Origin of the sequence: Mesorhizobium kowhaii, from assembly GCF_042431665.1 — a bacterium.
Taxonomy (GTDB): domain Bacteria; phylum Pseudomonadota; class Alphaproteobacteria; order Rhizobiales; family Rhizobiaceae; genus Mesorhizobium; species Mesorhizobium kowhaii.
In genome coordinates, this window is sequence record NZ_JBHLYT010000030.1 from 199,014 (window position 1) to 255,881 (window position 56,868).

Genomic DNA, 56,868 nt, shown 5'->3' on the forward strand with positions numbered 1-56,868 from the left:
TGTCGTTGACCGACAGCTTGTAGGCGGGTGCATCACCCTTCTCGGTCTTCTTCATTGGCGCCGCGGCATTGATCTGCGTGCGCAATGCCAAGAGCGCATCGAGTTCGCAGTCGAGCGTCAGGTAGAAATGCGGGATGGTGGTCTTGGCCTCGACCAGGCGGCGCGCGATGGTCTTGCGCATATTGTCATGCGGGACGAGTTCATAGGAGCCTTGCTCGAACAGTTTCAGCACCTGCTCGTCCGACATCGCCTTCACCGGCGCGGCAGGAGCAGCAGCCGGAGCCCCAGTGGGGGCTGCCTTGGCGGCAGGCTTGGCGCCGCCACCGGCAATCGCTGCGTCGACGTCGGCCTTCACCACCCGGCCGTGCGGGCCGGTGCCGGATATGGCGGAAAGGTCGAGGCCCGCTTCACGGGCCAGACGGCGAGCGAGTGGTGTTGCGCGCGCGACCGACGGCGATTGGCCGATCTCCCCTCTTGTGGGGGAGATGCCCGGCAGGGCAGAGGGGGGCGCGACAGAATGAGACGTCGGCGGGACAGCGCCCCCCTCTGTCGACTTCGTCGACATCTCCCCCATGGGTGGGGAGATTGGAGCCCTGTCCACCTTATCCCCATAGGCTTCGCCGTCGGCGTAGATCCAGGCAACCGCGGCACCAACCGCAATGTCGATCCCCTCCTTGCCGGTGACGTCGCGCAGGACGCCGCTGGCCGGCGCATCGATCTCCATTGCCGCCTTGTCGGTCTCGATCTCGAACAGCACATCGCCCTTGTTGACCCTGGCGCCTTCCTCGGCGAACCAGCGCGAGATCTGTCCGGTCGCCATGTCCATGTCGACCTTGGGAAGAATGACTTCGGTCGGCATCGATCAGCGAACCCCTCTCACGAGGTCACGCGCGGCCGCGATGATGTCGGGAACCTGCGGCACAACAGCCTTTTCCAGCTCCGGATTGTAGGGGATTGGCGTCTCGGCGCCGCCCAGCCGCACGATCGGCGCGTCGAGGTAATCGAACGCCTCGCTCTCGGCGATCATGGCGCTGACCTCGGCACCGATGCCCAGCGTCTTGACCGCTTCGTAGACGCACATCAGCCTCGACGTCTTCTTGACGCTGTCGATGACGGTCTGCTTGTCCATCGGCCGGATGGTCCGGAGATCGACGACTTCGATGTCGATGCCTTCGGCCTCCAGGGCGGCCGCAGCGTCAAGCGCCTTGTGCACCATGATCGAGGTGGCGACGATGGTCAGGTCGCGGCCCTCGCGGCGGATGTCGGCCTTGCCGATCGGCACCGTGTAATAGCCCTCGGGCACCGGACCCTTCATCTTGTAGAGCAGCTTGTGTTCGAAGATCATCACCGGATCGGGATCGGCGACCGCCGCTAGCAGCATGCCCTTGGCATCGTATGGCGTCGCCGGCTGGATCACCTTGAGGCCCGGCACATGGCCGAGCCAGGCCTCGAGGCTCTGGCTGTGCTGTGCCGCGGCACCCGTGCCGGAGCCGGCGGGAAAGCGCATCACCACCGGAACCGAAACCTCGCCGCCCAGCATGAAGCGCATCTTGGCCGCTTGGTTGACGATCTGCTCCATGGCGAGCGTGGCGAAATCGGAGAACTGGAACTCGAAGATCGGCCGCATGCCGGTGAGAGCGGCGCCGACCGCCACGCCCGCGCCGCCCAGTTCCGAAATCGGCGTGTCGATCACTCGCTCGGTGCCGAAGCGATCGACCAGATCGCCGGTGACCTGGAAGGCGCCGCCATAGACGCCGATATCCTCGCCCATCAGGAAGACGCGTTCGTCCATGTCCATGGCAATCGCCATGGCTTCCTGGATCGCCTGGGCGTAGCTCAGTTCACGCACCATCGCGTCCATCACGCCTGCTCCGTGTAGACATAATCGCCGGTGTCACGGACATCCGGAGACGGGCTCGCCTTGGCGAACTCGATGCCGTCGGCGATTTCCTGCGCCACTGCGCCGCGAATGGCCTCGATGCCCTTGTCGTCGATGAAGCCGAATTCGCGCAGCTCGCTTTCGAACAGGGTGATGGGGTCGCGGTTCGACATCCAGTCCTCGATCTCCTCCTTGCTGCGATAACGGTTGCGATCGCTCTTGGAATGGCCGCGATGGCGATAGGTCTTGGATTCGATCAGCGTCGGTCCCTCGCCCGCGCGTGCACGCTCGACAGCCTTGTTGGACGCCTCGGCGACCTCCGAAAAAATGTTGCCGTTGACGATGACGCCCGGCATCGAATAGGCGGCGGCGCGCTCGGCGATGTTCTTGACGGCGGTCGAACGCGCCGTCGATGTCGACATGCCATAGCCGTTGTTCTCGCAGACGAAGATCACCGGCAGCTTCCAGATCGCGGCCATGTTCAGCGCTTCATGGAAGGCGCCTTCATTGTTGGCGCCATCGCCGAAGAAGGAGACCACGACCTTGCCGGTCTTCATCATCTTGGCGGACAGTGCCGCCCCGACAGCGATCGGAATGCCGCCGCCGACGATGCCATTGGCGCCGAGATTGCCCTTGCCGACATCGGCAATGTGCATCGAGCCACCCCGGCCCTTGCAGTAGCCGGTGGTCTTACCGAAGAACTCGGCGAACATGCGCTTGACCTCGGCGCCCTTGGCGATGCAGTGGCCGTGGCCGCGATGCGTCGAGGTGATCTGGTCATCCTCGGCAAGCGGCATACAGATGCCCATGGCGCTGGCTTCCTGGCCGATCGACAGGTGCATGGTGCCGTGGATGAGGCCGCGCGTGTAGCACTCCTCCGCACCCTCCTCGAAGCGCCGGATGAGGTACATCTTGTAGAGCACATTTCTGAGCTGCTCGGCGTTGTACTGGCGGTAGACGAAGGGCAGGTTGGCGCGACTGTCGGCGACGGCTTTGCTGGCTCCGGCCATGATCAGGCTCCCACGGACCCGTAGACGAGCTTGTCCTGGCGGGCGCGCAGTTCGGCGATCTTGGAGCCCGGCGCGGGAGCGGCATTCGCATAGGTGATGAGCTCGCCCTTCTTGATCGGCTGGGTCACCGAGCCGCCCTGCAGCAGGCCGCAGGGAATGGCCTTGGCGGCACGCGCTTCCGGCGACGTCATGATCCAGGCGCGGTAGCAATATTCGCCGATGGCATCGAGCTTCTCGCCCGGCTTCATGTCCTTCTTGGCCACCGCGCAGACTTCGGCCACCGGCTTGGTCAGCGGCACCATGTCGGCCTTGCCGTAGAGCACGACGCGGGCGCAGGTCAGCGGCACTTCGAGCGAGGTCAAATGATAGGGGCGGTGGAAGGTGAAATACGGTCCCTTGCCCATTTTCAGATCTTCCATGCGCTCCGAGATGCGCGGATGCGACATGTCGGCGACGACAAAGACGCCGGGCGCGACACCCTTGCCAATCGAGTAGTCGACCACGCCGACCTTCGACAGCACGCCGCCGTCCTTTTGCGGCACCAGAACCTTGGACAGTTCGCCAAGCGTCGCCGCCGGGCCGTGCATGCCGGGCTTGTCGGGCACCAGCCCGGTGGCGTTGGCGATCGCCGCCATCTCGACCATGGTCTTGGAGCCGTCGACGAATTCGACCAGCATGCGCACATTCATGTGCCGGCGCTTGGCCTCCTCCTCATAGTCGGGGGGCGTGGCATCGATGTTGAGCGGATTGTTCTTGCCCTTGCCTGCGGCGACGATCGGGTGACCCATCGCCGAGACGAATTCGATCAGCTCCATGCAGGAGGACGGCTCGTCGCCGGCACCCAGCGAATAGGTGACGCCGAGCCGGTCGGCCTCGCTCTTCAGATAGGCGCCGATGGTGACGTCGGCCTCGACATTCATCATCACCAGATGCTTGCCATGCTCCATGGCGCGCAGGCCGATCTCGGCGCCGACGGCCGGGACGCCGGTCGCGTCGATGACGACATCGATGAGATCATTGTTGATGATCAGGTTGGCGTCATTGGTGACCGCCACCTTACCGGCCTCCATTGCAGCCGTCATCGCCGAAGCGTTCGACACTTCGCGCGCGTGGCCGGTTTCCTGGAAGGCGATATCCACCGCTCTGCTGGCGGCGGGCAGGTTCAGTTCGGAGATCGCGCCGATCTCGATGCCGGACATATGGGCGACGCGGGTGACGATGTCGGTGCCCATCTCGCCGGAGCCGATCAGGCCGATGCGGATGGGCTTGCCCGACCTGGCGCGTTCCTCGAGATCGCGGGCAAGCCCCGTCAGCGAAACATTGGAAGCCATACCGCTCATTCCTCCCGTAGTGCAGGCTCTTTGATTGCTCGACCGGTATTGAACATCTGTATTTCTGTCAAGACTAATGTCCAAATTTGCATGCTTTTAACGCGCCTGCCGGAAGACGTGTCGTGTCGAAAAAGAGACGTGGAGGGCTGCAGCCCTGCAGTCAGCCGATCCGCTTCGACGGCGGCCTGCGGCCACCAGATGTGGCTTGCGATGTGAGGGAACGACGCTGATCTAGGATCGCAGATGTTGAAATCGCTATGAAGACATTGAAATGCCGATCGGCGGCAGTCCGGAATTCCTGGGTCAGCTGTTGAGTCGCCAGCAGCACATCGCCTAAATCATCCCATCCTGCTGGCGTTGCACAATTTTCTCCACGGCGTCTTGCGGCACGTTGAGCTGCGCCAGCGCCCTTCGCACGATGCTTGGCCAATCCTGCATCGGGCAGCTCTTTAAGCCGGCAAAACGATCTTTGCCGATGAAGAAATTGCGCGTCGCGTGGAAGCCGAGCGCCCGATAGACCTCGAATTGCTCTTCATTGAAGAACTGATCCAAGGTCGTTTGATGGGGGAATTGCGGGTAACGCCGACGATAGTCGCGTATCATGTCGCTTTCGTCACCGCTCATACATGACTTGATGTAGATCAGCACGCCGTGCTCGTCTTCTCCATAGTCAATTCTACCGATCGCGACGTGGGGGCCATGGAACGGCTCCTCATCGGTAGGGCTGTCGTTCAGCTTCTCCTCGGTTGCCTGCGCATTCGAGCGTCGAAGCTCGGCCCAAGGCAGATCTATCAGAATGCCGAGATCAATTCGTGCATAGCGCTCGACCCGAATGAGCGAGTTGAAATCGAGCGTCGGGTCGGCCTCGGCGTCGGCCACGACGATAACCTTACAGCGCCTTTTTAGCAGCTCATAAAGGCCCAGATTGTCGAAATGGCCTCCATCCGTCAGGTAAACATTGCTTGTCAGTTCATCGACTTTGCCCAACGCTTCCTTGGCAAAGTACCAGGGCGCGACATGGGCCAGCCATCTCCGCAGGCCCGACCGGTCACCGACGAACCGCGGGTTTGGAAGCCAGTACCCCAGGCGTACGTTCAGCGCAGCTAAGCTGAAAGTCAGGGCGCGGATGGTGTTCGCCCCCATATTTGCGGATGCCGCCGCTCCCGAGATAGCCATTGCCGTGCCAATATTGAGATTGCGGTCGGCCTGCTCAACTGAATCCGTCGCGACGTAGCCCGTTGCCTGGCTGCCGGTATAGAGTGGGCTGAGAAAGAAGGCATCGGCACTGCGACCACGCCTGCCGAGATAGGGTGAGCCCTCCAGATTGACCGTGGTGTTTATGATCAGATACGGCGAGAACCAAATGGAATCAGCCCAGTTTCCTGGTGAGCCGGGCTTCAGCGACGTCAATTTGAACTGATCGACATCGGTCTCCCGTTTTCGCGCTTTCCGGTCTTTGAGCCATCGCTTCAAGGGAGCGAGCACGCGCTTTTTTTCAACAAGTTCGCTCTTGGCGCCGTCTCTCAGCTTGTCCAGCCGCCAAAGGAATGCCCTGCTCAGACGGTCCCGGTAGTAGCCGTGGAGCGAATTCGCGTTTGGCGTAACCAGCAATGAGAAAACAATGAGCAGGCCGGCCACGATCGCATAGTTCTCGCGTGCATTTCCGGTGACAGCTGCCGCGTCGCCACCGCTAATTCCCGCATAGGACAGGCTTAGATAAACCACCCACAGGAATATCGGCACCACCACAGACAGGCAGTACAACAGGACCTTGGAAGCCAGATGTCTAGCGATTCCGGTCCACGAATTGTCGCCCTTCGAGGCAACCACAACGGCGATAAGCTTGTTGCCAAAGGCGGCAAGCCCGGCCGACATGCCGACAAGGACACTCCAGAGCCCGCTCAGTGAGTTCGGCATATGGATCAAGGCGCACCCGACCCAGTTGATCGCTTTGCAATCCTTTGGTGGATTCGCCGCGTCGAAGAGGCCGGCGAGAACGTAAGCCTGAAACTCGAAGAAGGCGATCAGCAGGCACACGATAAAGACAAATGCAAAAACCCGGCTGGTCGTTTCTCGCTCTACAAGCGTGGTCATGCGATCGGGCCGCTTCGAAGGCCAAAAAGCAAATATCGAATAGCCAATCTGGATAAGGCCAAATGCAGTCACCAGAACGATCGACCAAAAGAAGACGCTTTGCGAATTCCTGGTCAATTTTTCGAAGATGGGCAGCCGCAGTGACGCTTCCGTCGGGTTGATCAGGATGGTCAGCCAGGCAAGCGTCACAAGAGCCGCAAGGAAAATCATCGCGTTGACCAGCAGTCCACGCAGCAGCACCACGAGGCCGACAATGACGTCGATAAATCCATTTGGCGCCAGATAGTTGGAATAATGCCGAATGTGCTGGGTCTCGAGGGACTCCGGACCGCCGAGTGTGCTTGTGAACGGAAAAACACCATCCGTCTGCATCAGCCCGGCGACCAGCGACGTGCCGATGTAGCCGCCTCCGGAAACCGTCGATAGGTAATCGACATTGTCGAACACCTTCGGCTGGTCCTCTTCGGTGATGGACTCCAGCGCCTGCAGAACGCCCATGCAAAATGCCGCCGAACGAACGCCTCCGCCTGAACACGCAAGGCCTGTCAGGTCGCGCTCCGCCTCGATTCTGGGATAAGGGTCACCGCGCTCATCCGCCGTCCCCGATGTCACCACATGGACCCGGGCCGCACGGCTCGCCGCCACGGACGGCGCATTCGGCGGTCTCTTCCCGCCCTTTTTGTCCACCGCACGTCTGGCGGCGATCAGTTCTCGGCGACGGCTGACAACGGAAGCCTCGGCGATCATCACATCGTAGAACGAAATCGGGAGTGTTTCAGCGTCTCCAGACATGACATTGCTCGGGTGGCAAGAGAACTTTCCGACTGAGAAGATGCTCCCGAAGCGCGAAAAATGACATGGTGCGATAGCCCATGAACGCGATTTCTGTTTCACTTGATCGATGGGCAACGGGCCGGCGCACGTGATTCATCGCCGGGCCAGCCAAATCAGGCGGCTGCGCTGTCTAGAAAATCGTGAAAATGCACGATCACCCCATCCGCATCGATCAGGATCACGGCATAGGCCGGCGGCTCATGGCCGAGGCTCCAGCTCTGCGAGAAATCGAGCGCGGTCTGATGATTGGTGCTGCGCAGCGTGCTGACGGGAATGCCGCGCCAGTTGCCGGCGATCAGCCGGTGGACGTGTCCGGCGAAGATGTGGCGGACATTGCCGTGACGCAGCAGAACCGCATGCAAGGCATCGGCATCGGCGAGCCGGACACGGTCGAGCTCGGGGATGTGTATCCGGAACGGCGGATGGTGCATGAAGAGGAAGACCGGCCGATCGCGGGCCTCTTGCAACCGTTCATCCAGCCAGTCGAGACGCGCTGCGCATAGTTTGCCTTCGACATGTCCGCTGTCCAGCGTGTCGAGCAGGATCAGGCGGCCTTCGCGGCTGTCGACGACGCTCTGGACAAAACCGCGCTCTGCGGCTGCCTCCGGAAACATCTCGAGAAACAGCGCCCGGTCGTCATGGTTGCCGAGCATCAGCCGGCAGGGCAGACCGAACCCTGCCAGTCTTTCCCTCAGCGCAGCATAGGCGGCGCGCTCGCCGTCATTGGTCAGGTCGCCGGAAATCACCACCAGATCGGCGTCGGCATGGTTGCTGCCGATGTCGGCAAGGCAGGCTTCCAACCTGGAGAGCGGATTGGAGCCGTATAGAAGACCGCCCGGCGTCATCAGATGCGGATCGGATATCTGGATGACTTTCATGGACCTGACCGGAATGCTTTCCTGCCGGCGCGCCTGGCGGCACCAGCCGGCAAACGGAACGCCTTGACTACCCTCTACTGTGCGGTCCAGCCGCCGTCCATCGGCAAGGTGGTGCCGGTGATCTGCTTGGCTGAGTTCGAGCACAGGAACAGCGTCAGCGCCGCAAGCTCGTCGACGGTGACGAACTCCTTGGTCGGCTGCGCCGCCAGCAGCACGTCGTGCTTGACCTGTTCCTCGGTCATGCCGCGCGCCTTCATCGTGTCGGGAATCTGCTTTTCGACCAGCGGCGTCCAGACATAGCCCGGCGCGATCGCGTTGACGGTGATGCCGTCAAGCGCCACCTCGAGCGCCACCGTCTTGGTCAGTCCCGCAATTCCGTGCTTGGCCGACACATAGGCTGATTTGAACGGCGAAGCGACCAGCGCGTGCGCGGAAGCCGTGTTGATGATGCGGCCCCATTTGCGTGCCTTCATGCCGGGCAGCGCCGCCTTGATCGCATAGAAGGCGGCGAGCAGGTTGATACGGATGATGGCTTCCCATTTGTCGTCCGGGAAGTCCTCGATCGGCGCGACATGCTGGATGCCGGCATTGTTGACCAGGATATCGAGACTGCCAAACGCAGCCTCGGCCTCATGCACCATGGCGCTCACCGCCGCACCGTCCATCATGTTGGCATCGGAGTAGCGGCACTTGACGCCGAAATCCTTCTCGATGCCGGCCCGCTCCTGCTCGATTGCAGCGGCATCGCCCAGACCGTTGATGGTGACGTTGGCGCCTTCGGCGGCAAAGGCGCGGGCGATGGCCAGACCGATGCCGCTGGTCGAGCCGGTAACGAGGGCGTTCTTCGAGGACAGGGAAGCCATGATGATCTCGCGAGAGGTGGGAGGGAACGAAAGACGGTGCGGCCTTGTGCACCGCAGCATGACAATGCCATGGCGATATGTCGGCGCGATTACAGCATTGCGACACCGCCTTGGCCCCTGGCGCCGTGGTCTTTGAGCTGACACGGCTCTGTCATGGTGCCGTGCAACATAATCAATTGCGCATTCGCGCGTTCATTCCTGAACGAAATTTGATCTGAAAGAAACCGGGGGTGCAGCTTGGAAATCGCCGATGTCCTGAAGCGCGCCTATGCGATGCCGCTGACCAACCCGTCTTTCCCGCCCGGGCCATATCGTTTCTTCAACCGCGAATACGTCATCATCACCTATCGCACCACGCGCGAGGCCCTGGAGGCCGTCGTGCCGGAGCCGCTGGAAATTGACGAGCCGCTGGTCAAATACGAGTTCATCCGCATGCCGGACTCGACCGGCTTCGGCGACTACACCGAGACCGGCCAGGTCATACCGGTGCGCTACAAGGGCGAGCACGGCGCCTATGTCCATTCGATGTATCTCGATGACGATGCGCCGATCGCCGGCGGCCGCGAGCTGTGGGGCTTTCCCAAGAAGCTGGCCAACCCCAAGATCGTGCATGAAGGCGAAGTGATCGTCGGCACGCTGCACTATGGCAGCGCTCTGTGCGCCACCGGCACCATGGGCTACAAGCACAAGGCCGTCGACCGCGATCCGGTCCTCGCTTCACTGGCAGCGCCCAATTTCCTGATCAAGATCATCCCCCATGTCGACGGCACGCCGCGCATCTGCGAGCTGGTCCGCTACCACCTCACCGACATCACGCTGAAGGAAGCCTGGACGGCGCCCGCAGCGCTCGATCTGCGGCCCCACGTCATGGCCGACGTGGCGCGGCTGCCGGTCCTCGACATCGTGTCCGCCGTCCACTTCACCGCCGATCTGACGCTTGGACTGGGCGAGGTGGTGCATGACTATCTCGCCGACCGCGCCTGATCGCATCAGCCAACCGGTTCTCGGACAAGATCATGCTCAAACAAAAGTCGGAGACCAAAGCCGTGCTTGAACGCAATCGCAAGAAGGAGGCCACGGCCACCATCGAGGAAATCTCGGCGCAGTATGACCGCATCGCGCTGGTGTTTCAGGGTGGCGGCGCGCTCGGCGCCTATCAGGCCGGGGTCTATCAGGCACTGGCCGACGCCGGCTGCGAACCGAGCTGGCTTTCCGGCGTGTCGATCGGCGCCATCAATGCGGCGATCATCGCCGGCAATGAATCAAGCCGCCGCCTGCAGCGTCTCGAGCAATTCTGGCAGACGATCTCGGGCCGCAAGATCTGGGCCTATACACCGGAAGGCGATATCTACCGCGACATCCGCAACCGCACCAGTTCGTGGATGACGATGACAATGGGCCAGCCCGGCTTCTTCAAGCCACGCAATCCCAATCCCTGGTTCGAACAGCCGGGAGCCGACGGCGCCACCAGCTTCTATGACACGGCCGAGTTGAAGGAGACGCTGGAAACCCTGATCGACTTCGATATCCTCAACGACGGCAAGAAGCGGCTGAGCGTCGGCGCGGTCAATGTCAGGACCGGCAACTTCGTCTATTTCGACACCGAGAAAGTGCGCATCGAACCGGAGCACATCATGGCAAGCGGCGCGCTGCCGCCGGCCTTTCCGTCGATCCGCATCGAGGGCGAATACTACTGGGATGGCGGCATCGTCTCCAACACGCCGCTGCAATACCTTCTCGACCAGGAAGAGGACCGCTCCTCGCTGGTGTTCCAGGTCGACCTGTTCAGCGCGCGCGGCACCTTGCCACGCGGCATGGCCGACGTGCTGTCGCGGCACAAGGACATCATGTATTCCAGCCGCACGCGGCAGAACACCGACAATTTCCAGCGCATCCATGCGCTGAAGATGAAGCTGCTCGAGGCGCTGAAGCGCGTGCCAGCCGAACTGTTGAAGGAAGGCGAAAAAGAGCTGATCGAGGACTATTCGCAGGCCGGCGTCGTCAACATCGTCCACCTGATCTACCAGCACAAAGGCTATGAGGGACACGCCAAGGACTACGAATTCTCCGGCACCTCGATGCGCGAGCACTGGGAGATGGGGCTGGAAGACACGCAGCGCACGCTGCGCCATCGCCAGTGGCTGACACTGCCGACCAATGTCGAGGGCGTCGCCATCCACGATCTGCACCGCGAGGATCCAACCTGACGTCTTAGCTGGCGCCTTCGTCTGACGAGGGCATCGGCAAATCCACAGTTCACCGGCCAAGGCCTTCAGGCGTATGGGAATGTGCCCGAAGGCCTTGCCTTGAATGACACGTGGCCGAACACAATCCCGAACACGCCACAGCCGCCCCAAACGAAAAACGGCGCCGAAACCGGCGCCGTTTTCATTTCAATGGTTGATTGTCTGCTCAGAACACCTGGCGGAAGATGATGAACAGCACGAAGGCGAGCGTGATCGAGCACGGCAAGGTCAGCACCCAGGCAAGCAGCAGATTGCGCACCGTCGACCATTGCAGCCCCGAACCGTTGGCGGCCATCGTTCCGGCGACGCCAGACGACAGTACGTGGGTTGTCGACACCGGCAGTCCGAGCCGGTCGGCCATGCCGATGGTCACCATCGCGACAAGCTCCGCGGCGGCACCCTGGCCATAGGTCAAATGGCTTTTGCCGATCTTCTCGCCGACCGTGACGACAATGCGTTTCCAGCCGACCATGGTGCCGAGGCCGAGCGCCAGGGCGACGGCGACCTTCACCCAGATCGGGATGAACTTCGTCGCGTTGTCGACGGCCTTGTGGTAGTCGGTGACCGCTTTCAGATCGGTCGCCTCCATCGGCAGCAACTTCTTCTTGTCGATCAGCTTGAGCGCCTCGCCGATCAGGTAGATGTCATTGCGGGCGTTGCTGACCAGATCGATGGGCACGTTGTCGACCGAGGCATAGGGCTGCAGGCCTGCTGTCGTGTTGTGGATGTAGGTCTGCAGCGCGACCGTCGTCTGGTCGCTCCAGGTCCTGGTCCGCACGGCATCCTGGACAGCGGCCTTGGCATCGGTGACGGTGACGCCAGGCTTGGCATATTTGCCCAGCGCCTGCTCGACGCTCGCGGAGGCCGACTTGTAGGCTTCGAGATAGTTGATGTCGGGCGTGCGGTTCAGCGCATAGGCCGTCGGCACGACACCGATCAGGATCAGCATGATCAGGCCCATGCCCTTCTGTCCGTCATTGGAGCCGTGCGCGAAGCTGACGCCGGTGCAGGTGAAGATCAGCAGGGCGCGGATCCACCACGGCGGCGGCGTGTTGCCTTTCGGTGCTTCGTAGAGCGCCGGATTGCGCACCAGCAGCTTCATCACATAGAGCAGGATCGCCGCCGCGAAGAAGCCGATGATCGGCGACACCAGCAAGGTGATGCCGACATTGGTCGCCTGCGACCAGTCGACACCGCTGGTGGCGCTGCCGGCAGGCGCCATGAACTGGTTGGCGAGGCCGACGCCGATGATCGAGCCGACCATCGTGTGCGAGCTCGACGCCGGCAGGCCGAGGAACCAGGTGCCGACATTCCACAGGATGGCGGCAACGAGCAGCGCGAACACCATGGCAAAGCCGGAGGAAGAGCCGACCTGCAGGATCAGTTCGACCGGCAACAGCGACAGGATGCCGAAGGCCACGGCGCCGCTCGAGGTGAGAACCCCGAGGAAATTGAAGGCGCCCGACCACATGACCGCGAACTCGGCCGGCAGGGAGCGTGTGTAGATGACTGTCGCCACCGCATTGGCGGTATCATGGAAGCCGTTGACGAACTCGAAGCCGAGCGCGATCAGCAAGGCAATACCGAGCAGGATCCACGGCACGGTCTTGGCCTCTGCCAGATCCTGGCTGAGCGCGTAGCCGACATAGACAACGCCGATGAGCACCAGCACGCCGAAGGCCGGCAGGAACCACTTCGCGCTACCCGAACTATCCAGCGGATGATCCGGTCTCGGAATGCCCGCTTCACTGGAAACTATATCCACCATGTCCCACTCCTATTGCATTGCAGCAAAGAACCGAGAAAGACGCTATGTCCGCACAATGAACCCTGTGTGACGATGTCGGCCGCCATGTCCGCGAATGCGCCGGGGGAAGCGTGGTGACCGATGCTCTCAGGCGCCGCTGGAGCGCGTCTTCAGGATCGCCGAAAACAGCGGATCGAAGGCGCGGCTGATCGGCGCCGCGGCAGCACCGAGCGCGATCGACCAGGGATCGGTGGTGCCGAGTTGCAGGCGCGGCAAATTCCGCCCTGGCCGGTCGGCGATCGACGGCAGCAGCGGATGCATCGCCTCGACCAGCCGGCGGGCCAGGGCTTCCGGCGCTCCGCTGGTCAGGATGACGGTCTGCGGATCGAAGATCGTTTCGATGAGATGCACGCTCCAGCGCAGATCATGCGCTGCACCATCGATCCAGGCCATGATCTTGGGATCCTCGGCCATGACCAGCGCATTCATCTGTTCGTAGATGTCTTTGTCGGCCGGGTTGAGGTCGAGATGCTGGTAAAGCGAAGCCAGCGACGCGCGATGTTCGAGCGGCGTCGAGCCGGGGCCGGCCGGCGACAGCAGCGCCATGCCGATCTCGCCGGCATTGCCATGGCCGCCGCTGTAGAGCTCACCATTGAGGATCAATCCGGTGCCGATGCCGTAACCGACGTAGAGGCAGACCGCGTGATCGACGCCGTGCGCCGCGCCAACGATGCGTTCCGCCGTCGCGCAGGCGGCGGAGTCGTTCTGCAGGCTGACATTGAGGCCCGTGCCTTCGGCCAGAGTCTCCAGCAGTGGGAATTTCTGCCACGCCGGCATCATCCATTTGTCGTCCGAATTCTTCAGCCCGAAAGGACCCGGCATGGCGACGCCGAGGCCGACTAGCCTCTCTTCGGACTGGGCGGAGATCTCGGAAAGTTCACGTCGGACGCCGCCGACCAGGCCGAGGATCACCTCGACGCCCTTCGATGACTCATCGAACGGCAGGTTGGCCTCGGCCCGCGCCAGCACGCTGCCGACCAGGTCGACGGCGACCGCCCGCGTCAAATGGCGGTCGATCTGCAGCCCGATGGCGAAGGCGCCTTCGGGAACAAGCCTGTAAGGGGTCGAGGGCTGGCCTCTGCCCTTGCGCACCGCATCGAGAGCAACGACCAGGCCATCGCTTTCGAGGTCCTCGATGATGTTGGAGACCGCCTGCTTGGTGAGTTGGGTCGCCCGTGCCAGATCGGCGCGCGACAGGGCACCATTGAGACGCAGCGCCTCGATCATGACACGACGGTTGTGGGCGCTCGTGCCTTCCTGATTGGTGCCGCTCTTGGCGCGGATCGGGCTGATATCGTCCACCGGCGTTTCCCTCTTGACTCCATTAGGATATTGATCGACTAATTAAGTCAAGCGAATTGACTTAATGGCGAAACAGACCGCAGAAGAAGACGGCCAGGGCTTTGTGCCAGTCGCCGCCCACGGTCGGGGAAACATTGGGTCACGTGACATCAACCCGGGAAGGCAACGCAAATCGCCGGCCCGCCACATCGGAAATGGGAGAAGAAGATGCTGAAATCGATCGGTAAGACACTCTTGGGCGCAGTCTTTGTCGGAGGACTGTTCGTTCCCCATGCTTTCGCCGAAACGTCGATCAATGCGCTTTTCATGGCGCAGGCCGCCTACAGCGAGGCTGACGTGCGCGCCATGACGGACGCCTTCACCAAGGCCAATCCCGACATCAAGGTCAATCTCGAATTCGTCCCCTATGAGGGCCTGCACGACAAGACCGTGCTCGCGCAGGGGTCGGGCGGTGGCTACGACGTCGTGCTGTTCGACGTCATCTGGCCGGCCGAATACGCCACCAACAAGGTGCTGGTCGACGAGTCTTCTAAGATCACCGACGACATGAAGAAGGGCGTGCTGCCCGGCGCCTGGACCACGGTCGTGTATGAAGGCAAATACTACGGCATGCCGTGGATCCTCGACACCAAATACCTGTTCTACAACAAGGAGATCCTGGAAAAGGCCGGCATCAAGACGCCGCCGAAGACCTGGGAAGAACTCGGCGAACAGGCCAAGATCATCAAGGACAAGGGCCTGCTGAAGACGCCGATCGCCTGGAGCTGGTCGCAGGCCGAGGCCGCGATCTGCGACTACGCAACGCTGGTCAGCGCCTATGGCGGCGAATTCCTCAAGGACGGCAAGCCGGACTTCCAGAATGGCGGCGGCGTCGCGGCGCTGAAATACATGGTCGACAGCTACAAGTCGGGCCTCACCAATCCCAATTCCAAGGAGTTCCTGGAAGAGGACGTGCGCAAGGTCTTCGAGAACGGTGACGCCGCCTTCGCGCTGAACTGGACCTACATGTACAACATGGCCAACGATCCGAAGGACAGCAAGGTGGCGGGCAAGGTCGGCGTTGTGCCGGCGCCAGGCGTCAGCGGTACCAGCGAGGTGTCGGCCGTCAACGGCTCGATGGGCCTTGGCGTCACAGCGGTCTCAAAGCATCCGGACGAGGCCTGGAAATACATTGAATTCATGACCTCGCAGGCGACGCAAAACCAGTATGCCAAGCTCTCGCTGCCGATCTGGGCATCGTCCTATGACGACCCGGCCGTCACCAAGGGCCAGGAAGAGCTGATCGCCGCCGCCAAGGTCGGCCTGGCTGCCATGTACCCGCGCCCGACCACGCCGAAGTACCAGGAGCTGTCGACCGCCTTGCAGCAGGCGATCCAGGAATCGCTTCTTGGTCAGTCTTCGCCGGAAGACGCCTTGAAGACCGCCGCGCAAAACAGCGGCCTCTAAGACGTTGCTCTCCAACCACGGGCGGCACTACAGCGCCGCCCGTCCACTTGGACGGGCAAAGGACGCTGTAGCGCTTTCTGATCTTGCGCATGATCCTTTCCGGAAATCGGTTCCGATTTCCGGGGTCATGCGCGAGTGCCGCCCGTGCTATTTCTGAAATCTCGATGAATGAAGAGGGGCTGCTCCGATGTCGGGCACCTGGATGACAACCCGTGCATGGCTGCTGATGCTGCCACTGCTCGTGGTCATGGTCGCCGTCATCGGCTGGCCGCTGGTCGATACCGTCGGGCTTTCATTCACCGACGCCAAGCTTGTCGGCACGGGCGGCAATTTCGTCGGCTTCGACAATTATGCGAACATGCTGTCGAGCTCGAATTTTTCGCGCACGCTGGTCACCACGACACTCTTCGCGGTGATTTCGGTCGCCGCCGAAATGGTGATCGGCGTTCTCGCGGCGCTGCTGCTCAACCAGCAGTTTCATGGCCGCGCCATCCTGCGGGCCTTGATGATCCTGCCCTGGGCGCTGCCGACGGTGGTCAACGCCACGCTGTGGCGGCTGATCTACAATCCCGAATATGGCGCGCTGAACGCCGCCCTCACACAATTGCACCTCATCGACGCCTACCGTTCCTGGCTCGGCGAGCCGGGTACGGCGCTGGCGGCGCTGATCGTCGCCGACTGCTGGAAGAATTTTCCGCTGGTGGCGCTGATCGCGCTGGCAGCGCTGCAGGCGGTGCCGCGTGACATCACTGCCGCCTCACTCGTCGACGGCGCCGGGCCCTTCAACCGCTTCCGCTTCGTCATCCTACCCTATCTCGCCGGCCCGCTGATGGTCGCGCTGGTGCTGCGCACCATCGAGGCCTTCAAGGTCTTCGACATCATCTGGGTTATGACCCGCGGCGGCCCGGCCAACAGCACCCGCACGCTGTCGATCCTCGTCTACCAGGAGGCCTTTTCCTTCCAGCGCGCCGGATCCGGCGCGTCGCTGGCGCTGATCGTCACCTTGCTCGTCACCGTGCTGGCCGTCGCCTATGCGGCGCTGGTGCGGAAGACCGCCGGGAGTGCCGCCTGATGGAACGCCAGAGCCCCGCCTTCAGCATCCTCATCCATGCCTGCGCTTTGCTGCTCGCCGCCGTCATCCTGGCGCCCATCGCCTGGCTGTTCATCATGAGCATATCGCCTGCCGCCGACCTTGCCGCCAAGCCGCTGCGCTGGTGGCCGCAAAGTGCTGACTTCTCCCGCTACCAGCAATTGCTGTCGACGGCCGAAAACAGCGCCGGCGCTGCCTTCACCTCATCGCTGCGCAACAGCCTCGAGATTGCCGGCATGGCGACCATCGCGGCGCTCGCCTTGGCGATCCCCGCCGGCTGGGCCGTGTCGCGCACACCGTCGATCGGCTGGTCGCTGTCGATGGTTATCGCCACCTATATGCTGCCGCCGGTGGCGCTGGCCGTGCCGCTCTATATGGGCCTGTCGTATCTCGGCCTGCTCAACAATGTCTTCGGTCTGGCACTGGTCTACCTGACCATACTGGCGCCCTTCACCACCTGGCTGATGAAGGCGGGCTTTGACTCGATCCCGCGCGAAATCGAGGCGGCGGCGATGATCGACGGCACCGGCCTGTTCCAGACTTTGCGCATCATCACGCTGCCGCTGGCCGCACCTGTAATGGCGACATCGGCGCTGTTTGCCGTGCTGCTTGCCTGGGACGAATTCTTCTATGCGCTGCTGTTCACCTCGGACCAGCGCGCCAAGACCTTGACCGTCGCCATCGCCGATTTGGCCGGCGGTCGTGTTTCCGACTACGGATTGATCGCCACGGCCGGCGTGCTGGCCGCCTTGCCGCCGGTGCTGATCGGCCTAGTCATGCAGCGCGCCCTGATCTCCGGCCTGACCAGCGGCGGTGTGAAAGGATGACGATGAGTGCAGCAAAACCCCGGCCGGTCGGGCTGGCCGCGATCGACCGCGAGATGGCGCGCCAGCATGCCGATGCGATCGCGTCGTTCGAACACAACACGGCCATGGCGGCAAAGGTCGCCGCCTCGATCCGGCGGACCGGCCGGCTGTTGCTGCTCGGCATGGGCGGCTCACATGCCGTCGGTCGCGCCGTCGAGCCGCTCTACCGCGCGCTCGGCATCGATGCGCTGGCGCTGCCGCTTTCCGAGCAACTCGGCCAGCCGCTGCTGCTGACGGGCAGGACGGTGCTCGTCACCTCGCAGTCCGGCGAAAGTGCCGAGGTCGTCAGATGGTTCTCCGAGATCGGCAGCACTGCCGATGTTTTCGGCCTGACGCTTGAAGGCGCCTCGTTCCTCGCTCGCACCGTACCTTGCCTGGTCGGCGCCGGCGGCACCGAACTGGCGTTCGCCGCGACCCGCAGCCTGACCGTGACCTTCGCCTTGCATCTGGCGATCCTAGCCGCACTCGGCGAGGATCCGAGTGCCGCGCTTGGCGCCCTGGATCAGCCACAAGACAATGACATCGCGCAGGCACTCACGGCTCTGGCCAAGGTCACGACCATCGTCACCTCGGGCCGCCGGCTGCAAGGTCTCGCCGAAGCGCTGGCACTTGGCTTCACCGAGCTGTCGCGACTGCCATGCTTTTCGCTGGAGGGTGGCCAGTTGCGTCACGGGCCGATGGAGATGCTCGGCCCGCACGTCGGCGTCATACTGTTTCGCGGCAACGACCCGACGTCGGAGCTGGTGACCGCCATGGCCATATCCGTGGTCGAGGCCGGCGCGCCGCTCGTCATCTTCGATTCGTCCGGGCAATCGCCTGTCGCGGGTGCTGTCACGCTTTCATTCAAGCCAGCTTCAGGCTTCGCCGCGATCTTCGCCATGCTGCCTCTGGCGCAGCGCCTGATGATCGCCTTCGCCGATGCCCGCGTCGACAATGCCGGCACGCCTGTCCGCTCCACCAAGATCACCAGGAGCGAGTGATGCGTCCACTTGCGGTGATCGGCAACGTCAATGTCGACCTGATTGTCGGCCCGGTAGCGCCGTGGCCTGTCGCTGGAACGGAGACAGTCGTCGACCACGACGAATTGCGCGTCGGCGGCCAGGCTGGCAACAGCGCTCTGGCCTGGGAGGCGCTGGGCGTCGATTTCGCCGTTGCCGCCAATGTCGGCGACGACCAGTTCGGCCGCTGGCTTCGCGAGGCCTTCGGCCGCCATGCCGAGAAATGGCCGGTCCGGCCTGAAGGCACGACGCTGTCCGTCGGCATGACCCACCCTGACGGTGAGCGGACCTTCTTCACCACACGTGGACATCTGCCGCGCTTCAGCCTCGCCGACGTGCTCGCCGTTCTCGACGGCAGGGCGCTCTCAGGCGGCTACGCGCTGTTGTGCGGCTCCTTCCTGACCGACGATCTGACGCGCCACTACGACGCGTTTTTCGACTGGGCGGACAGCCACAGCATTGCCGTCGCGCTCGACACCGGCTGGCCGATCGATGGCTGGACCGAGGCCAATTGCGCGGCCACCCGCGCGTGGCTGTCGCGCTGCGAGCTGGCGCTGTTCAACGAGGTCGAGACCGTGACCCTGGCCGGAATGCAGAGCCCTGTGGAGGCCGCGCGCGAAATCCGGTCGAGCATGAGGGAAGGCGCAACCTTCGTCGTCAAGCGCGGGCCGCTGGGCGCCATCGCCATCGGCCCGGATGGGGCAGTCGTCGAAGCCGTCGCGCCCGATGTCCGGGTTGTCGACACGATCGGCGCCGGCGATGTCTTCAACGCCGCCTTCCTCGCCGCACTGGCCCAGGAGCAACCGCTATCGGCCTGTCTCTCCGCCGCGACGCATGTGGCCTCGCGCGCGATTTCCACCTTGCCCCGCAACTATGGTGGGCCGATGCAGTACAGGGAATCCATCCATGAGCGCGCTTGAAATCCGCGACATCCGCAAGAGTTACGGCAGTGTCGAGACGTTGAAAGGCATCGACATCGCGCTGCAGAGCGGCGAATTCCTGGTGTTGCTCGGCTCGTCGGGCTGCGGAAAATCGACGCTGCTCAACATCATCGCCGGGCTGGCCGAAGCGACAACCGGCGATGTGCTGATCGGCGGCCGCTCGATCCTTGGCGTTCATCCCAAGAACCGCGATATCGCCATGGTCTTCCAGTCCTATGCGCTCTATCCGAACCTGACTGTCCACCGCAACATCGGCTTCGGCCTGGAGATGCGCGGGGTTGCCGCCGACGAGCGCGACAAGGCCGTGCGCGAAGCGGCGAAACTGCTGCAGATCGAGACCCTGCTCGACCGCAAGCCGAGCCAGCTTTCCGGCGGCCAGCGCCAGCGCGTCGCCATTGGCAGGGCGCTGGTGCGCAAGCCGCAGGTCTTCCTGTTCGACGAACCGCTGTCCAATCTCGACGCCAAGCTGCGCCTTGAAATGCGCACCGAGCTGAAGCGCTTGCACCAGATGCTGCAGACCACGATCGTCTACGTCACCCACGACCAGATCGAGGCGATGACGCTGGCGACCCGCATCGCGGTGATGCGCGATGGCAGGATCGAGCAACTCGGCACGCCCGAAGAGATCTACAACCAGCCGGCGACGCTCTATGTCGCGGGCTTTGTCGGCGCGCCATCGATGAACATGCTGCAAGCGGTCGTCGCCGACGGAAGGCTGGCCATTGCCGATACCAACGTGCGGATACCCGTGCCTGCACGCTATCGGAACTCGGCCCGTGACGGCGCAAAGGTCGTCGTCGGCATCAGGCCCGAAGCGCTTCGCGTGGCGACCGGTGCTGCGACGGACTTGTCGTTGCCCGTGGAGATCGAGGTCGTCGAACTGACTGGACCCGAACTGGTCACCACGGCCCGCATCGGCCCACAGCGGCTGACGGCTTGCCTGCCGCCACGGACCCGGCTTGCCAAGGGTGAAACATGCAGCTTCGCCTTCGACGAAGCTGCACTTCGCTTGTTTGACCCGGCAACCGGCAAGGCCTGCCTGGATCAGCCCTGACGGCTGTCCTCGGGGGTCTGTGGCGATCCCGCAATCTCAAGCAGGGACGACACCAGCAGTAGCCGTTCGTCTTTCGACAGGACATCCGCATCAAAGAGGTTCATGCTGCGCAGTCCCTCGATGGCGAGATAACAGACCAGCAGCGACTTCAGATCCTGCGTCTCGCCCTTCAGCCGCTCGAAAAGCTGCCGCTTGAAGGTCTTTATTGGCGTCATGAAATCGGGGTCCTCGGCGATCGCCGAAAAGATCCAGGATGCCGATGGCTGCTTGTCCTCGCAATCACTTGCCGACAGCCTGATATAGACGGCGAGCGGGTTTTCGCCTTTGTCGTTGCTGTTGGCGGATTCGAGCGCTTGCCCAAATTCACGCAAATAGCCCTCGACCAGTCCCTGCATCAACTTGGCCTTGGTCGGGAAATTGTAGAGCAACCCGCCCTTCGATACGCCAGCACGGCTGGCGACCGCTTCCAGCGACAGGCTGCCGGGTCCGGATTCTCGTGCGACATCAGCCGCCGCAGCTAGAATTTTCTCGCGCGAGTTCGATCTTGGAGCTTTCATCGGCCCTCCATCGCAAGCTTAGGCCCAATTGACAAGACCGTCCAGACGGTACAGTAAGACCGCCGTTATTTGAAATCGGGACTGGCAGTCGATATGTGTCCCGATGTCCGAGCTTCGCGCCGGATTTCGACTGAGGGGATTTTCTTGTTCAAGCGCATACTCCGTATCGTCATCATCGCCCTGGTTCTGCTCGTCCTCGTCGTCGTGGTTGGCGGCATTGTCGGTTTCAACTTCCTGCGCGACAACGGCATCAAGCAGTATTTCGCCTCGATGAAACCACCGGCGGCGACCGTGTCGACGACCATCGCCAAGCCGTCGACCTGGACGCCGGGCGTCGAGGCGATCGGCACGGTCAGGGCGGTGCGTGGTGTCGATCTGACGGTTGAAACCACCGGCATCGTCAAGGAGATCCTGTTTCACGCCAATCAGAAGGTTGCGGACGGCGCGGTCCTGCTGCAACTCGACGGTGCGGTCGAGCGCGCGGATCTAGAAGCGACGAAGGCGCAAGTGGCGCTCGTCCAGATGGCGCTGACGCGCGCCATTGAACTGCAGAGGCGCGGCGTTAACGCAGAGGCTACGCTCGACACGGCGCGGGCAACCGCATCTGCAACCGCCGCGCAGGTGAACAAACTGCAGGCGGTGCTCGACCAGAAGCAGCTGACGGCGCCTTTCAGCGGCACGGTGGGTATCCCGAAAATCGACCTCGGCCAATACCTGGCGCCCGGCACCGTAGTGGTGACGCTACAGGATCTCGACACGATGCGGGTCGATTTCACGGTACCGGAACAACAGCTGCCTTCGCTGAAGATCGGTCAAACGGTGCGGCTGGGAATCGGCGGCGGCGAGATGCCCTACGCCGGCACCATTCGCGGCATCGACCCGAAAATCGACCCTTCGAGCCGGCTGGTAAACGTGCGGGCCGAGGTCGCCAACACCGAAGGCAAATTGACCCCCGGCCAGTTCGTGCAGGTTCGTGTCGAACTGCCTGAAGAGCAGAATGTGCTGACGCTGCCGCAGACGGCGCTGACCACCAGCCTCTATGGCGACTACATATTCGTGGTGCAGCAGGCAAAGCCCGCCGAAGCGCCCCCCGCGCAGGCAGCCAAGCCGGAAGAAAAGCCCGCCGCGTCGGCAACCGAGAAACCGGCGGACGCCCAGCCCGCAGACACCAAGCCGGCTGATGCCATGAAGCCGGCGGCTGGTGCAACCAAGCCTGCCGCCGAAGCGGCAAAGCCTGCGGACAAGGCTGCCGATCCGGCCAAGCCGGCGGCGGAAGGCGACAAGCCTGCGCTGGTGCTGTCGCAGGTCTTCGTCAAGCCCGGCCGCCGCAACGCCGGCATGGTCGAGATCGTCGAGGGGTTGAAGGCTGGCGATGAGGTCGTCACCGCCGGTCAGAACCGGCTCTTCAACGGCATGTCCGTCGCCGTCGACAACACCATCGACCCGACCAAATCGGCGAACAAGCAGGCCGACCAGCAATGAGCTTTTCCGATCTCTTCATTCGCCGGCCTGTCCTTTCGACAGTCCTGGCCTGCATGATCCTGCTCCTGGGTTTCCAGGGCATCTTCAACCTGTCGATCCGGCAGTATCCGAAGGTTGACGAGACGGCGATCACCATCACGACGGCGTATCCGGGCGCCAGCGCCGACCTGATCCAGGGCTTCATTTCCGCCCCGATCGCCCGCGCCGTCGCCTCGACCGAAAACATCGACTACGTCACCTCGTCGAGCCGTCCGTCCTCCAGCACCGTGACGGTGCAGATGAAGCTTGGCTCCAACCCCGACGTCGCGCTGACCGAAGTGCTGTCCAAGGTCCAGGGCGTGCGCGGCACCTTGCCGGACGCCTCCAAGGATCCCGTCATCGTCAAGGGCACCGGCCAGCAGTTCGCGATGATGTACATCTCGATGCAGAATCCGAACATGACGAAGGAGCAGCTGACGGAGTATATCGAGCGCGTCATCCGGCCACGCATGTCGACGGTCGAAGGCGTCGCCGACGTTCAGATCTTCGGCGCCCAGGAATACTCGATGCGCGTCTGGATCGACCCGGTCAAGCTTGCCGCGCGCGGCGTGACGGCCTCCGAAGTTCTGGAGGCGATCAACAACTCCAACTTCCTTTCGGCGCCCGGCAATACACAGAACGAGTATGTCGTCTCGTCGATCACCGTGCGCTCGACGCTGCAGACGCCGGAAGCGTTCGCCGCGCTGCCGCTGCGCTCGACCGATGGCAATGTGGTACGGCTGCGCGACGTGGCTCGCGTCGAGCTCGGCGCCGAGAATACCGACACCAGGGTCAGCTTCAACGGCAAGCCCGGCACATTCCTCGCCATCTTCCCGACGCCGGCGGCCAACCCGCTGACCACGGCGGCGGCGCTCACCAAGCTCGTGCCGCAGATTCAGGAGACGCTGCCGAAAGGCATGACGATCGAGGTCGTCTACGATGCGACCGGGCAGATCAGTGCCTCGATCGACGAGGTGTTCAAGACCATCGCCGAGGCGGTTGCTATCGTCATCGTCGTCATCCTTTTGTTCCTTGGCTCTTTCCGTTCGGTGATGATGCCGATCGTCACCATCCCGCTGTCGCTGATCGGCGTCTGCTTCCTTTTGTTTGCGGTGGGCTATTCGATCAACCTTCTCTCCCTGCTGGCCATGGTGCTGGCAATCGGCCTTGTCGTCGATGACGCCATCGTGGTGGTGGAAAACATCCACCGCCACATGGAAGAAGACCACATGTCGCCGATGCAGGCGGCGTTCAGCGGCATGCGCGAAATCGCCTCGGCCATTGTCGCCATGACGATGACGCTGGCCGCCGTGTTCGCGCCGCTGGCCTTCACCGGCGGCCTGACCGGTGCGCTGTTCCGCGAATTCGCCGTCACGCTCGCCGGCTCGGTGGTGCTGTCAGGCGTCATCGCCGTCACCATCACGCCGATGATGTCGGCGCGGCTCTTGAAGTCCGGCACGCCCGGCCGCTTCCAGCGCATTGTCGACGGCACCTTCGCGCGGGTCGAACACGTCTACGAGAGGGCCGTCACCGGTTCGCTGAACTATCGCCCGCTGACGCTGATCATCGTGCTTGCTCTTGTCGGCGTGACCGGCTTCATGTTCACCAAGACCTCGACTGAACTGGCGCCGGAAGAGGATCAGGGCTTTCTGCTCTCGATCGTGACAGCGCCACGCTATGCGACGTCCGATTACACCGAGACATACGTCAACCAGATGCTCGGCCTTGTAAGGGATATTCCCGAGACGCGGGCGCAGTTCTCCGCCGTCGCCTTCAGCGGTGAGACAAACAGCGCCTTCGTCGGCTTTGCCTTCAAGGACTGGGCGGATCGCAAGCGCAATTCAAAGGAATTGCAGGCCGACATTACGGCCCGTCTCGCCAAGGTGGCGGGTGTCCAGGCCTTCGTCTTTGCGCCCCCGACGCTGCCGGGCTCCGGCGGCGGCCTGCCCATCGCCATGGTGGTGCGATCGACCGGCGATTCCTCGGAAGTGTACGAGGTGGCCGAGCAGATCAAGAACAAGGCGCAGGCCTCCGGCCGCTTCATCGTCGTGCAGAATTCGATGGCCTATGACGCACCGCAGGTGACGGTGACCATCGATCGCGACCGTGCCGCGGCTCTCAACCTGCCGATCGCCGATATCGGCCGGACGCTGACGCTGCTGGTCGGCGGTGCCGAAGTGGCGCAGTTCGATCGCGACTCCAACAGCTACGACATCATCCCGCAGGTGCCGCAGGAATTCCGCGATAACCCCGAAAAGCTCGGCGAATACTTCGTTCGCAGCGTAACCGGCGAGATGGTGCCGCTGTCGGCCGTGGTGAAGATTTCGAACAATGCGGCGCCGGCAGCCATCGAGCAGTTCAACCAGCTGAATTCAGCGACGATTTCCGCGCTACCACTGCCCGGCGTCACCACCGGCGACGGGTTGAAGGCACTGGAGGACATAGCCAGGGAGAGCCTGCCCGATAGCTTCTTCATCGACTACTCCGGCCAGTCCAGGCAGGAGAAGGAACAAGGCAACACCATCCTGATCGCCTTTGCGGCGGCCGTCATCGTCATCTATCTGGTGCTGGCGGCGCAGTTTGAAAGTTTCCGCGACCCGCTGATCATCATGATGGCGGTGCCGCTGTCCATCTTCGGCGCCATCGTGCCGCTCAATCTGGGTCTCGGCACGCTCAACATCTATACGCAGGTCGGCCTGATCACGCTGATCGGCCTGATCACCAAGCACGGCATCCTTCTGGTCGAGTTCGCCAACCAGCAGCGAGAAATCCACGGCATGCGCCGCCGTGACGCCATCATCGCCTCGGCCAAGGTGCGTCTGCGGCCGATCCTGATGACGACGGCGGCGATGGCGCTTGGCGTCGTGCCGCTGATCACGTCCAGCGGTGCGGGTGCCGCGGCCCGTTATTCGATGGGCCTGGTGATCTTCACTGGCATCCTGGTCGGCACCATGTTCACGCTCTTCGTCGTGCCCATGTTCTACACCTTCATTGCCAGCAAAGACCTGCCGCATCTGGCCGAGAAGCCGGATCCCAAGCTGATGCCGGCACTGCCGAACTAGAGCAATTCCAGGAAAAGTGTGTAGCGGTTTTCCGTCCGGAATTGCGAAAAACAGGTGACAAAAAAGAGGCCGGAAATTCCGGCCTCTTTTTTTGGGCTAGGCTCAATACCGCGAGAACCCGCGGGAGTCTCGAACGAGGCACGGCAGTTGGCCGGCCCGTTCCACAGCCTGCTACTTGACGATGACGATGCTGGTGTTGGTCGGCCCGAACATTTCGACAAGCTGATAGAAATCGGCGGCATTGTCGGGATGCAGCCGCACGCAGCCATGCGAAGCCGGCTGGCCGAGGCGCTTGATCGCATTGGTGGCATGCACCGCATAGCCGCCGCTGAAGAAGACCGAATGCGGCATCGGCGCGTTGTCGTACTTCTTCGAATACCACATCTCATGCATGCGCGTCGGCTTGAACGAGCCGGTCGGTGTCACATGGGCCCCGTCGCCGGTGGAAACCTTCCAGGCGAAGGCTGGCCGGCCGTCGACCGAGACTTCCATGATCTGCTGTGAAAGCGAAACGCGCGCCACGATCTTGTTGGCGGCATGGGCAGCGCCCGAGCCGGCGCCGAGCAGAAATGCGGCACTGGTCAGGGCGGCGGCGGTGATGTTGATGAGCTTGGCGGAAATGGTGGTGTGCATGATGGTGTCCCCTCTCTCTGCCGGGCTGGCCGGCTCCAATTCGATGGCCGCTTATCCCAACATCATGTTTCGAGCAGATTTCGCGAAATGCTCGTTTGTGTTTCGAATCCGTTTCCTCTGGTTAACAAGCAGTGCCATCAACGGAGCCGAAATAGGGAACCAGACGCTGCCTGCTGGCGAGACCAGGATCCCAGGAACTTGGGTTTTTGTCTCTAAACGAAATGCAAATTTCCTACATACGAAAGAAGAGCCATCAATCCCGAAACCAAACTGCAACAATGCGCGACTCCAAGCGGCATGATCCGGATACGGGCCGCAAGCAAAGTTGACGCAACGAAAACAGCCGGTAACGAAAATGGAAACGAAATCGAACGCACTGTCCTGGGTTCTCAGGATCAGCATCGCGGCAGCGGTCATCGGCGGCGTCGGCACGGTTGCCGGCAACCCTCTGGCAAGGCTCGGCGCGATGACGTCAGGCGAGATTTCGACACTGCATGCCGCACTGTTTTTTGCCACGGTCTGGATTGTTTCCAGCCTGCGCATCGCTCGGCTCAAGGCCCTCTGGCGGGTCGGTCTTAAGCTGACGGGAGTGCGCGGCCCCTCCGGCAACTTGCTGCCGAGAGGACCGAAGGCCCGCGCCGCTGCGGGGGGCTCCGTGAGCGGCGCGGGCACTTCGGGAGTATCCTGAAGCGACCTGCAACATTTGGGGAACTGATACGATGAACACGAAATTTGCCGCTTCGGTGCTTTCTGCACTGCTCTACGCGCAGGGCCTGCTCGGCTTTGCCGGCGTTGCCACCGTCCTGCTCAGGGACCGCGCCCATGCGAGCGAACTCAACATGGGCAATGACATGCCATCGGGTCCGTCGATGCTGGTGGTGCGCTGAGCGTCAGGAGCATCGGACCCCAGGTGGAAACTCCGATGCTCGAACGAAGAGATGGCGTCAGTGCCCAGCCGTCAGTCGGCGAATTGCTGCGGCGGATCGAACCGATAGCCGGCGCCGCGTATGGTGGTGATGGTGTCGGTATCGAGCTTGCGGCGCAGCCGCACGATGCGCGAATCGATCGAGCGATCGAAGGCGTCGGCGTTCTCGGCCGGTGCCGCGGCAATGATATCGTCACGCGTCAGCACCTTGCGCGGACTGGCCAGGAACAGCCTGAGCAGCGCCACCTGACCGGGCGAAAGCTGCTCTTCTGTGCCGGAGCGATGCATGACCATGGCCGATCTCAAATCGACGGTCGCGTTCTCCAGCACGATCAGTTCCTGGGTGCCCCTGCCGCGCCGCGAAAGCAGGCCGCCGACACGAGCGGCGAGTTCCCTGACATTGAGCGGGCTCTCGACGACGTCGGCCGCACCAAGCTCGAGCGCCAGCACCTTGTCTACGAGATCGGCCGGCCGGCAGATCAGGATGAAATCCGGCCCGCCCTCGCCACCATGACGCTTGAGCAGGTCCCGCCCCTCCGCCTGGCTGAGGCTGTCGCCGACGACGACGACGTCGATGCCCTTTCCCGACAGCAGCGATTCAGCCTCCCATGGCTGCCGCGCCTGATGCACATCGTGGCCACGCCGCTCGAGATGGTCGGCGAGTTCGGTCGCGACCACTTCGGCGACCGAAACGAGCGCAATGACGGATCGTGCGGCCATATATTCTCCAACCGTTTCTTGGCAACCGGATATGAGTGCTGGACATCATGTTTATACCCAATCTACTTTCCACTGAAAGTGGGAGCGAAGGCATCGTGCGGGGAAGAATTGTCATCGTCGAGGACGAGCCCGACCTAAGGGACGCGGTCGCCGAATATCTGGGCGCCGCCGGCTATGACGTGGTCACCGCTGAAAGTGCGGCCGCCGCGCGCAGCCTCGTTGAAACGCAGTCGTTTCATCTCGCCATCCTCGACATCGCCATGCCGGGCGAGGATGGCCTGTCGCTCGGCCGCTGGCTGCGTTCGCGGCTGCCGATCGGCATAATCTACGCGACCGCCGCCGGCACCGCGCTCGACCGCATCGTCGGGCTGGAACTCGGCGCCGACGACTACATCGTCAAGCCCTACGAATTGCGCGAAGTGCTGGCAAGGGTCCGCAGCGTGCTGCGCCGGGTTCCCCAGCCGCAGGAGCTTCAGGGCAAAAAGGCCGCGACGGATCGCCGTTCCGTTGTCTTTGGCCCTTTCCAGGCCGATCTCGACGGCAGGCTGGTCACCGGCGCCAATGGCTCGGTGATCGACATGGCCAAGAGCGAATTCGACGTGCTGGAGGTTTTCCTGACCCGCGCCAACCGGCTGCTGACCCGCGCCGCGATCTCCGAGGCGATCGGCTTCACCGAAGACCCGGAATCGTCGCGCGCGGTCGACATTCGCATCATGCGGCTGCGCAAGAAGATCGAGACGGACCCGGCCAATCCGAAATTCCTGCGCACGGTGCGCGGGGAAGGCTATATCTTCTCGCTGCCGACTGGCGACAGCAACTGAGCACCGAGGCCAGAGGGTTCGGTTTCGCGGCCGTTGCGAGCCGATCGAAATTGGCACGACTCTGGAAAGACGGCAGACGATGACCGCTGAAGCAGCAAGCACGAATATGCAAGGGCTCAGGCAGGGCGCGGCGATGGCGGCCGTGCGCGTCGTTCGCCGGCTGCGTGAGGCCGGCGACTGGCAGCGCGAGATGGAGGGCATCCTGGAAACGCTCTGCCGTGCCATGGAATGCCAGCGCGGCATCCTGTTTCGCTTGCGCGAGCTGCCCGGCCAGGGCTTCGCCCAGTCGGTCGCCGCCTACTGGATCGACCCCGACTTCGGCGGAGAACTGGCATCCCCAACCGTCATCATGCAGTCGGTCGTCAATTCGGACCCGTTGCTGGAGCGGGTGGCCGAGGATGAACGGCAAGGCAAGATCTTCGCCGGGCATACGCGCAATCTCGAAGGCTTCCTGAGAACCGACTTCGAAAAGCAGAACATCAAGTCGTTCCTGTCGGTGTCGGTCTTCGCGCATGGCCATCTGTGGGGCACGCTGGCGGTCAATGACTGCGTCGACGAGCGCGAGTGGACCGACGAGGAAGAAGCGACGCTGCACATCATCGCGCTCGCCATCGGCGACGCCATCGAACGATCGCCCTCCGACGCCCATGCCAGCGAGGTCATTCGCCGCACCATGCTGCAGGCTTCGCTCGATGCCATCATCGTCATCGACGAGACCGGCTCGATCATCGAGTTCAACCCGGCCGCCGAAAAGATGTTCGGCTACCTGCGCAGCGATATCCTCGGCAAGGACCTGCTCGACACCGTCGTGCCGGAATACTACCGCAAGGGCTATTCGTCGGGGGCCGAATACATGTCCGGCCGCGGCGCGCCGATGGTCGGCCAGCGGCTGGAGACGGTGACCCAGAACGCCGCCGGCGAGGTGTTCCCGATCGAGCTGACGGCAACCGAGATGCGGGTCGCCGACCGCCGCCTGATCTTCGGCTCGATCCGCGACCTGCGCGACAAATTGCGCGCCGAGGAGGAGATCGGTCGCCAGCGCGAGAAGCTGCACCAGAACGAGAAGATGGCGGCGATGGGTTCGTTGCTGGCCGGCGTCTCGCATGAGCTCAACAACCCGCTGGCCGTGGTGGTGGCACAATCGACGCTGCTGCACGAATTCGCCTCCGATCCGCAGACCAAGGTGCGTGCCGAGAAAGTGCGCGCCGCCGCCGAGCGTTGCGGCCGCATCGTCAAGAGCTTCCTGTCGATGGTCCGCCTTCATCCCGCAGCCCAGGCCGAGACCGATCTCAACCAGGTGATCCGCGCAGCCCTCGAGGTGACCGCCTATGGCGCCCGATCAAGCGGCATCATCATCGACACCGATTTCGCCGCCGGCCCGCTGCTGGCCATGGCCGACGCCGACCATGTGACGCAGGTGGCGGCCAACTTCCTCATCAACAGCCAGCATGCTTTGGCCGGCGTCGCCGGCGACCGGCTGATCAAGGTGCGGACGTTCCGCGGCGACCGGGGCAACCCCTGCTTCTCGGTCGAGGACAATGGCCCCGGCGTGCCGGAAGCGATCCGCAGCCGCATCTTCGAATCCTATTTCACCACCAAGCCGGTCGGCGTCGGCACCGGCATCGGCCTGTCGATCTCGAAATCGATCATCGAGCGCCACAATGGCAATGTCTGGTTCGAGGAAGTGCTGCCGAGAGGGGCGCGTTTCGTCGTCCGGATGCCGGCCATTGCGGCCGGCGCCGCCAGCGCCGGCGAGAACCAGCCGCGCTCGAGCGGCTTGCGCCATGCCTTGATCATCGACGACGAGCCGGATGTCGCCGGCTCGCTCTCCGATATTCTCGAATTGATGGGCATCAAGTCGCGGATTGCACCTGTCTGGGAATCGGGCGCCGCCACCCTGGGCGGCCACATGCCGCCCGACATCGTCTTTTCGGACCTGCGCATGCCCGGCATCAGCGGCATGTCGATCTACCGCGAGCTGCTCGCCGAAAGGTCTGACCTGGCGCAGCGTTTCGTGCTGGTCACCGGCGATCTGATCGGCGCGAAAGCAGAGATCGAGGCCTTGCCGGCGCAGCAGCGGCCGCAGATCCTGGAAAAGCCGTTCAGCACGCTGGATGTACGCAGCGTGCTGTCCGCCATTGCCGAACAGGCGGCATTGAAAGGATAAAAAAGAGGCCCCCAGCCGGGCTCGTGGCAGGGGGCCGAAGAAGAGCGCGCTGGAGGGAGCGCTCGGGGAGGTCAGAGCATGATCCCGAGATGGGAACCGGTTTCGGGATCAGGCTTCGACAAAAATCAGAAAACGTTCGGCGTGCCGGTCAACGGCGCGGCATTTGCGATCATGCGGATCGCGCGGATCTTGTGCGCTCCTGACTGCTGAGCGATGGCGCGCAGGCAATCCATGCTCTCGGCGCCCCAGGCCTGGCCCTTGCAGGCGAAGTCGGTCGACGGCATCGGCAGACGCGCAGTCCTTGTCGTCGTCTGCGCACCGTCAACGAGGTTGGCTGGCGGATTCAGCGAAGCGAAGGCCGGCCCAACTGTCGGCGCGAACGCCATGCCGATGAAGGCGCAAGCAGCCAGCACCATGAACATCGCCATGGGATGGTCGCTGGCGCGCTGGCGCAGCGCCAGTTTCGGACGGCGGTCATTGCGCTCTGGAGCCTGAAAGCGGCTCTCACCGCGGGCCGTCTGGATTTTCGCATACATCGCCGTTCCCTTCGCTGAGTTTCTTTTTGGTGATGAAACGAACTTAGCCGCGCTTTGTAACGGGGCTAGGGTGGCGTAAGGCTGACATTGTAACCGAATTGAAACAGTGTTTCGGGCAGAATCGGGCAAAATCGGTCATGGCGTTCGTACATCCTCTCGAAAAATGAGTCTTCGCCCGATTCCGGCCCCCGATTGCTCTGGCCAAATCGCCGCCGGAGCGCGGCCCAAGCCGACGACCGGCAAGCTCCGCAAGGTGCTTCGTCCGCCGCTCCGATCACCTCGCAAAGTCATGCCGGGACAGTGCCCCTGAAACCGTGACTAACACCCGGATTCTCCGGGATTTTCCGGGCTGACAGCCGCGCAGATTTTGGCTCCAGGCGACATCAAGATTCAGTCCTAGAAACTGTTGGATTTTCACAAGCCATTGCATTTCAATGAAAAATATGCTTTTATTGAATGAGTATTCAACAAAAAGAAGAGACGTTTATGAACCCGCACCTCCGTGACGTGGCGATACCCAACGATTGGGACCGGCGGGGACTACCGGGCTGGAGTTACCATTCCGATGCCCTTCTCGAGTTGGAGAAGGAGCACGTCTTTCGCAACCACTGGCAGATCGTCGGTCATGTCTCGGACATCCCGAATGCCGGCGATTACCTGACCATGGACGTGGTCGGCGAACGCGCTTTGATCGTGCGCGGCAAGGACGGCGTCGTGCGCGGCTTCAACAACATGTGCCGCCACCGCGGCAGCCGCGTCGTTGCCGACAGCCAGGGCAATTGCAAGAAGGCGCTGGTATGCCCGTTCCATGGCTGGGTCTACAATCTCGACGGCACGCTACGCGGTGCCGCGCGCCCGCGCTCTTTCCCCTCTCTCGACAAGACTGAATTCGGACTGATGCCGCTCGATCTGGAAGTCTGGATGGGCTTCATCTTCATCCGCTTCCGCAATGGTGGGCCGCAGCCTTCGGTCGCCGAGCTGATGAAGCCGATCGAGCCCGAATTCGCGCATTACGACGCCGCCGACATGGTGCCCTCCTGGGGCATCTGGACGCAGAAGACGCCGGTCAACTGGAAGTCGGTGCGCGATGTCGACAATGAGGGCTATCACGTCGCCATGGCGCATCCCGCCCTGCAGGATCTCTATGGCGCCACCTATTTCGACGAGCCCTTCATCAACGGTGTGTCGCGCTCCTTTGCCACCTACAATCCGCATGCCGGCCGCCGCTGGAGCGTCAAGAACTATGTCAAGATCGCGCCCGAGCCGACGCATCTGCCCGACTATCTGAAGAAGGCCTGGGTCTATTACGGGATCTTCCCCAATGCGGTCATTTCGGTGATGCCGGAATCGGTGCAGTTCTATCAGGAGTTTCCGCTGTCGACCGGGCAAACCCTGCTGCGCGGCGCCATCTACCGCTACCGCGACGAAAGCCGCGAGCAGGCGGCCGCCCGCTACCTCTCCTTCCGCATCGATCGCGACACGATGTCGGAGGACGTCCAGCTTTCCGTGTGGTCGAACGAATCCATGCTGTCCGAGGCGTTCGAGGGTTTTTATCTCTCGGACCTCGAATATGGCGTGCGCACCCATCACGACCATCTGCGCAAGATGCTGCCGGTGCTGGGCCTGGAGACCGCGCCCGAGGAGAAGGACATGTGGAATCTGAACGACGCGCTCAGGTCGCGGTCTTAGGGCGACGGCAGTAATTGGCGAAACCGTCGATGAGAGCACCCCTCTCCCCGTCACTATACGGGGAGAGGATGCCGGCAGGCAGGTGAGGGCAGCACTAGGCTTGTGAGGTAACTGCACCAGGCAGGGCCATCGGGTGCAGCCAGTCGCCAACGCTGTCGCCGCCCCTCATCCGCCTGCCGGCACCTTCTCCCCGTAGAACGGGGAGAAGGAAGCTACCCCCGCCACACGCCTTCTTTCCTCAAATCATCCATCGTGCGCGAAATGCCCTCGCGCAAGATGCCGACCATGTCGTCGATCTGCTCGCGCGTGATGATCAGTGGCGGCGACATCACGCACATGTTGATCAGCGGCCGGACCAGCAGGCCGAGTTCATGGCAATGGGCATCGATGCGCTTGCCAACATCCTTGTCGAGCTGCAGCGGATCCTTGCTTTCGCGATCGGCGACGCATTCGACGCAGCCCATCAGCCCCAGGCCACGCACCTCGCCGACCAGCGGCAGCTCTTCCAGTGTCTTCAGCTGCGCCTGGAAATAGGGCGCGACGTCCTGCGTATGGGCAAGCACGCCCTCTTCCAGCAGATCGAGGTTTTTCAGCGCCACGGCGCAGCCGACGGGATGGCTGGTGTAGGTCAGGCCATGACCGAACATCGCGTCGGGATGGTTCGACCGCCGCAGCTCTTCCAGCAGCCGCTCCGAGATGATAACGCCGCCAAGCGGGAAATAGCCCGAGGTGACGCCCTTTGCGAAGGTGATCATGTCAGGATCGATGCCGAACGCGTCGCCCGAGGCGAAGACATGGCCAAGCCGGCCGAAGGCCGTCACCACCTCGTCGGAAACATAGAGGATGTCGTTGTCGCGGCAGATCTCGCGGATGCGCTTGAGGTAGCCATCGGGCGGCACGATGACGCCACCGGATGCCTGCACCGGCTCGCCGACAAAAGCGCCGATCTTGTCAGCGCCGACACGGGCGACCGTGTCGCGGAACTGATCTACGAGGAAATCGGTGAAGGCGGCAAAGCTCATGCCGTGAGGGCGGCGGAACGGATCGGGCGAAGACAGCTTGATCACCAGCTCGTCGGCGCCGTCCATCCAGTCGCGGTCGCGCGGGCGGCCGTTGAGCGAGGCCGACAGATAGGTCGAGCCGTGATAGGCGCCGCCCCGGCTCAGGATCAGCTTCCTCTCCGGCCGGCCGCGCACATTGTTGTAGAACTGCATGAAGCGCAGCGCCGTCTCGACGGCCGAGGAGCCGCCGGTGGTATAGAAGACGTGGCTGAGATCGCCTGGTGCATGACCGGCGATGCGCTTGGCAAGTTCCGCCGACGGCGCGTTCATCGTGTACCACGGCGTGTTGTAGGACAGCGCCATCGCCTGGTCGTACATCACCTTGGCGAGTTCCTCGCGGCGGTGGCCGACATTGACGCACCACATGCCCGCAGGCCCGTCGATCAGCCGCTTGCCGGTGCTGTCGGTGATGTAGATGCCGTCGCCTTCGCCGATCAACGCGCGCGCTTCGGCACCGACCGAGCCGGCGAACGGCCAGGGCTGGATGAGATGGCGCTTGGCCAGTTCGACGGCATCGACATCGCCGGTATCAGCCGTCTCGGTCGCTCTCAGATCTCTCGCAGCAGCCACAATCGCCTCCACATCATCCAATCGAATTTTCTCAGGCACGAAACTCAGCGTCAAATGCCGGAAATGGCGGCTTTCTTCACTTCATTTTGAATGTCCGTTCAATCAATATTACAGAAATAGCGCTTGATTTCAATCCGCGGATGCGCGCATGATGAAAGAAAGCCGGCAAGCTAGGAGCGCGATCAGCAAAAGTGGTCACCGGTTTTGCGTTCGATCGCGCTCCAAAACAAAATTGGGAACAAGAAGCCGGCGCCAGCACAATGGGAGCCGCATGGCGGGACAGTCCAGGCCAGCAACCAAGATTACACCCGGAGCCCTGCAATGACGGCAGCGGCGGAAGGGTCGCCCCTGTTGCGTATGACGCGGGCCGGGCGAAATGCCCTTCTGCAATCCGAACCCGTACAGGGCTTTGCCCTGATCAGCCCGACCTTTCTCTACGCGCTCATCCTTCTCGTCCTGCCGATCCTGGTGGTCGTTGCGCACTCCTTCTGGACGCAGAACTACCTGACCATCGACCGCACCTTCACGCTGGAAAACTACCGCATCGCGCTGACCGAGCCGATCTACCGGGATCTGTTGTGGCGCTCGCTCTACATCTCGCTGACGGTCAGTCTGTTCACCGTCCTGCTGGCCTATCCGATCGCCTACTTCATTTCCTTTCATGGCGGTCGCCACAAGAGCCTGTGGCTGTTCCTCATCACCATCCCGTTCTGGACCAGCTATCTGCTTCGCGTGATGTCGTGGAAGGTCATTCTCGGCTACAACGGCGTCCTGAATTCCGGCCTGATGGGCCTCGGCATCATCGACGAGCCCTCGACCGCGCTGCTCTACAATTCGAGCGCCGTCATCATCACGCTGACCCATGCCTGGGCAGCCTTCGCCATCCTGCCGATCTTCGTCTCGGTGGAAAAGGTCGACCGCACGCTGGTCGAAGCAGCCACCGATCTCGGCGACGGCCCGCTGCGGTCTTTCCTGCGCGTGACACTGCCGCTGTCGGCGCCAGGCGTGATCTCGGCGGCGCTGATCGTCATGATCCCGACCGTCGGCGACTATGTCACGCCGAAGCTGGTCGGCGGCAAGGACGGCGTCATGATCGCCAATGCCATCCAGGCGCAGTTCGGCAAGGCCTCCAACTGGCCGTTGGGCGCGGCCCTGTCCGTCACCACCATGCTGATCGTAACGCTGATGGCGGGCGCCACGGTGCTCATCATCCGCGCTCTGCAGAGGCTGGCGCGATGACGGCGGTGCGGCGCTTCCTGTCCGGCGGCTGGCTGGCTGCCTATGCGTTCCTCTACGTCGTGTTCCTCTATCTGCCGGTCATCTTCCTGCCGATCTTCTCGATCAACACGGCGGCGACGCCGAAGTTCCCGCTCTCCGGCTTCACCTTGCATTGGTACGAGGACCTGCCCCGCACCCCGGCTCTGCTCGACGCCGCCTGGAACAGCCTGATCGTCGGCGTGTCGGCCGCGATCCTGTCCACGGTGCTTGGCATCCTCGCCGCCCGCTCGATCACCCGCTACCGCTATCCCGGCCGCCGCACCATCAACGGCCTGATCATGGCGCCGTTGGTTCTGCCGGAAGTGATCGTCGCCATCTCGATGCTGCTGGTGATGCTGCAGCTTGGCTTGAGCCTGTCGCTGTTCACCGTCGTGCTCGGCCATGTCCTGGTCTGCATCCCCTATTCGATGACGGTACTGACCTCCGGCTTCGAGGGCTTCGACCGCAGCCTGGAGGAAGCCTCCTCCGATCTCGGCGAGAGCGCCTTCGGCACCTTCCGGCGGGTGACGCTGCCGATGGTGGCGCCGGCGATCATCTCCAGCCTGCTGGTCTGCTTCACCATTTCGCTGGACGAGTTCATCATCGCCTTCTTCCTCACCGGCACCGAGGCGACGCTGCCGATCTACATCTGGGGCCAGTTGCGCTTCGCGGCGAAATTGCCCGGCGTGCTGGCGCTGGGCACGCTGCTTCTGGTTGCCTCTTTCCTGTTGATGACCGTCGCCGAAATCCTGCGTCGCCGCGCGACTAGACGCACCCAGAACGAGGGAGGCCTCTATGCCTGAGCAGCCGCAAGTCGAGCGTCAGGAAGACCGGTCCAGGCCTGAACGAGCGATGATCGAGATCCGCAGCGTCACCCGCAGCTATGGCGCGTTCAAGGCGCTCGACGACGCCTCCTTGACCATCAGGGAGGGCGAGTTCTTCTCGCTGCTTGGCCCATCCGGCTGCGGCAAGACCACGCTGCTGCGCATGATCGCCGGCTTCGACAATCCGACCAGAGGTTCGATCGCGGTCGGCGGCCAGCCGATGGAAGGCATCCCGGCCAATCGCCGGCCGACCAACATGGTGTTCCAGAGCTATGCGATCTTCCCGCATCTCAATGTCGAGCAGAACGTTGCCTACGGGCTGAAGCGGCTCAAGCTGCAGGGCGGCGAGGAGAAACGCCGCGTCGAGGAAGCGCTGGCGCAGGTGTCTTTGACCGGCCTCGGCAAGCGCCTGGCAACAGAACTTTCCGGCGGCCAGCGGCAGCGCGTGGCGCTCGCCCGTGCGCTGGTGATGCGGCCCAAGGTGCTGCTGCTCGACGAGCCGCTGTCGGCGCTCGACAAGAAGCTGCGCGAGCAGATGCAGGTTGAGCTGCGCCGCCTGCAGCAGGCCGTCGGCATCACCTTCGTTCTGGTCACCCACGACCAGTACGAGGCGCTCGCCATGTCCGACCGCATCGCCGTGATGTTCGGCGGCAGGATCGCGCAGGTCGCCTCGCCCAAGGAAATCTACCAACGGCCGGTCAACCGTCAGGTTGCCGACTTCCTCGGCGGCATGAATTTCGTCAAGGCTGAGATCGTCGAAGACAACGGCGCTTCGCTGGTTGTCGACACGTTGGGTTTCGGCCGCGTGAAGACCGATAAGCCCAAGGCCTTCGTGCGCAATGGTGGCGGCGCCACGCTCGGCATCCGGCCGGAACGCCTGCGCGTGCTGTGGGACAATGCGACAGCCAAGTTCGAGGTCGCCGGCAAAGTGGTCGAACGCCACTATTTCGGCGAGATCACCCATTTGATCGTCGAGATACCGGGCCTGGAAAAGCCGCTGTCGGTGACCGAGACCAACGACTTCGGCGCTGACGACATTCCCGTCGGCACCTCGATCCGCCTTGCCTACGATCCCGAGGCTCTGGTGGCGATGGCTGATTGAAGATCGGCCATGATCTTGCGCGCCGCGATGCGCCCGGCGACGATGGCGCCTTCGACATAGCCCGGAAATGACGGCGACAGTTCTGAACTGGCGAAATACACCGGCGGCGCGCCGATGAGAAGCGTGCGCTCGGCGTCGGTTGCCGTTGCATCGATGATGAGATCGCTGTAGGCACCGCCGCTCCAGCGATCATCGGTCCAGTCGCGATAGCTGAGATCGAGCATGTTTGCCGCCTCGGAACCCAAGGCCTCGACCAGCCTTTCCGTTACTTCGGCGCGCAGGGCCGCATCGGCGAGTTCGCGCCAGCGCAAGGCGAGCGGCCCACCGACGAAGACTGCCAGCGCCGCGTGATCGTCGTCCTTACTGACATCACAAGCGAAAAGGCCAGGCAAATCCCGCCACATCACCATGCCGCTCAGGCCGCGGTCACGCCAGAAGGCGGTGGGGTAGCGCACCAGCACCTTGATGACCGCGCCGCTTTGCCAGACCGCCAGGGATCCTTGCAGGCCAGCCGGCAGCGGTGGCGCAAAATCCAGTTTCGCGGCCATCGTCGGCGGCACGGCGATCAACACCGTTCGTGCCTCGATGGTGCCCGCCGCCGAGGCGAGACGAACCCTTCCCGGCCCATGGTCGATCACCGTAACCGCTGCACTCAACCGCAGCCGGTCGCCGAGATCGCCGGCCAGATCGTCGGCCAGTGAATGCATTGTTTCGCGTACGAAATATTGCAGCTCCGTCACCTCATTGGTGATGCGCCGGTCATTGTCGATCAGGTGCCACAACGGCAGCTTTTCCAGAGCCTGACACCACAGGCCCTCGATCATCGAGCGGAACACCGCCTTGGCGTCGTCGGGATCATTCTGGCTATCGAGCCATGTGGCGACGGTTAGGCCGGCAATCGCCGGATCATCAGGCGCGATCGCATTCATGCGGTCGCGGATCGTCATCGAGCCGGCATATGTTCGTTCCGCCTCCCGGGCAGACATCGCCGGCTGGGCGACGAAGTCGCCATCGAGATAGGCCTCGACCAGCGTCTTGCCGCGCGCCTCGATCAGGGCCATCAGCTCCGGCATGTCCTCGCACAGGAACTGGCCGCCGCTGTCGATGCGCTCGCCAAGCCCGTTCTGTCTGGACTCGACGCGTCCGCCGACGCGGTCGCGCGCCTCGAGCAGCAGAAAGTCGATGCCGGCTGCCTTCAGCTCAAGCGCCGCCGACAGGCCGGTGAAGCCGGCGCCAACGATGACGACGTCGGTTCTTTCCGGTTCGCTCGTCAATAGCCGGCCTTGATCTTCTCGAATTCGGCGACCATGCGCTGCTTGAGCGCTGGCGCCACCGGCTGCTGGAACAGCGTCTTGTCGAGGAACGTGTCGAGATTGTCGAAGCCGCGGTCGACCAGCACCTTGTGGTCGATAGCGGCCATGCCGGCGCCATTGCCATGGCCATAGCCAAAGGTCTTGACCATGTAGTCCGACACGGCGGGTGCATTGACGGCGCTCAGGAAATCATAGGCTTCGTCGAGCTTGCCCGGCGCATCCTTCATCAGCACATAGCCGCACACCCAGGTCGAAATGCCTTCCTTGGTGTCGCGGTTCATGGCGATCGGCATGCCTTGCCCCTTCAGCGTCACGAAGGTCTCGTTCCAGCCCCAGACCAGATCGACCTCATTGCCGATAAAGGCCTGGTTGAGGTCGGTGTCGTCGGTCCAGTAGAAGCGGATGTTCTTGTGCACGTGGCGCAGGAAGGCGGAGGCCTCCTGGAACTGCGCATCGGTCATCTTGGTCCAGTCCTTGAGGCCGATGACGAGGCTCGCCAGCGCATAGGCGTCGTCGACATTGTCGCCGATGGTGACGCGGCCTTTGAACTTGGGATCGGCAAAAATCCTGAGTGACTGCGCCTGTTCTGGTGTCACCTTGTCGGTGCGGTAAAGCAGCGAGGTGTTGCCCCAGTCGAATGGCATGAACCAGGCCTTGCCGTCTGCCGTGGTGGCGAGATCCTTCATCGCCATGATGCCCGGATTGAGATCCTTCCAGCCGGGGATCCTCGATGTGTCGAGCGGTTGCAGCATGCCGGCCTCGCGCCACTTGACCACGCTTTGCGAACAGGGGTGGGCGACATCGGCCTTGAAGCCAGCCCGCATCTTCTCGAACGCTTCGTCCTCGTCGCCGAAGAAGGCGAAGGTCGGCTCGGCGCCGTATTTGGCGGTGTAGGTGGGGTGTAGCAGCGGATCCTCGTAGCCGGACCAGTCGAACACCACGAGGTCGCCACCGCCTTCCGCCAAGGCATGGACCGCGCCTGCACCGATCAGACATGCGGCGGCAAGAGCAAGGCGGCGTAGCACTGACTTCATGGCGCGAAACTCCCCCATCGCGAAAAAGCTTGCTGCGAGGTTAGGAGAATTCGGCTGCTTTGGCGAGCCTGTCCGCCCGTCATGTCGACGGGCGGACGGACAGTCGAGACAGGGCTCAATAACCGGCTTTGATCTTCTCGAATTCGGCGATCATCTTGAGCTTGAGGGCTGACGGCACCGGCGACTGGAACAGCGTCTTGTCGAGGAATTGCTGCACGTCGTCATAGCCCTTTCCCTTCAGCACCGCCGGATCGACGCCAGCCATGCCCTTGGCGTTGGCCTGGCCATAGCCCCAATCCTTGACCAGCACCTTGGCGGTCTCCGGATCGTTGACCGCGTTCAGATAGTCATAGGCCTTGTCGATATTGCCGGGCGCGTCCTTGAACAGCACATAGCCGCAGACCCAGGTCGAGATCCCTTCGTCGGTGTCTTTCTTGGCCTTGATCGGCACGCCGGCCGCCACCGACTGCACGGTCGCGTCATTCCATGCCCAGGCGAGGTCGACCTCGCCGCCGCTGAGCAGCTGCACGACGTCGGTGGTGTCGGTCCAGTAGGAGCGCACATTCTTGTGCACCTGGCGCAGGAAATCCGACGCCTGCTTGAACTGGTCGTCGGTCATCTTGGTCCAGTCCTTCAGGCCGATGGCCAGACTGGCAAGCGCGTAGGCGTCATCGACATTGTCGCCGATCGACACCCGTCCCTTGAACTTGGGATCGACAAAGGCTTTCAGCGACTGCACGTCCTTGGCGTCGATCTTGTCGGAATTGTAGGTGAGCTGCGTGTTGCCCCAGTCCCACGGCATGAACCAGGCCTTGCCGTCCGACGTGGTGGCAAGATCCTTCATCGCCATGATGCCGGGATTGAGGTCCTTCCAGCCCGTGATCTTTGACGTGTCGAGCGGCTGCAGCAGGCCGGCTTCGCGCCATTTCACCACACTCTGCGAGCAGGGGTGACCGAGATCGGCCTTGAAGCCGGAGCGAACCTTCTCGAACGCCTCATCCTCGTCGCCGAAGAAGGCGAAGGTCGGCGAGTCGCCGTTCTTCTCGACATATTTCGGGTGGAAGCTCGGGTCTTCATAGCCGGACCAGTCGAACACGATCAGGTCCTTGTCGGCGGCGATCGCCAGTGCGGCGGCCGACGCCGCCAATGTTCCAGCCAGTGCCAGGGTCAATGTCAGGCGTCGGGCCAATGTCATTCTTTGGATCGGTGTCTTCATTGCTGTTCCATCCTCTGTCTTGTTCTGATTTTCTTATGGTCTCGTCGCGCCAGCCGCCTTCCACGGATAGTGTTTGGGGAATGCCGCCGACAGGAATTCGTTTGCCGACTGCAAGGCGGTCTCGCGGGTGGTGTCCTCGGTGCCCATCATCAACCGCAGCCACAACCCCTCCAGCATGGCGCTGAGCGCCAGCGCCATGACTTGCGGCTCATAGGCATAGTCGCCGCTCTGTTTGAGCGTCGCGCACAGGTCGATGAAGATGGTCTGATAGACGGCGTCGCGGGCGCTGCTCAGTGCCTGATAGGTGGGCCGCGACTTGGCCTCGCCCCAGAAGGCGCACCAGGCGGCGAGCTTGCGCTTGTTGCAGATCGACCGGTCGAAATCCGCCGCGACCAGGGCCTGGAGCTGTAGGGCGGGATCATCGCCTGCCTTCTGCAGGGCATTGCGCCAATGTGCCGAGTATTCGTCATACATATGCTGCAAGGTCGCGATGAGCAGCTTTTCCTTGCTCTCGAAATGGAAATTGACGATGCCGCGCGACAGGCCCGCGCCGTCGGCGACATCGGCCATTGTCGTCTCCGAATAGCCACGCTTGGCCAGTGAATCGATTGTCGCCTCGATGAGCTGAAGCTGCCTGACCTCCTTCGAGGCCTTGCGGCCGCGCTTTTCGGATTCGCTTTTCCGCGCCGATTCAAGGAGGCGGTCCCTGGCGTCTGCCGTCTTCATGCGTGTGATGGTCTCCAGCATCGCCGGCTATCCCTTTGCATCCGGCTTCCACCCGCGAAGATGAGTGGGACGGTGCTCGCCACTGTCAAGCACCTTCTGCATGGCTTCCCAGGTTCGGATGTTCTTGTCGACATAGGCGGCGCCGACGACGGCCGCGACCGTCGGATAGAGCGGTCCTTTGAGCCTCTCCAACTCGCCGCGCGCGACGTCGCGGTACCAGGGATTGCGGTCCCTGACGGTGACATCGGCAAAGCCGGCCCGGCGCATCGCCTGCGCATAGCGGGAGGGCGATGCCATGGCGAAGGACAAGCCTTCGGCGGCGACGTAGGCCTTCATCTCGGGCGATGGTTCGCCGTCATGCGAGATCATCCAGTTGGAGGCGGCAAAGACGCCGCCCGGCCGGAGCACCCGGAAGATCTCGGCGAACAAGGCGTCCTTGTCCGGCACATGCAGCAGCGCATCCTTGGAGAAGACGGCATCGAAGGAATGGTCGGCGAAAGGCAGCGGCCCCGGCGGCGCCTGAACGAAGCTGACGCGATCCGTGAGCCCACGCGCGGCGGCGCGCCGGCTCGCCGTCTCGATCACCGGCTGTTCGACATCGAAGCCGGTGGCGTGGGCGGCGCCATGACACTCGACCAGATGCAGCGTGATGCCGCCGGAGCCGCAGCCGATGTCGAGAATTGTCTTGCCCTTGAGCGAGAGCCCTTCGACCACCCGGTCGACCTCGTCCGGCCCGCCCGGCGACAGGTAGCCGTCGCCCCACAGCGCCTCGAGGAAGCGGATGGCGGTGTCGTCATACTCAGGCTCGGCTGCTGCCGTTTCGATCATCGGACCTCGGCCCCGTCAGCCGATTTGAGCACTTTCGATTGCCGGCAAACCGTAGCGCATACAGGGCAAAACGCAACACCATTTGTTGAACATTCATTCAATATGGCTGGACAAAACAGCAGCTGCCGTGCGAAATTCCGCGCATTCGGGGACCGATCACGCAAAAATGAAGGGTCGAGCACAATGAAGGCCGAGCGTAGATGAAAGCTTGGGATGCGATTATCATCGGCGGCGGACACAACGGATTGGTCAACGCCTGCTATTTGCAGCGCGCCGGCCTCGACGTGCTGGTGGTCGAGAAGAACGACTGGGTCGGCGGTGCGGCGACCAGCCGGGAATTGACGCCGGGCTTCCTCTATTCCAACTGCTCCTATGTCTGCTCGCTGTTCCGCCCCGAGATCATGCGCGACCTCGAACTGCCGCGCTTCGGCCTGCAGGTCATCTCCTATGAGGGCGGCGCGGTGTTCACGCGTGACGGCGACTACCTCGCCAACTACCGCGACCACGATGCCCACCGGCGCGAGTTCGCCCGCTTCTCGAAGCGCGATGCCGAAGCCTATGACCGCTACGCCCGCGACGTGACGCGGCAGTGCCGCTTCATCCAGCCTCTGTTGATGCGCACCGCGCCCGACCCGACCAGCCTGCGGCCGCGCGACCTCGGCGAACTCCTCTATCTCGGCAAGAAATTCGCCGGCCTGTCGGCGCAGGAAATGGCGCTGACGCTGCGCTTCTGGACGATGTCGATCTCGGAGTTCCTCGACGAATATTTCGAGACCGACGTGATCAAGGCGAACTTCGCTTTGTCCGGCATCATCGGCACCGCGCTCGGGCCGATGTCGCCAGGCACCGCTTACGTCCTGCTGCACCACTATATGGGCGAGGTCGACGGCTCGGTCGGCGCCTGGGGTTATGCGCGCGGCGGCATGGGCGCTGTGACCAAGGCGCTGGCCGCATCGTTTAAAGCCTCGGGCGGCACCATCCGAACCGGCGCCGAGGTCGACCATGTGCTGGTCGGCAGGGGCAAGGCCAAGGGCGTGGTGCTGGCCGGCGGCGAGGAGATTTATGGCAAGCTCGTCGTCTCCAATGCCGACGTGAAGCGCACCTTCCTGAAGCTGGTCGAGGAAAAGGAACTGCCCGACATCTTCCTGCGCCGGGTCAGGAACTTCAAGATCCGCGGCTCGTCCGGCAAGGTCAACATCGCACTCGATTCGCTGCCGGAATTCCCGGCACTGCCGAAGGATTCGCCGGTCTATCGCGGCGACATGCATTTCACCGATTCGATGGAGCGCATGGAGCGCGCCTATGACGACTGGAAGGCCGGGCGCTGGTCGGCCGATCCGTTCCTCGACATGGTCATTCCAACGACGCTCGACCCGACCATGGCGCCGCCCGGCAAGCATTTCATGAGCTGCTTTGTGCAATACGCCCCACCCAGGATCGCAGGGGCGGAATGGACCGATGCCGACCGCGACGGCTTCGCCGAAAGCGTGATTTCGCAGATCGCGGAATATTCACCCGGCTTCCGCGATCGCATCGTCCACATGGAAGTGCGCACGCCGCGTGAGATCGAGGCCGAGGTCGGCCTCACCGAAGGCAACATTTTCCAGGGCGAACTGACCTTCGACCAGCTTTTGTTCAACCGGCCGGTGCCGGGTTACGCGCATTACCGCTCGCCGGTCGGCGGCCTCTATATGTGCGGCTCCTCGACCCATCCCGGCGGCGGCGTCATGGGTGCGCCCGGCCGCAATGCCGCGGCCGAGATCCTGCGCGACCTCGCCAAGTCGACCTCGCATATGAGCCCTGCCCATGACGTCATCTGATGCTATCGTCATTGGCGGCGGCCACAACGGCCTCGTCGCCGCAGCCGCGCTGGCGAGAGCGGGCCGCAAGGTGCTGGTGCTGGAGGCCGGAAGCGAAGTCGGTGGCGCCGCGCGCACCGAGGAATTCGCGCCGGGCTTTCGTGTCTCGTCAATCGCCCATCTGCTGAACAGGCTGCATCCCGATGTGATGAAGACGCTGGAGCTGGACAAGCACGGGCTGCAATTCGCGCGCGCCGACTTCATGCCGTCGGTTGCACTGTCCAGGAATGGCCCGCCGCTGGTCCTGCATGGCGCCTATGGCGAGGTGCTGACCGGCGCCAGCTCGTCCGAGCAGTCGGCCTGGAAGGAATTGCGCGCGCAGCTGCTGCGCTATGCCGGCATATTGAAGCCGTTCCTTTCCCGCCGCCCGCCCGATCTCGCCGGCATGTCGTTGCTCGAGACTGCCTCCCTCGGCCAGACCGCGCTGGCGCTGAAAAAACTCGGCAAGGAAGACATGCGCGACTTCCTGCGCGTGCTCCTGATGAACGTTGCCGACCTGCTCGACGAGCAGCTTGCCGATATCAGGCTGAAAGGCCTGCTCGCCTTCGATGCTACGCTTGGCAGCCATCTCGGTCCACGCTCGCCAACCTCGTTGCTCGGTCTCTATTACCGGCTGGCCGGCGAGACCGGCGGTGCGGCCGGCGCGCAGATACTGCCGCAAGGCGGCATGGGCGCGGTTGTCGCGGCTATCCGCGCCTCGGCGGAGAAGGCCGGCGTTGCCATCCGCATATCGGCGCCGGTGGCGAAGATCATCGTCGAGAACGGCCGCGCCGTCGGTGTCGCGCTCGACAATGGTGAGGTGCTGCACGCCAGGACGATCGTCTCGGCCATCAATCCGGCGACCACTTTCCTCGACCTTGTCGGGCCGCGCGAGATCAACACCGGCTTTGTCCGCAAGGTGAAAAACATTCGTATGAAGGGCGATGCGGCCAAGCTCAATCTGGCGCTCGACCGGCCGCCGCAATTCACCGATGTCGATGCCGCCGGCCACAAGGGCCGGCTGGTCATCGCCCCCTCGCCCGACCACGTCGAGCGCGCCTTCAACCCCTCCAAATATGGCGAGTTCTCGCCCGAGCCGGTGATGGAGGTCACACTGCCCAGCCTTGCGGACCCGTCGCTCGCGCCCAGCGGCGCCTGCGTGCTGTCGGCGGTCGTGCAATACGCGCCCTACGCGCTGAAAGAGGGCTGGCATGCCGGCAAGCCGAAATTCCTCAAGGCGATCATGGCGCAGCTCGAGGCCTATGCGCCTGGCATCGGCAAGAGCATTGTCCACGCCGAGCTTCTGACGCCGACCGACATCGAAACGCGCTGCCGGATGCCGGGCGGCCACTGGCACCACGGCGAATTGCAGGCCGACCAGATGCTGATCTCGCGACCGGTGTCCGGCTGGTCGGGCTATGACACACCGCTCGAAGGGCTGTTCCTGGCCGGCGCGGGTTCGCATCCCGGTGGCGGCGTCTCCGGCGCTCCCGGCCTCAACGCCGCGCGGCGCATCATTGCGATGAAGGGGTAAGCCATGGCCCAGGCAATCAGGAAGAAGCCCGTCTCGAAGTCAGTCAACGCGGCTGTTTCGGCCCGCATCGCCGCGCAGGACCATTTCCGCACGCTTCGGCTTGGCACGCCGTTCCAGCCGCGCATCGATGCGCTGGCCAAAACCCAGGACTGGTACAATTGGGCCGGCTACCGCGCGCCGCATTCACTGTGGGACGAGGAACTCGAATATTTCGCCATCCGTAGCCAGGCGGCGCTGTTCGACATTTCGCCGATGACCAAATACCGGATCGAGGGGCCGGACGCAGAGGCATTCCTTGATCGTGTCACCTTGCGCGATGTCACCAAGCTGAAACCCGGCCGTGTCCACTACACGGCGTGGTGCGATGACGAGGGCTTTGTCCTCGACGACGGCACGCTGTTCCGGCTGTCGCCGAAGCGCTTTCGGCTGTGTTCGCAGGAGCGGCATCTGCCATGGCTGCTCGACAGCGCCATTGGCTTCGACGTAACAGTCGAGGAAGAAACCGAGGCCGTCGCGGGCCTCGCCTTGCAGGGACCGACCTCCTTCGCCGTGCTGCGCGATGCCGGCTTCGCCGGCGTCGAGAAGCTGAAAATATTCGACCTCGCCGACTTCCCGCATGATGGCGGCACCGTCGGTATTTCGCGCACCGGCTTCACCGGCGATCTCGGCTATGAACTGTTCGTGCCGGCCGACAAGGCGCTGAGCCTGTGGGACCGGCTGATGAAAGCGGGCGAACTGCGGGGTATCCGCGCCATCGGCTACATCGCGCTCAACCGCGCCCGCCTCGAAGCCGGATTGATCGTCGCCAATGCGGATTTCACCACCGCCGAGCACGCCATCCGCGCCGATCGCTTGCGCATGCCGGACGAGATCGGCCTCGGCTTCATGATCGATCTGGAGAAAGGTCATTTCAACGGCCGCCGCGCCATCCTCGAAGCCAGGGCGAAACGCAAGCTGCGCCATATGCTGGTCGGACTGGAGATCGAAGGCAACATTCCGGCCGAACACGCCATCGTCTACTACAAGAAAAGCCAGGAGGTCGGCCTGGTCAGCGCCGCCATGTGGTCGCCAATGGCCAAGCGCAACATCGCCATCGCCTCGCTGGCGCGGCCGTACGGTGATACCATGGTCGAGGACCTCTGGGTCGAGATCTACGCCATGCGCGAGCTGCAGTATCAGAAGCTGATGAAGCGGGCCAAGGTGGTGGCGCGGCCGTTCATCAAGCTCGACCGCCGCACCGCCAATCCGCCGGCGGATTTCTGACCATGACCGACGAAGCCGAACTCGAAGCAGCCGAGCAATGGGAACTGGTCAACACGCCGCTCGGCGAGAAATGGTCGGGACGCACGCGCTATGCCGCCGCCATGTTCTTCTACAAGCGCGGCGAGATGGGCGCCGAGACGCTCGAAGTCTACCGCATCTGCGCGCGGCTCGATTCGGAAAGCCCGCTGCCGATCATCCGCGATCGCGGTGTCGGCAAGGACTGGCTGAAGCGCATGGGTTTCGAATAGGTCTTTCTAACCTATGGTTTTCTCCAGCATGCTCAGCCAGTTGCGATAGGCGATCTTTTCGATCAGCGCGCGGCCGAAACCGCGCGCCGCCAGCGCATCGATCAGCTTCGGCAGGCCGGCGACATCGCCGATGACGGCCGGGATCATGGCGCCGTCGAAATCCGAGCCGAGGCCGACACCGTCTTCGCCCAGCGCCTGCAGCAGCGAATCGACATGGCGCACCATGATGTCGAGGTTGGTGTCGGCATTCATGCGGCCATCCTCGCGCAGGAAACCGGTGGCGAAGTTCAGCCCGACCATGCCGCCGGAGTCGCGGATCGCGCCGAGCTGCCAGTCGGTGAGGTTACGCGAATGGCCGCAGATCGCGTGCACATTGGAATGGGTGGCGACCAGCGGCGCATCGCTAAGCGCGGCGACATCGCGAAAGCCCTTCTCGTTGAGATGCGACAGGTCGATCATGATCTTCAGCTGGTTGCAGGCCTTGACCAGCGCCTTGCCGGCATCGGTTAGCCCGGGGCCGGTGTCGGGCGAGGACGGAAAGCGGAACGGCACGCCGTGGCCGAAGGCGTTCGGCCGGCTCCAGACGATGCCGAGCGAGCGCAGGCCGGCGGCATGCAGCACGTCGAGCATGGTGAGCTCGGGATCGATCGCCTCTACCCCTTCGATGTGGAACACCGCCGCGATCGAGCCTCGCGCCATGGCGTTGCGCACATCGCCGGCACTGCGGCAGACGGTGAGCGCGCCGGCTCGTTCCAGCCTGAACAGGATCGAGGCCATCGCGATCGTCGAGGTCAGCGCATCGGCACGCGGAACCTCGGGCGGCAGCGGCTCGGCAGCGCTCGGCGCCAGCGGCACGGCGCTGCGCCTGGATTTCTCGACAGGCGGCGGAAAGATGGCGAACATGCCGCCGGCAAAGCCACCGGCCTTCGCGCGCGGAAGGTCGATATGGCCGCCCGATTTCCCCTCGAGGAACAGCTTTTCGACATCTGTGTCTTTGGACTGGTAGAGTCTGAGCAGCGTGTCGTTGTGGCCGTCGAAGACGGGAACGAGGTCGGTTTCGGTCATTGGGGGATCATTCGGTTCGTTTGTCGGCGCGGTGGCTGCGATATATCATATCCACTTAGGCAAGATGCGCTACCCGTGCAAATGCCAAAGCCATCCCAGCGGGATGACAGCCTGATGTCGCGCTATTCCGATCGACGAAATGCCGGCCGATCCTACTGCTTTAGCACGTCGGCCCATTCGTGATGGCGGCGGAACTGGGCGTTGGCGAACGGGCAAAGCGGGATGATCTTCTTGCCCGCCGCGCGCGCATCCTCGACGGCGCGGGTGACGAGCCGAAGCCCAGCACCCTGGCCGCGAAAGACGTCCGGCACTTCTGTATGGTCGATGATGATCTGGTGCTCGCCGATCTTGGTGAAGGTCATCTCGGCCTCGGCGCCATCAGGCCCGCGCAGGACATAGCGACCCTTGGAACCGCGATCTTCCAGTTCGATTTCAGGCAGTTGGTCCGGCATCGCTATACTCCCTGGGTGGCACCGGCAAAGAGACGCCGTGCCGCCTCGATCTCGTTTGGCCGCACCTCGTGCCCGCCATCATGCCACTCCACTGTGACATCGGCGCCGTCGGCACGCAAATAGGCTTCGAGCCGCGTGGTCAGGTTCGGCGGGCAGATCGGATCGCGCCTGCCGGCGGTCACGAGAATATGACGGCCGGCAAGGCTGCCGTTGATCTCAGGTTCGAACGGGATCAGCGGATGCATCAGCACCGTGGCATCGAACACTGCCGGCGCGGCAAACACCACCGAGGCCAGGATGTTGGCGCCGTTGGAATAGCCAAGACCGAACACGGCCGACGGCTTCGCCGCCTCGATGTGCGCCTTGACGTAACCGGCCATCTTGTCCGTCGCCCGCGCCAGATCGTCCATGTCGTAGACACCCTCGCCGGTGCGGCGGAAGAAGCGCGCCGCACCTTGTTCCGCCACATCGCCGCGCGGTGAAATGATGGTTGCCTGGGGCGCGAGATCGCGCCCCAGCGACAGAAGCTGGTTCTCATCGGCCCCCGTGCCATGGAAGACGAAGAGCAGCGGACCGCCCGGCGAACCGGGCAGCACCTTGTGGATGTAAGCGTCTTTGCTCATGATCTCAGCCTTCCAGCTTCTGCAGATGCTGTTCGAGATAGGGTCTGAGGTGCTGGTGCTGCGTCGGCAGCTTCAGCGCCTCGCCGAGATGAGCGGTATCCTCGTCGCGGTCGAAACCCGGCTCGTTGGTGGCGACCTCGAACAGCACGCCACCCGGCGTGCGGAAATAGATCGCCCAGAAGTAATCGCGGTCGATCACCGGCGTCACCCCATAGCCGGTGTCCATCAACGCCTTGCGCACTTCGAGCTGCTTGGCGCGGTTTTCGACGGCGAAGGCGACATGGTGGACGGAGCCGGCACCGAGATCGGCGAAGGCCGCGGTCGGTAGCGATTCGATGTCGACGACATCGGCGCCATTGCCGTTCTTCACCGCCAATCGCCTGACGTTGCCGGACTTTTCGATTTCCTCGTAACCCATGAACTTCAGCAGCTCTCCGGTGGCGCCGCCATCCTTCAGCCGCAGCGACACCGAATGAAAGCCGCGGATCGCCTCATCAGCCGGAATACCGCCTTTCGCCCATGGCGCTCGGCTATCGGCCTTGTCCTCGACCAGGGCGAAACCATCGCCGTCGGGACCGGCAAAGGCCAGGCGCTTCTCGCCGAATGTCTCTTCGCGCGACAGACCAGTGACGCCCTCGTCGGCGAAACGCTTTTCCCAATAGGCGAGCGTGCCTTCCGGCACCGAATAGACCGTGGTGCCGACTTCGCCGACGCCATGACGGCCCTTGCCGATGTCGGGAAACGGAAAATAGGTCATCACCGAACCGGGCGTGCCGGCCTCGTCGCCATAGTAGAGGTGGTAGACGTCAGGCGCGTCGAAATTGACGGTCTTCTTGACCCGGCGCTGGCCGAGCTTTTTGGTGAAGAACTCATTGTTCTGGCGGGCATCCCTGGCCATCGAGGTGACGTGATGCAGGCCCTTGATCTGGTCGAGCATTGTCTTGCTCCTTCCCTTGGTGCTTGTGCGGCCCTTGCCGCTGTCCACGCCAATATGAGGACGCGACCGCTTGCGGCAAAGGCGGCAAACACAGAATGGACTGTGCTGCATAAGTGAACAACACAAAGAGCTTTGTTCACCAGTTGGCCAACATGTCAGGCTTGCGCCATCGCCGGAATTCGGTTCCATGAGCGGCGTTCGACCATGCAGGGATAGGGTATCGCGAGTGACCGGAAAAGCCAGGCGCCCGAATGTTCTTCTGATCACATGCGACCAATGGCGCGGTGATTGCCTGTCGGCAGCAGGCCATCCGGTGGTGAAGACGCCGAATGCCGACGCGCTGGCCGCCGAAGGCGTGCTGTTCAGACAGCACTACGGTGGCGCGGCACCTTGCTCGCCGGGCCGCGCCTGCCTCTACACCGGCCTCTACCAGATGAACAACCGCGTCTGCCGCAACGGCACGCCGCTCGACGCCCGTCACGACAACATCGCGCTTCATGCCCGCAGCCTCGGCTATGATCCTACGCTGTTCGGCTACACCGACGTATCGCTCGACCCGCGCCTTCTGGCGCCGGGCGACCCACGGCTGCAAAGCTATGAGGGCGTGCTGCCTGGGTTCACGGTGCGCCAGTTGCTGCCCGAGCATCAGAAGCAATGGCTGTCCTGGCTCAAGCAACGGGGCATCGATGCCAGCGCCGGATCTCCCGACATCCATCGCCCTGTGGACAACGGCGGCACGGCCAACGCTACCGTTAGCAGAGCACCGCCCGTTTACGCGAAGGACGAAACCCCGGCGGCCTTCCTGACCGGCGAATTCACGCGCTGGCTCGGCGAGCAGGAGCAGGCCACGCCGTGGTTCGCTCATCTTTCCCTCATCAGCCCGCACCCACCCTTCATCGTGCCGGAGCCATACAACACGCTGTATGATCCAGCCGACGGTGCCGCCTTCCACCGTGCTGCTAGCTGGCAGGCCGAGGCGGAGAGCCATCCCTATCTCGCCTATGATCTTGGCCAGCAGAAGCAGGCCAAGTTCCGTCCTGGCTCCAGTGGCAAGGTGCGTGATTGGAGCGATGACGACTTCCGCCGCATCCGCGCGATCTACTACGGCATGATATCGGAGGTCGACGCGCAGCTCGGCCGCATCTGGCAAGCGGTCAAGGCAGCGGGCGCGTGGGATGACACCATCATCGTGCTGACCTCCGACCACGCCGAGATGATGGGCGACCATTTCATGCTGGGCAAGGGCGGCTACTTCGACGGCAGCTACCACATTCCGCTGATCATCCGCGACCCGCGTCACGGCAAGGTTACCGGCAGCAGCGTCGATTGGTTCACCGAAGCGGTGGACATTTTGCCGACGCTTCTCGACCTGCTCGGCGAGAATGCCGCCCCGCACCTCGACGGACACTCGCTGAAGCCGTTCATCAAGGGCGAGCATCCGGCAAGCTGGCGCGATGCCGCCCATTGGGAGTTCGATTTCCGCTCGATTGCCGAGGGTGAAGCCGAACGCCATTTCAGCATCGCCTCACGCCAGTGCAATCTCGCCGTCATCCGCACGGAGAAATTCAAATACGTGCATTTCGGCGGCGGCCTACCACCTCTGCTGTTCGATTTGGAGAATGATGCGGGCGAGTTGAACAACCTCGCCGCCGATCCCGCCTATCTGCCCGTGCGGCTGGAGTTCGCCGAAAGACTACTTGCATGGCGAGCCGAACATCTCGACCAGTCGCTGGCCTTGGCCGAACTGACCGAGCACGGTGTCGCCGGCCATGTTAGCAGGGGAGCAAGGCAATAAGGCAGTAGGCCTGTGGAGTCCGCCGCCCTACTGCCTACTGCCTACTGCCTACTGCCTACTGCCTACTGCCTACTGCCCTCATTGCTTCCTACTGCACGGTCATGCGCTGCTGATCCCGCTTCTCGGCATAGCTGCCCTTGTCGTAGGCAGTTTGAGCCTCGAGCTGTTCCTTGGTGAAGGTCGTGTACAGGTACTTCTTGCCATCCTTGTCGGTCATGAATTTGAGATTATCCATGCCGACCGCGACTTCCTTCTCGCCAATGCCGAGGAAGCCGCCAACATCGACGATCACCGCGTCGGTCTTGCTGTCGGACGCCAGCACGACGTCACCGATTTCGCCGACCTTGGCATCATTGGCGCCGTAGACGGTCGCGCCCTTCAGGTCATCGGCGCGAATCTCACCGACAGGCATCGCGGTCAAGGTCGACTTGTCGATGGCAGCGGTCTGGGTCTGGTCGGGAGCGGTCGCGTCAGGCGTCGATGCGGACGGGGCCTCCGCCGTCTTGTCCATCGGGGCCGTATCGGTCGTCGGCGCCACTGCAGGGATGGGCACCGCAGGCTCATTGGACGCCGTTGTCGCCGGAACCGGATCATAGGCCTTGCGGTTGAAATCCGGCAGAGCCTGCAATTCCTCCTTGGTGGTCTGGGCAACCAGCCAGCGGTCGCCGTTCTTTTCGGCCCACTGGGCCTTGCCGAACTCATAGGCGACATTCTTGGCGCCAAGCCCAAGGAAGCCGCCGACGCCAATGACCAGAGACTCGGCCTTGCCTTCGTTTGTCAGAACGATGTCGTTGACGCTGCCGATGTTCTGCGCGTCATCGCCGGTGCCGTTGTAGACGGTTTCGCCGATGATGTTGGTGGCGAGATTGCCGTCGGCGCGCTTCACCGGTTCGGCCGGAGCAGCATTCATGTCGACGGGTGTCTGCGCGGTGTCAGCCGGCGCGGAAGCTGACGGGGCCTGTGCACCCGCCGATGCGGCCGGTGCTGGAGCCGGCGCATAGGGCTTGCTGTCGAACTCCGGGTGCGCCGTCAGCTCGTCCTTGGTCGTCTGGGCAACCAGCCAGCGGTCGCCGTTCTTTTCGGCCCATTGCAGCTTGTCGTAGTCGAAAGCGACATTCTTCGCTCCGACACCCAGAAAACCGCCAACGCCGATGACGACGGACTTGGCCTGACCTTCCTTGTCGAAGACGACATCGCTGACCTTGCCGATGTTCTCGGCGTCATCGCCGGTGCCGTTGTAGACGGATTCACCGATGATGTTGGTGACGATGCTACCTTCGGCGCTCGACACCGGAGTGGCGGCTAGCTCCTGGACGGCAGGGGTCTGCGCAGGCGCCGGGGTTGTCGCACTCTGCGCATAGGCCCCGGTCGCGACCAGCGCTGCGAGTGCTGTCGTGGCTAAGAGGTTGCGGGTCATGATGGTCTCTCCTCGTGCGTGATTTCGTGCACGCCGCACCCGGTTGAACCGTCGCTGAGGGAGATCGGACGCGGCGCGTTCTTCACAACGTCGTGACCATGCTGTTGTTCCGACAAAAACGCCGTGCGTCCGTGGCGAAAACCAGGAAGCGGGAAGCGTCGCGGCTGTAGACTACGCCGGCGATTTCGCTGCCCTCAAAACGGAACCTTTGCCGCTTCGTCACGTTTCAGCCTGTGGCTGGGTTTGTTCCGGCCAGATTGCGATGGAATGACGGAGCGGGGCATGAAATTTGCTGCGGTGCTGAACCGCGACGGCGGCACCTTGCGCACCACGGACCTCGCCGCTTTTTCCGACAGGATGCGTCAGACCCTGGAGACGGCAGGCCACTCCCTTAGCATTGATGTTGTTGCCGGCAAGGACGTGGTGGAGACGCTCGACAGCGCTGCATCGCGCCGCTCCGTCGATGTCGTGCTGGCCGGCGGCGGCGACGGAACTATTTCTGCCGCGGCCGCTCGGCTGATGGGCACCAGGAAGGCGCTTGCCATATTACCGGCCGGCACAATGAATCTGTTCGCACGCGGACTGGGTATTCCGCAGTCCCTCGATGCCGCGCTGAAATCCTTCGCCGACGGTGAAATCATCGCGGTCGACATGGCCATGGCCAACGGCCGGCCCTTCGTTCATCAGTTCTCGATCGGTATGCATGCGCAGATGGTGCAACTGCGCCAAAAAATGGAATTCGGGTCGCGTATGGGAAAGATCCGCGCCTCGGCCAAGGCGGCTTGGGCAACGATCAACAATCCACCGGCGATGAAGGTGACGCTCAGCATCGGCAACGCCGAGATAGCGGCCCGCATCACCGGCATCGGCATCACCAACAATTTGTTCGGCGAAGGCCACCTGCCTTACGCCGACAACCCGGCGGGCGGCGTGCTTGGCGTTTATGTCACGGTGGCGCGACAGCGTGCCGAACTGGTCAAATTCTTCTTCAACATGGCGCGCGGCAAGTGGCGCGACAACGAACACGTGGAAATCCATCAGGCTGACCGAACGGTCCTGAAAATCCATTCGGGCAGCAGGAGGTTCCGCGCCGTCATGGACGGTGAACTGGTCAGGCTCGACCGTGAGACAACGATCGAAATCCGGCCCGGCGCGCTGAATGTCCTGGTGCCGGCCAGCATCGCAGAGGCGAAGGCTGCCTGATGCGATCTCGAACGATGAAGGCCGAAAATCTAGCCGCCTGGCGAGCTTCCTTGCTCTGTCGCCGGCGTCTTGGCCAATTCACCATAGATTTCGGCGATGCCCCAGGCAACGAAGGCCAGAAGCAGCGCGGCAATCAGGATACGCAAGCCGTGCCAGCCCCACCGCCCCTGACGCGCTTTGTTTTCGGGAATGATCTTGACCATGGTCGGCCCTTGTCTCGTTTTACGCCAACTGGCGCGCTCGACAAAACACAGTCGGGTAACGGTTCCTCGCTAGGATGGTTCCGGGAAAGCCGGCTGGTCATGAGCCGGCAGATGCGTGAAGCGGCGAAGGCCGGGACGGGCCATTGGGGACTTGGGTGAACAGCAAGGCGGAAACAGTGCCGAATCTGCCGGCCGAAGTTGCTCGTGCGGTCAAGGACGAGGACCGGCTGGCCGTTCTGCACGGGCTGGAGGAGTTAGACACGGCGGCCGATCCGGATTTCGACCGCATAAGCCGCCTTGCCGCGGCGGTCATGCAGGCGCCGATCGCCTTGGTGACGCTCGTCGACCACAAGCGGCAGTGGTTCAAATCCTGTGTCGGTCTGGACGAGACCGAAACCACGACCGATATCTCCTTCTGCGCCCATGCGATTGCCGCCGGCGACGAGCCGATGGTGGTGACGGATGCCACGACGGACCCACGCTTCAAGACCAACCCGCTGGTCACCGGCAAGAACCACGTCCGCTTCTATGCCGGCGCGCCGATGATCGTGGCAGGCGCCCGCATCGGCACGCTGTGCGTGCTGGACCGCAAGCCGCATGCCTTTCCGTCCCGCGCCAGGCTCGAGCAGTTGAAGGTGCTCGCTGGCCTCGCCGGCAGCCTGTTCACCTTGAAGGATGCGACCCGTAGCGGCGCCATCGCCGAGGCAGCACTGGTGCGTGAGGAGAAGAGGCGCGCCATCGCGCTCGATGCGGCTTCGCTCGCCAGCTGGGCGTGGGACATCCGCACCGACATCATCGAATGCGACACCTTGCTGTCGGAGCTGTTCAACCTGCCGCGCTCGAACCGGCTGCGGGCGCGCGACATCCTCACCGCCATCGATCCACGCGACGTCTACCAGACCGAAACCCGCTTTCGCGATGCCTTGACCGGCAGCGACGACTATTTCGGCGAATACCGGGTGAAGGGCTTTCATCCGCCGCGCTGGCTCGCCACGCGCGGCCGCGTCATCGAGCGCGACGGCGACGGTAAGCCGACCCTGATTTTCGGCGTCAACTACGACATCACCGAGCGCAAGCTTGGCGACGAGCGGCAACGGCTGCTGCTGCGTG

The 56,868-nt window shown here is 63.1% G+C and carries 50 protein-coding genes (1 of these 50 cut by a window edge); 25 read left to right on the plus strand and 25 right to left on the minus strand.

Going from position 1 to position 56,868, the window contains the following annotated elements; all coding sequences use genetic code 11:
* The 7 genes from ACFFNA_RS18460 to ACFFNA_RS18490 all read right to left on the minus strand — a co-directional run.
* On the minus strand, nt 1-859 hold an 859-nt coding region (locus ACFFNA_RS18460; protein ID WP_378920501.1), incomplete at its 3' end, for an E3 binding domain-containing protein.
* Between the two features lie 3 nt (nt 860-862).
* On the minus strand, nt 863-1,861 hold the full coding sequence (locus ACFFNA_RS18465) for an alpha-ketoacid dehydrogenase subunit beta (protein ID WP_378920503.1): 999 nt from the start codon (nt 1,859-1,861) through the stop codon (nt 863-865).
* Nucleotides 1,861-2,889, minus strand: coding sequence for a thiamine pyrophosphate-dependent dehydrogenase E1 component subunit alpha (locus ACFFNA_RS18470; protein WP_378920505.1), 1,029 nt, complete (start codon nt 2,887-2,889; stop codon nt 1,861-1,863). Before ACFFNA_RS18470 ends, ACFFNA_RS18465 begins: the two co-directional genes overlap by 1 nt.
* Before the next feature lie 2 nt (nt 2,890-2,891).
* Nucleotides 2,892-4,220, minus strand: coding sequence for an NAD(P)H-dependent oxidoreductase (locus tag ACFFNA_RS18475; protein WP_378920507.1), 1,329 nt, complete (start codon nt 4,218-4,220; stop codon nt 2,892-2,894).
* 333 nt (nt 4,221-4,553) lie between these two features.
* Complete coding sequence (locus ACFFNA_RS18480; RefSeq protein ID WP_378920509.1) at nt 4,554-7,106, minus strand: patatin-like phospholipase family protein; 2,553 nt, start codon at nt 7,104-7,106, stop codon at nt 4,554-4,556.
* A 155-nt stretch (nt 7,107-7,261) separates the two neighbouring features.
* Complete coding sequence (locus tag ACFFNA_RS18485) at nt 7,262-8,026, minus strand: phosphodiesterase (protein ID WP_378920511.1); 765 nt, start codon at nt 8,024-8,026, stop codon at nt 7,262-7,264.
* A gap of 74 nt (nt 8,027-8,100) precedes the next feature.
* The gene (locus ACFFNA_RS18490; RefSeq protein ID WP_378920513.1) at nt 8,101-8,889 is read right to left on the minus strand and encodes a 3-hydroxybutyrate dehydrogenase; all 789 of its coding nucleotides are present in this window, start codon (nt 8,887-8,889) and stop codon (nt 8,101-8,103) included.
* A gap of 237 nt (nt 8,890-9,126) precedes the next feature.
* On the opposite strand from ACFFNA_RS18490, the gene ACFFNA_RS18495 reads away from it, so the two are divergent.
* Together ACFFNA_RS18495 and ACFFNA_RS18500 are read left to right on the plus strand one after the other, a co-directional pair.
* A complete protein-coding gene (locus tag ACFFNA_RS18495) occupies nt 9,127-9,873 on the plus strand; it encodes an acetoacetate decarboxylase (protein ID WP_378920515.1) in 747 nt (248 codons plus the stop codon).
* A gap of 62 nt (nt 9,874-9,935) precedes the next feature.
* Complete coding sequence (locus tag ACFFNA_RS18500) at nt 9,936-11,096, plus strand: patatin-like phospholipase family protein (protein ID WP_378920615.1); 1,161 nt, start codon at nt 9,936-9,938, stop codon at nt 11,094-11,096.
* Nucleotides 11,097-11,301: 205 nt separating this feature from the next.
* On the opposite strand, the gene ACFFNA_RS18505 is transcribed toward ACFFNA_RS18500, so the two are convergent.
* The gene (locus ACFFNA_RS18505; RefSeq protein ID WP_378920517.1) at nt 11,302-12,903 is read right to left on the minus strand and encodes an inorganic phosphate transporter; all 1,602 of its coding nucleotides are present in this window, start codon (nt 12,901-12,903) and stop codon (nt 11,302-11,304) included.
* Between the two features lie 126 nt (nt 12,904-13,029).
* The gene (locus ACFFNA_RS18510; RefSeq protein WP_378920519.1) at nt 13,030-14,244 is read right to left on the minus strand and encodes an ROK family transcriptional regulator; all 1,215 of its coding nucleotides are present in this window, start codon (nt 14,242-14,244) and stop codon (nt 13,030-13,032) included.
* Nucleotides 14,245-14,451: 207 nt separating this feature from the next.
* Here ACFFNA_RS18510 and ACFFNA_RS18515 point away from each other — a divergent pair, with 207 nt between their 5' ends.
* From ACFFNA_RS18515 to ACFFNA_RS18540, 6 genes are all read left to right on the plus strand, one after another.
* Nucleotides 14,452-15,690 carry an extracellular solute-binding protein gene (locus ACFFNA_RS18515; RefSeq protein WP_378920521.1) on the plus strand — a complete coding sequence of 413 codons (1,239 nt, stop codon included), beginning with the start codon at nt 14,452-14,454 and terminating at the stop codon, nt 15,688-15,690.
* Between the two features lie 187 nt (nt 15,691-15,877).
* Entirely contained in the window at nt 15,878-16,762 is an 885-nt protein-coding gene (locus ACFFNA_RS18520; protein ID WP_111544368.1) for a carbohydrate ABC transporter permease, read from the plus strand.
* On the plus strand, nt 16,762-17,607 hold the full coding sequence (locus ACFFNA_RS18525; RefSeq protein WP_378920523.1) for a carbohydrate ABC transporter permease: 846 nt from the start codon (nt 16,762-16,764) through the stop codon (nt 17,605-17,607). Before ACFFNA_RS18520 ends, ACFFNA_RS18525 begins: the two co-directional genes overlap by 1 nt.
* A gap of 2 nt (nt 17,608-17,609) precedes the next feature.
* On the plus strand, nt 17,610-18,626 hold the full coding sequence (locus tag ACFFNA_RS18530; RefSeq protein ID WP_378920525.1) for an SIS domain-containing protein: 1,017 nt from the start codon (nt 17,610-17,612) through the stop codon (nt 18,624-18,626).
* On the plus strand, nt 18,626-19,564 hold the full coding sequence (locus tag ACFFNA_RS18535) for a PfkB family carbohydrate kinase (protein WP_378920527.1): 939 nt from the start codon (nt 18,626-18,628) through the stop codon (nt 19,562-19,564). Before ACFFNA_RS18530 ends, ACFFNA_RS18535 begins: the two co-directional genes overlap by 1 nt.
* Nucleotides 19,551-20,639: an ABC transporter ATP-binding protein gene (locus tag ACFFNA_RS18540; RefSeq protein WP_378920529.1), complete on the plus strand. Its 1,089-nt coding sequence runs from the start codon at nt 19,551-19,553 to the stop codon at nt 20,637-20,639. The genes ACFFNA_RS18535 and ACFFNA_RS18540 overlap by 14 nt, the downstream gene beginning before the upstream one ends.
* On the opposite strand, the gene ACFFNA_RS18545 is transcribed toward ACFFNA_RS18540, so the two are convergent.
* Nucleotides 20,630-21,196 carry a TetR/AcrR family transcriptional regulator gene (locus ACFFNA_RS18545; RefSeq protein ID WP_378920531.1) on the minus strand — a complete coding sequence of 189 codons (567 nt, stop codon included), beginning with the start codon at nt 21,194-21,196 and terminating at the stop codon, nt 20,630-20,632. The genes ACFFNA_RS18540 and ACFFNA_RS18545 overlap by 10 nt on opposite strands.
* 144 nt (nt 21,197-21,340) lie before the next feature.
* Here ACFFNA_RS18545 and ACFFNA_RS18550 point away from each other — a divergent pair, with 144 nt between their 5' ends.
* Both ACFFNA_RS18550 and ACFFNA_RS18555 read left to right on the plus strand, forming a co-directional pair.
* A complete protein-coding gene (locus ACFFNA_RS18550) occupies nt 21,341-22,678 on the plus strand; it encodes an efflux RND transporter periplasmic adaptor subunit (protein WP_378920533.1) in 1,338 nt (445 codons plus the stop codon).
* Nucleotides 22,675-25,758 (plus strand): efflux RND transporter permease subunit, encoded by a 3,084-nt coding sequence (locus tag ACFFNA_RS18555; protein WP_111544375.1) that lies wholly within the window; start codon nt 22,675-22,677, stop codon nt 25,756-25,758. Before ACFFNA_RS18550 ends, ACFFNA_RS18555 begins: the two co-directional genes overlap by 4 nt.
* Before the next feature lie 171 nt (nt 25,759-25,929).
* On the opposite strand, the gene ACFFNA_RS18560 is transcribed toward ACFFNA_RS18555, so the two are convergent.
* Complete coding sequence (locus ACFFNA_RS18560) at nt 25,930-26,391, minus strand: L,D-transpeptidase (protein WP_378920535.1); 462 nt, start codon at nt 26,389-26,391, stop codon at nt 25,930-25,932.
* A 355-nt stretch (nt 26,392-26,746) separates the two neighbouring features.
* Here ACFFNA_RS18560 and ACFFNA_RS18565 point away from each other — a divergent pair, with 355 nt between their 5' ends.
* Nucleotides 26,747-27,079 carry a hypothetical protein gene (locus ACFFNA_RS18565; RefSeq protein ID WP_111544376.1) on the plus strand — a complete coding sequence of 111 codons (333 nt, stop codon included), beginning with the start codon at nt 26,747-26,749 and terminating at the stop codon, nt 27,077-27,079.
* Nucleotides 27,080-27,110: 31 nt separating this feature from the next.
* Nucleotides 27,111-27,278 carry a hypothetical protein gene (locus ACFFNA_RS18570; RefSeq protein ID WP_111544377.1) on the plus strand — a complete coding sequence of 56 codons (168 nt, stop codon included), beginning with the start codon at nt 27,111-27,113 and terminating at the stop codon, nt 27,276-27,278.
* Nucleotides 27,279-27,349: 71 nt separating this feature from the next.
* Here ACFFNA_RS18570 and ACFFNA_RS18575 read toward each other — a convergent pair whose 3' ends face one another.
* Complete coding sequence (locus tag ACFFNA_RS18575) at nt 27,350-28,036, minus strand: winged helix-turn-helix domain-containing protein (RefSeq protein ID WP_378920538.1); 687 nt, start codon at nt 28,034-28,036, stop codon at nt 27,350-27,352.
* 47 nt (nt 28,037-28,083) lie between these two features.
* Between ACFFNA_RS18575 and ACFFNA_RS18580 the strand changes: the two genes are divergently transcribed.
* Both ACFFNA_RS18580 and ACFFNA_RS18585 read left to right on the plus strand, forming a co-directional pair.
* The gene (locus ACFFNA_RS18580) at nt 28,084-28,857 is read left to right on the plus strand and encodes a response regulator (protein ID WP_208647071.1); all 774 of its coding nucleotides are present in this window, start codon (nt 28,084-28,086) and stop codon (nt 28,855-28,857) included.
* Between the two features lie 79 nt (nt 28,858-28,936).
* A complete protein-coding gene (locus tag ACFFNA_RS18585) occupies nt 28,937-31,024 on the plus strand; it encodes a PAS domain S-box protein (RefSeq protein WP_378920540.1) in 2,088 nt (695 codons plus the stop codon).
* Between the two features lie 125 nt (nt 31,025-31,149).
* On the opposite strand, the gene ACFFNA_RS18590 is transcribed toward ACFFNA_RS18585, so the two are convergent.
* Nucleotides 31,150-31,560 (minus strand): hypothetical protein, encoded by a 411-nt coding sequence (locus tag ACFFNA_RS18590; protein WP_378920542.1) that lies wholly within the window; start codon nt 31,558-31,560, stop codon nt 31,150-31,152.
* Between the two features lie 486 nt (nt 31,561-32,046).
* Here ACFFNA_RS18590 and ACFFNA_RS18595 point away from each other — a divergent pair, with 486 nt between their 5' ends.
* On the plus strand, nt 32,047-33,249 hold the full coding sequence (locus ACFFNA_RS18595; protein ID WP_378920544.1) for an aromatic ring-hydroxylating oxygenase subunit alpha: 1,203 nt from the start codon (nt 32,047-32,049) through the stop codon (nt 33,247-33,249).
* A gap of 212 nt (nt 33,250-33,461) precedes the next feature.
* Here ACFFNA_RS18595 and ACFFNA_RS18600 read toward each other — a convergent pair whose 3' ends face one another.
* On the minus strand, nt 33,462-34,880 hold the full coding sequence (locus ACFFNA_RS18600) for an aminotransferase (RefSeq protein WP_378920546.1): 1,419 nt from the start codon (nt 34,878-34,880) through the stop codon (nt 33,462-33,464).
* Between the two features lie 321 nt (nt 34,881-35,201).
* Here ACFFNA_RS18600 and ACFFNA_RS18605 point away from each other — a divergent pair, with 321 nt between their 5' ends.
* Genes ACFFNA_RS18605 through ACFFNA_RS18615 form a run of 3 tightly spaced genes read left to right on the plus strand, consistent with a single transcriptional unit; the run spans nt 35,202 to nt 38,063 of the window.
* Nucleotides 35,202-36,119 carry an ABC transporter permease gene (locus ACFFNA_RS18605; RefSeq protein WP_378920548.1) on the plus strand — a complete coding sequence of 306 codons (918 nt, stop codon included), beginning with the start codon at nt 35,202-35,204 and terminating at the stop codon, nt 36,117-36,119.
* A complete protein-coding gene (locus ACFFNA_RS18610) occupies nt 36,116-36,940 on the plus strand; it encodes an ABC transporter permease (protein WP_378920550.1) in 825 nt (274 codons plus the stop codon). Before ACFFNA_RS18605 ends, ACFFNA_RS18610 begins: the two co-directional genes overlap by 4 nt.
* Nucleotides 36,941-36,989: 49 nt before the next feature.
* Nucleotides 36,990-38,063, plus strand: a complete 1,074-nt coding sequence (locus ACFFNA_RS18615) for an ABC transporter ATP-binding protein (RefSeq protein ID WP_378920617.1) — start codon at nt 36,990-36,992, stop codon at nt 38,061-38,063.
* On the opposite strand, the gene ACFFNA_RS18620 is transcribed toward ACFFNA_RS18615, so the two are convergent.
* The 5 genes from ACFFNA_RS18620 to ACFFNA_RS18640 all read right to left on the minus strand — a co-directional run bounded on the left by ACFFNA_RS18620 (nt 38,027) and on the right by ACFFNA_RS18640 (nt 43,180).
* A complete protein-coding gene (locus ACFFNA_RS18620; RefSeq protein ID WP_378920552.1) occupies nt 38,027-39,337 on the minus strand; it encodes a flavin monoamine oxidase family protein in 1,311 nt (436 codons plus the stop codon). The two genes, ACFFNA_RS18615 and ACFFNA_RS18620, sit on opposite strands and share 37 nt — an antisense overlap.
* On the minus strand, nt 39,334-40,410 hold the full coding sequence (locus ACFFNA_RS18625) for an extracellular solute-binding protein (protein WP_378920554.1): 1,077 nt from the start codon (nt 40,408-40,410) through the stop codon (nt 39,334-39,336). Before ACFFNA_RS18625 ends, ACFFNA_RS18620 begins: the two co-directional genes overlap by 4 nt.
* A gap of 115 nt (nt 40,411-40,525) precedes the next feature.
* Nucleotides 40,526-41,626, minus strand: coding sequence for an ABC transporter substrate-binding protein (locus tag ACFFNA_RS18630; RefSeq protein WP_378920556.1), 1,101 nt, complete (start codon nt 41,624-41,626; stop codon nt 40,526-40,528).
* A gap of 33 nt (nt 41,627-41,659) precedes the next feature.
* Nucleotides 41,660-42,373: a transcriptional regulator BetI gene (gene betI, locus ACFFNA_RS18635; protein WP_378920558.1), complete on the minus strand. Its 714-nt coding sequence runs from the start codon at nt 42,371-42,373 to the stop codon at nt 41,660-41,662.
* A gap of 6 nt (nt 42,374-42,379) precedes the next feature.
* Complete coding sequence (locus ACFFNA_RS18640; RefSeq protein WP_378920560.1) at nt 42,380-43,180, minus strand: class I SAM-dependent methyltransferase; 801 nt, start codon at nt 43,178-43,180, stop codon at nt 42,380-42,382.
* Nucleotides 43,181-43,380: 200 nt separating this feature from the next.
* On the opposite strand from ACFFNA_RS18640, the gene ACFFNA_RS18645 reads away from it, so the two are divergent.
* Genes ACFFNA_RS18645 through ACFFNA_RS18660 form a run of 4 tightly spaced genes read left to right on the plus strand, consistent with a single transcriptional unit; the run spans nt 43,381 to nt 48,063 of the window.
* On the plus strand, nt 43,381-45,000 hold the full coding sequence (locus ACFFNA_RS18645) for a phytoene desaturase family protein (RefSeq protein ID WP_378920562.1): 1,620 nt from the start codon (nt 43,381-43,383) through the stop codon (nt 44,998-45,000).
* Nucleotides 44,987-46,552, plus strand: coding sequence for a phytoene desaturase family protein (locus ACFFNA_RS18650; protein ID WP_378920564.1), 1,566 nt, complete (start codon nt 44,987-44,989; stop codon nt 46,550-46,552). Before ACFFNA_RS18645 ends, ACFFNA_RS18650 begins: the two co-directional genes overlap by 14 nt.
* A gap of 3 nt (nt 46,553-46,555) precedes the next feature.
* Nucleotides 46,556-47,815, plus strand: a complete 1,260-nt coding sequence (locus tag ACFFNA_RS18655; protein ID WP_378920566.1) for an aminomethyl transferase family protein — start codon at nt 46,556-46,558, stop codon at nt 47,813-47,815.
* A gap of 2 nt (nt 47,816-47,817) precedes the next feature.
* Nucleotides 47,818-48,063, plus strand: a complete 246-nt coding sequence (locus tag ACFFNA_RS18660) for a hypothetical protein (protein WP_111544389.1) — start codon at nt 47,818-47,820, stop codon at nt 48,061-48,063.
* Nucleotides 48,064-48,069: 6 nt separating this feature from the next.
* Here the strand turns inward: ACFFNA_RS18660 and ACFFNA_RS18665 are convergent, their stop codons facing one another.
* From ACFFNA_RS18665 to ACFFNA_RS18680, 4 genes are all read right to left on the minus strand, one after another.
* On the minus strand, nt 48,070-49,128 hold the full coding sequence (locus ACFFNA_RS18665; RefSeq protein WP_378920568.1) for a dipeptidase: 1,059 nt from the start codon (nt 49,126-49,128) through the stop codon (nt 48,070-48,072).
* A gap of 152 nt (nt 49,129-49,280) precedes the next feature.
* Entirely contained in the window at nt 49,281-49,580 is a 300-nt protein-coding gene (locus ACFFNA_RS18670) for a GNAT family N-acetyltransferase (RefSeq protein WP_095089283.1), read from the minus strand.
* 2 nt (nt 49,581-49,582) lie between these two features.
* Nucleotides 49,583-50,203, minus strand: coding sequence for an alpha/beta hydrolase (locus tag ACFFNA_RS18675; RefSeq protein ID WP_111544391.1), 621 nt, complete (start codon nt 50,201-50,203; stop codon nt 49,583-49,585).
* Nucleotides 50,204-50,207: 4 nt separating this feature from the next.
* Nucleotides 50,208-51,140, minus strand: coding sequence for a VOC family protein (locus ACFFNA_RS18680; protein ID WP_378920571.1), 933 nt, complete (start codon nt 51,138-51,140; stop codon nt 50,208-50,210).
* A gap of 226 nt (nt 51,141-51,366) precedes the next feature.
* On the opposite strand from ACFFNA_RS18680, the gene ACFFNA_RS18685 reads away from it, so the two are divergent.
* Entirely contained in the window at nt 51,367-52,935 is a 1,569-nt protein-coding gene (locus ACFFNA_RS18685; protein WP_378920573.1) for an alkaline phosphatase family protein, read from the plus strand.
* Between the two features lie 88 nt (nt 52,936-53,023).
* Here the strand turns inward: ACFFNA_RS18685 and ACFFNA_RS18690 are convergent, their stop codons facing one another.
* On the minus strand, nt 53,024-54,352 hold the full coding sequence (locus tag ACFFNA_RS18690) for a PRC-barrel domain-containing protein (protein WP_378920575.1): 1,329 nt from the start codon (nt 54,350-54,352) through the stop codon (nt 53,024-53,026).
* Nucleotides 54,353-54,634: 282 nt separating this feature from the next.
* Here ACFFNA_RS18690 and ACFFNA_RS18695 point away from each other — a divergent pair, with 282 nt between their 5' ends.
* Nucleotides 54,635-55,555 carry a diacylglycerol/lipid kinase family protein gene (locus ACFFNA_RS18695; RefSeq protein ID WP_378920576.1) on the plus strand — a complete coding sequence of 307 codons (921 nt, stop codon included), beginning with the start codon at nt 54,635-54,637 and terminating at the stop codon, nt 55,553-55,555.
* 29 nt (nt 55,556-55,584) lie between these two features.
* Here the strand turns inward: ACFFNA_RS18695 and ACFFNA_RS18700 are convergent, their stop codons facing one another.
* Nucleotides 55,585-55,758, minus strand: coding sequence for a hypothetical protein (locus tag ACFFNA_RS18700; protein WP_111544395.1), 174 nt, complete (start codon nt 55,756-55,758; stop codon nt 55,585-55,587).
* A 155-nt stretch (nt 55,759-55,913) separates the two neighbouring features.
* On the opposite strand from ACFFNA_RS18700, the gene ACFFNA_RS18705 reads away from it, so the two are divergent.
* Nucleotides 55,914-56,868: the 5' portion of a sensor histidine kinase gene (locus ACFFNA_RS18705; RefSeq protein ID WP_378920578.1), read on the plus strand. Its footprint extends 587 nt past the window's final position; the window shows 955 of its 1,542 coding nt (coding positions 1-955); the start codon lies at nt 55,914-55,916; its stop codon lies off the right edge, out of view.

Excerpts from the sequence above, each read along its gene's own strand:
- ACFFNA_RS18465 (WP_378920503.1), bottom strand. The coding sequence starts at position 1,861 with ATGGACGCGATGGTGCGTGAACTGAGCTACGCCCAGGCGATCCAGGAA.
- ACFFNA_RS18470 (WP_378920505.1), bottom strand. The coding sequence starts at position 2,889 with ATGGCCGGAGCCAGCAAAGCCGTCGCCGACAGTCGCGCCAACCTGCCC.
- ACFFNA_RS18475 (WP_378920507.1), bottom strand. The coding sequence starts at position 4,220 with ATGGCTTCCAATGTTTCGCTGACGGGGCTTGCCCGCGATCTCGAGGAA.
- ACFFNA_RS18480 (WP_378920509.1), bottom strand. The coding sequence starts at position 7,106 with ATGTCTGGAGACGCTGAAACACTCCCGATTTCGTTCTACGATGTGATG.
- ACFFNA_RS18485 (WP_378920511.1), bottom strand. The coding sequence starts at position 8,026 with ATGAAAGTCATCCAGATATCCGATCCGCATCTGATGACGCCGGGCGGT.
- ACFFNA_RS18490 (WP_378920513.1), bottom strand. The coding sequence starts at position 8,889 with ATGGCTTCCCTGTCCTCGAAGAACGCCCTCGTTACCGGCTCGACCAGC.
- ACFFNA_RS18505 (WP_378920517.1), bottom strand. The coding sequence starts at position 12,903 with ATGGTGGATATAGTTTCCAGTGAAGCGGGCATTCCGAGACCGGATCAT.
- ACFFNA_RS18515 (WP_378920521.1), top strand. The coding sequence starts at position 14,452 with ATGCTGAAATCGATCGGTAAGACACTCTTGGGCGCAGTCTTTGTCGGA.
- ACFFNA_RS18520 (WP_111544368.1), top strand. The coding sequence starts at position 15,878 with ATGTCGGGCACCTGGATGACAACCCGTGCATGGCTGCTGATGCTGCCA.
- ACFFNA_RS18525 (WP_378920523.1), top strand. The coding sequence starts at position 16,762 with ATGGAACGCCAGAGCCCCGCCTTCAGCATCCTCATCCATGCCTGCGCT.
- ACFFNA_RS18530 (WP_378920525.1), top strand. The coding sequence starts at position 17,610 with ATGAGTGCAGCAAAACCCCGGCCGGTCGGGCTGGCCGCGATCGACCGC.
- ACFFNA_RS18535 (WP_378920527.1), top strand. The coding sequence starts at position 18,626 with ATGCGTCCACTTGCGGTGATCGGCAACGTCAATGTCGACCTGATTGTC.
- ACFFNA_RS18540 (WP_378920529.1), top strand. The coding sequence starts at position 19,551 with ATGAGCGCGCTTGAAATCCGCGACATCCGCAAGAGTTACGGCAGTGTC.
- ACFFNA_RS18545 (WP_378920531.1), bottom strand. The coding sequence starts at position 21,196 with ATGAAAGCTCCAAGATCGAACTCGCGCGAGAAAATTCTAGCTGCGGCG.
- ACFFNA_RS18555 (WP_111544375.1), top strand. The coding sequence starts at position 22,675 with ATGAGCTTTTCCGATCTCTTCATTCGCCGGCCTGTCCTTTCGACAGTC.
- ACFFNA_RS18560 (WP_378920535.1), bottom strand. The coding sequence starts at position 26,391 with ATGCACACCACCATTTCCGCCAAGCTCATCAACATCACCGCCGCCGCC.
- ACFFNA_RS18565 (WP_111544376.1), top strand. The coding sequence starts at position 26,747 with ATGGAAACGAAATCGAACGCACTGTCCTGGGTTCTCAGGATCAGCATC.
- ACFFNA_RS18570 (WP_111544377.1), top strand. The coding sequence starts at position 27,111 with ATGAACACGAAATTTGCCGCTTCGGTGCTTTCTGCACTGCTCTACGCG.
- ACFFNA_RS18575 (WP_378920538.1), bottom strand. The coding sequence starts at position 28,036 with ATGGCCGCACGATCCGTCATTGCGCTCGTTTCGGTCGCCGAAGTGGTC.
- ACFFNA_RS18580 (WP_208647071.1), top strand. The coding sequence starts at position 28,084 with ATGTTTATACCCAATCTACTTTCCACTGAAAGTGGGAGCGAAGGCATC.
- ACFFNA_RS18585 (WP_378920540.1), top strand. The coding sequence starts at position 28,937 with ATGACCGCTGAAGCAGCAAGCACGAATATGCAAGGGCTCAGGCAGGGC.
- ACFFNA_RS18590 (WP_378920542.1), bottom strand. The coding sequence starts at position 31,560 with ATGTATGCGAAAATCCAGACGGCCCGCGGTGAGAGCCGCTTTCAGGCT.
- ACFFNA_RS18595 (WP_378920544.1), top strand. The coding sequence starts at position 32,047 with ATGAACCCGCACCTCCGTGACGTGGCGATACCCAACGATTGGGACCGG.
- ACFFNA_RS18605 (WP_378920548.1), top strand. The coding sequence starts at position 35,202 with ATGACGGCAGCGGCGGAAGGGTCGCCCCTGTTGCGTATGACGCGGGCC.
- ACFFNA_RS18610 (WP_378920550.1), top strand. The coding sequence starts at position 36,116 with ATGACGGCGGTGCGGCGCTTCCTGTCCGGCGGCTGGCTGGCTGCCTAT.
- ACFFNA_RS18615 (WP_378920617.1), top strand. The coding sequence starts at position 36,990 with ATGATCGAGATCCGCAGCGTCACCCGCAGCTATGGCGCGTTCAAGGCG.
- ACFFNA_RS18625 (WP_378920554.1), bottom strand. The coding sequence starts at position 40,410 with ATGAAGTCAGTGCTACGCCGCCTTGCTCTTGCCGCCGCATGTCTGATC.
- ACFFNA_RS18630 (WP_378920556.1), bottom strand. The coding sequence starts at position 41,626 with ATGAAGACACCGATCCAAAGAATGACATTGGCCCGACGCCTGACATTG.
- betI (WP_378920558.1), bottom strand. The coding sequence starts at position 42,373 with ATGCTGGAGACCATCACACGCATGAAGACGGCAGACGCCAGGGACCGC.
- ACFFNA_RS18640 (WP_378920560.1), bottom strand. The coding sequence starts at position 43,180 with ATGATCGAAACGGCAGCAGCCGAGCCTGAGTATGACGACACCGCCATC.
- ACFFNA_RS18645 (WP_378920562.1), top strand. The coding sequence starts at position 43,381 with ATGAAAGCTTGGGATGCGATTATCATCGGCGGCGGACACAACGGATTG.
- ACFFNA_RS18650 (WP_378920564.1), top strand. The coding sequence starts at position 44,987 with ATGACGTCATCTGATGCTATCGTCATTGGCGGCGGCCACAACGGCCTC.
- ACFFNA_RS18655 (WP_378920566.1), top strand. The coding sequence starts at position 46,556 with ATGGCCCAGGCAATCAGGAAGAAGCCCGTCTCGAAGTCAGTCAACGCG.
- ACFFNA_RS18660 (WP_111544389.1), top strand. The coding sequence starts at position 47,818 with ATGACCGACGAAGCCGAACTCGAAGCAGCCGAGCAATGGGAACTGGTC.
- ACFFNA_RS18665 (WP_378920568.1), bottom strand. The coding sequence starts at position 49,128 with ATGACCGAAACCGACCTCGTTCCCGTCTTCGACGGCCACAACGACACG.
- ACFFNA_RS18670 (WP_095089283.1), bottom strand. The coding sequence starts at position 49,580 with ATGCCGGACCAACTGCCTGAAATCGAACTGGAAGATCGCGGTTCCAAG.
- ACFFNA_RS18675 (WP_111544391.1), bottom strand. The coding sequence starts at position 50,203 with ATGAGCAAAGACGCTTACATCCACAAGGTGCTGCCCGGTTCGCCGGGC.
- ACFFNA_RS18680 (WP_378920571.1), bottom strand. The coding sequence starts at position 51,140 with ATGCTCGACCAGATCAAGGGCCTGCATCACGTCACCTCGATGGCCAGG.
- ACFFNA_RS18690 (WP_378920575.1), bottom strand. The coding sequence starts at position 54,352 with ATGACCCGCAACCTCTTAGCCACGACAGCACTCGCAGCGCTGGTCGCG.
- ACFFNA_RS18695 (WP_378920576.1), top strand. The coding sequence starts at position 54,635 with ATGAAATTTGCTGCGGTGCTGAACCGCGACGGCGGCACCTTGCGCACC.
- ACFFNA_RS18700 (WP_111544395.1), bottom strand. The coding sequence starts at position 55,758 with ATGGTCAAGATCATTCCCGAAAACAAAGCGCGTCAGGGGCGGTGGGGC.